Origin of the sequence: Zavarzinia compransoris (assembly GCF_003173055.1) — a bacterium.
Taxonomy (GTDB): Bacteria; Pseudomonadota; Alphaproteobacteria; order Zavarziniales; family Zavarziniaceae; genus Zavarzinia; species Zavarzinia compransoris.
Genome location: NZ_QGLF01000005.1, coordinates 108,950 through 164,705, shown reverse-complemented (window position 1 = coordinate 164,705; position 55,756 = coordinate 108,950). Strand labels below are relative to the sequence as shown.

At 66.8% G+C, this 55,756-nt stretch carries 55 protein-coding genes, 1 tRNA gene and 2 CRISPR repeat arrays (2 of these 58 cut by a window edge); of the genes, 33 read left to right on the top strand and 23 right to left on the bottom strand.

Features of this window, described 5'->3' with window-relative positions:
* From DKG75_RS17670 to DKG75_RS17660, 3 genes are all read right to left on the bottom strand, one after another.
* Positions 1-27: the beginning of a serine/threonine-protein kinase gene (locus DKG75_RS17670; RefSeq protein ID WP_166646258.1), read on the bottom strand. It extends 1,107 nt beyond the left edge of the window; 27 of the gene's 1,134 nt are visible here — the first part of the coding sequence; it begins with the start codon at positions 25-27; the stop codon falls past the left edge of the window.
* A 103-nt stretch (positions 28-130) separates the two neighbouring features.
* Complete coding sequence (locus DKG75_RS17665) at positions 131-1,225, bottom strand: alpha/beta hydrolase (protein ID WP_109922494.1); 1,095 nt, start codon at positions 1,223-1,225, stop codon at positions 131-133.
* Between the two features lie 234 nt (positions 1,226-1,459).
* Positions 1,460-2,497, bottom strand: coding sequence for an NAD-dependent epimerase/dehydratase family protein (locus tag DKG75_RS17660; RefSeq protein ID WP_109922493.1), 1,038 nt, complete (start codon positions 2,495-2,497; stop codon positions 1,460-1,462).
* A gap of 95 nt (positions 2,498-2,592) precedes the next feature.
* On the opposite strand from DKG75_RS17660, the gene DKG75_RS17655 reads away from it, so the two are divergent.
* Entirely contained in the window at positions 2,593-3,228 is a 636-nt protein-coding gene (locus tag DKG75_RS17655) for a TetR/AcrR family transcriptional regulator (RefSeq protein ID WP_109922492.1), read from the top strand.
* Between the two features lie 413 nt (positions 3,229-3,641).
* Positions 3,642-3,974: a CRISPR direct-repeat array (repeat unit 28 nt; unit sequence GGTCCATCCCCGCGTATGCGGGGGAGCC).
* A 315-nt stretch (positions 3,975-4,289) separates the two neighbouring features.
* A CRISPR array of direct repeats spans positions 4,290-5,356; the repeat unit is 28 nt; unit sequence GGTCCATCCCCGCGTATGCGGGGGAGCC.
* A gap of 35 nt (positions 5,357-5,391) precedes the next feature.
* Here the strand turns inward: DKG75_RS17655 and cas2e are convergent.
* The 8 genes from cas2e to cas3 all read right to left on the bottom strand — a co-directional run bounded on the left by cas2e (position 5,392) and on the right by cas3 (position 14,353).
* Entirely contained in the window at positions 5,392-5,697 is a 306-nt protein-coding gene (gene cas2e, locus DKG75_RS17650) for a type I-E CRISPR-associated endoribonuclease Cas2e (protein WP_109922491.1), read from the bottom strand.
* Positions 5,691-6,647, bottom strand: coding sequence for a type I-E CRISPR-associated endonuclease Cas1e (gene cas1e, locus DKG75_RS17645; protein WP_109922490.1), 957 nt, complete (start codon positions 6,645-6,647; stop codon positions 5,691-5,693). The genes cas2e and cas1e overlap by 7 nt, the downstream gene beginning before the upstream one ends.
* Before the next feature lie 12 nt (positions 6,648-6,659).
* Positions 6,660-7,394: a type I-E CRISPR-associated protein Cas6/Cse3/CasE gene (locus DKG75_RS17640; RefSeq protein WP_166646257.1), complete on the bottom strand. Its 735-nt coding sequence runs from the start codon at positions 7,392-7,394 to the stop codon at positions 6,660-6,662.
* Complete coding sequence (cas5e, locus tag DKG75_RS17635) at positions 7,391-8,134, bottom strand: type I-E CRISPR-associated protein Cas5/CasD (RefSeq protein ID WP_109922488.1); 744 nt, start codon at positions 8,132-8,134, stop codon at positions 7,391-7,393. The genes DKG75_RS17640 and cas5e overlap by 4 nt, the downstream gene beginning before the upstream one ends.
* Positions 8,135-8,138: 4 nt before the next feature.
* Positions 8,139-9,347 (bottom strand): type I-E CRISPR-associated protein Cas7/Cse4/CasC, encoded by a 1,209-nt coding sequence (gene cas7e, locus DKG75_RS17630; RefSeq protein WP_208111875.1) that lies wholly within the window; start codon positions 9,345-9,347, stop codon positions 8,139-8,141.
* Entirely contained in the window at positions 9,344-9,874 is a 531-nt protein-coding gene (locus DKG75_RS17625; RefSeq protein ID WP_109922487.1) for a hypothetical protein, read from the bottom strand. The genes cas7e and DKG75_RS17625 overlap by 4 nt, the downstream gene beginning before the upstream one ends.
* Positions 9,871-11,382 carry a type I-E CRISPR-associated protein Cse1/CasA gene (locus tag DKG75_RS17620; RefSeq protein ID WP_109922486.1) on the bottom strand — a complete coding sequence of 504 codons (1,512 nt, stop codon included), beginning with the start codon at positions 11,380-11,382 and terminating at the stop codon, positions 9,871-9,873. The genes DKG75_RS17625 and DKG75_RS17620 overlap by 4 nt, the downstream gene beginning before the upstream one ends.
* 376 nt (positions 11,383-11,758) lie before the next feature.
* Positions 11,759-14,353, bottom strand: coding sequence for a CRISPR-associated helicase Cas3' (gene cas3 / locus DKG75_RS17615; protein WP_109922485.1), 2,595 nt, complete (start codon positions 14,351-14,353; stop codon positions 11,759-11,761).
* 455 nt (positions 14,354-14,808) lie between these two features.
* On the opposite strand from cas3, the gene DKG75_RS17610 reads away from it, so the two are divergent.
* Positions 14,809-16,086, top strand: a complete 1,278-nt coding sequence (locus tag DKG75_RS17610; RefSeq protein ID WP_109922484.1) for a site-specific integrase — start codon at positions 14,809-14,811, stop codon at positions 16,084-16,086.
* 121 nt (positions 16,087-16,207) lie between these two features.
* On the opposite strand, the gene DKG75_RS17605 is transcribed toward DKG75_RS17610, so the two are convergent.
* The 3 genes from DKG75_RS17605 to DKG75_RS17595 are packed head-to-tail and all read right to left on the bottom strand — an operon-like array spanning position 16,208 to position 17,213.
* Positions 16,208-16,489 carry a hypothetical protein gene (locus tag DKG75_RS17605; protein ID WP_109922483.1) on the bottom strand — a complete coding sequence of 94 codons (282 nt, stop codon included), beginning with the start codon at positions 16,487-16,489 and terminating at the stop codon, positions 16,208-16,210.
* The gene (locus DKG75_RS17600) at positions 16,486-16,974 is read right to left on the bottom strand and encodes a YfbU family protein (RefSeq protein WP_166646256.1); all 489 of its coding nucleotides are present in this window, start codon (positions 16,972-16,974) and stop codon (positions 16,486-16,488) included. Before DKG75_RS17600 ends, DKG75_RS17605 begins: the two co-directional genes overlap by 4 nt.
* A 14-nt stretch (positions 16,975-16,988) precedes the next feature.
* On the bottom strand, positions 16,989-17,213 hold the full coding sequence (locus tag DKG75_RS17595; RefSeq protein WP_243746396.1) for a helix-turn-helix domain-containing protein: 225 nt from the start codon (positions 17,211-17,213) through the stop codon (positions 16,989-16,991).
* Positions 17,214-17,227: 14 nt separating this feature from the next.
* On the opposite strand from DKG75_RS17595, the gene DKG75_RS17590 reads away from it, so the two are divergent.
* The 17 genes from DKG75_RS17590 to DKG75_RS17515 all read left to right on the top strand — a co-directional run bounded on the left by DKG75_RS17590 (position 17,228) and on the right by DKG75_RS17515 (position 29,309).
* Positions 17,228-17,428: a hypothetical protein gene (locus tag DKG75_RS17590; protein WP_109922481.1), complete on the top strand. Its 201-nt coding sequence runs from the start codon at positions 17,228-17,230 to the stop codon at positions 17,426-17,428.
* Positions 17,429-17,570: 142 nt separating this feature from the next.
* Positions 17,571-18,278: a hypothetical protein gene (locus tag DKG75_RS17585; RefSeq protein WP_133636670.1), complete on the top strand. Its 708-nt coding sequence runs from the start codon at positions 17,571-17,573 to the stop codon at positions 18,276-18,278.
* A 16-nt stretch (positions 18,279-18,294) separates the two neighbouring features.
* The gene (locus DKG75_RS17580) at positions 18,295-18,573 is read left to right on the top strand and encodes a hypothetical protein (RefSeq protein WP_023432057.1); all 279 of its coding nucleotides are present in this window, start codon (positions 18,295-18,297) and stop codon (positions 18,571-18,573) included.
* A 6-nt stretch (positions 18,574-18,579) separates the two neighbouring features.
* Positions 18,580-18,945, top strand: a complete 366-nt coding sequence (locus DKG75_RS17575; RefSeq protein WP_109922479.1) for a hypothetical protein — start codon at positions 18,580-18,582, stop codon at positions 18,943-18,945.
* Positions 18,942-19,232: a hypothetical protein gene (locus DKG75_RS17570; protein ID WP_425086457.1), complete on the top strand. Its 291-nt coding sequence runs from the start codon at positions 18,942-18,944 to the stop codon at positions 19,230-19,232. Before DKG75_RS17575 ends, DKG75_RS17570 begins: the two co-directional genes overlap by 4 nt.
* On the top strand, positions 19,229-20,467 hold the full coding sequence (locus DKG75_RS17565) for a DUF927 domain-containing protein (protein ID WP_109922477.1): 1,239 nt from the start codon (positions 19,229-19,231) through the stop codon (positions 20,465-20,467). Before DKG75_RS17570 ends, DKG75_RS17565 begins: the two co-directional genes overlap by 4 nt.
* Before the next feature lies 1 nt (position 20,468).
* Positions 20,469-21,809, top strand: coding sequence for a DUF927 domain-containing protein (locus DKG75_RS17560; protein WP_109922476.1), 1,341 nt, complete (start codon positions 20,469-20,471; stop codon positions 21,807-21,809).
* Positions 21,802-22,104 (top strand): hypothetical protein, encoded by a 303-nt coding sequence (locus DKG75_RS22770; RefSeq protein WP_133636668.1) that lies wholly within the window; start codon positions 21,802-21,804, stop codon positions 22,102-22,104. The genes DKG75_RS17560 and DKG75_RS22770 overlap by 8 nt, the downstream gene beginning before the upstream one ends.
* Positions 22,105-22,228: 124 nt before the next feature.
* A complete protein-coding gene (locus DKG75_RS17555; protein WP_109922475.1) occupies positions 22,229-23,452 on the top strand; it encodes a phage portal protein in 1,224 nt (407 codons plus the stop codon).
* On the top strand, positions 23,439-25,106 hold the full coding sequence (locus tag DKG75_RS17550) for a phage major capsid protein (protein WP_109922474.1): 1,668 nt from the start codon (positions 23,439-23,441) through the stop codon (positions 25,104-25,106). The genes DKG75_RS17555 and DKG75_RS17550 overlap by 14 nt, the downstream gene beginning before the upstream one ends.
* A gap of 12 nt (positions 25,107-25,118) precedes the next feature.
* Positions 25,119-25,505 carry a hypothetical protein gene (locus DKG75_RS17545; protein ID WP_023431910.1) on the top strand — a complete coding sequence of 129 codons (387 nt, stop codon included), beginning with the start codon at positions 25,119-25,121 and terminating at the stop codon, positions 25,503-25,505.
* Between the two features lie 63 nt (positions 25,506-25,568).
* Positions 25,569-26,159 carry a head-tail connector protein gene (locus DKG75_RS17540; RefSeq protein ID WP_109922473.1) on the top strand — a complete coding sequence of 197 codons (591 nt, stop codon included), beginning with the start codon at positions 25,569-25,571 and terminating at the stop codon, positions 26,157-26,159.
* Between the two features lie 2 nt (positions 26,160-26,161).
* On the top strand, positions 26,162-26,482 hold the full coding sequence (locus tag DKG75_RS17535; protein ID WP_040485446.1) for a phage head closure protein: 321 nt from the start codon (positions 26,162-26,164) through the stop codon (positions 26,480-26,482).
* A gap of 4 nt (positions 26,483-26,486) precedes the next feature.
* Positions 26,487-26,867, top strand: a complete 381-nt coding sequence (locus DKG75_RS23275) for a hypothetical protein (protein WP_208111873.1) — start codon at positions 26,487-26,489, stop codon at positions 26,865-26,867.
* On the top strand, positions 26,864-27,343 hold the full coding sequence (locus tag DKG75_RS17525) for a phage terminase small subunit P27 family (RefSeq protein WP_208111872.1): 480 nt from the start codon (positions 26,864-26,866) through the stop codon (positions 27,341-27,343). The genes DKG75_RS23275 and DKG75_RS17525 overlap by 4 nt, the downstream gene beginning before the upstream one ends.
* Positions 27,312-28,925, top strand: coding sequence for a terminase large subunit (locus tag DKG75_RS17520; protein ID WP_109922471.1), 1,614 nt, complete (start codon positions 27,312-27,314; stop codon positions 28,923-28,925). Before DKG75_RS17525 ends, DKG75_RS17520 begins: the two co-directional genes overlap by 32 nt.
* A 12-nt stretch (positions 28,926-28,937) precedes the next feature.
* Positions 28,938-29,309 (top strand): hypothetical protein, encoded by a 372-nt coding sequence (locus DKG75_RS17515; RefSeq protein WP_093809217.1) that lies wholly within the window; start codon positions 28,938-28,940, stop codon positions 29,307-29,309.
* An 85-nt stretch (positions 29,310-29,394) separates the two neighbouring features.
* Here DKG75_RS17515 and DKG75_RS17510 read toward each other — a convergent pair.
* Positions 29,395-29,471: transfer RNA gene (locus tag DKG75_RS17510), tRNA-Arg, on the bottom strand.
* 127 nt (positions 29,472-29,598) lie between these two features.
* Between DKG75_RS17510 and DKG75_RS17505 the strand changes: the two genes are divergently transcribed.
* From DKG75_RS17505 to DKG75_RS17495, 3 genes are all read left to right on the top strand, one after another.
* Positions 29,599-29,781 (top strand): zinc-finger domain-containing protein, encoded by a 183-nt coding sequence (locus DKG75_RS17505; RefSeq protein WP_109922470.1) that lies wholly within the window; start codon positions 29,599-29,601, stop codon positions 29,779-29,781.
* Positions 29,771-32,581, top strand: coding sequence for a DNA polymerase I (gene polA, locus DKG75_RS17500; protein WP_109922469.1), 2,811 nt, complete (start codon positions 29,771-29,773; stop codon positions 32,579-32,581). Before DKG75_RS17505 ends, polA begins: the two co-directional genes overlap by 11 nt.
* 68 nt (positions 32,582-32,649) lie before the next feature.
* The gene (locus tag DKG75_RS17495; protein WP_109922468.1) at positions 32,650-34,734 is read left to right on the top strand and encodes a molybdopterin-dependent oxidoreductase; all 2,085 of its coding nucleotides are present in this window, start codon (positions 32,650-32,652) and stop codon (positions 34,732-34,734) included.
* A gap of 4 nt (positions 34,735-34,738) precedes the next feature.
* Here DKG75_RS17495 and DKG75_RS17490 read toward each other — a convergent pair whose 3' ends face one another.
* The 4 genes from DKG75_RS17490 to DKG75_RS17475 form a co-directional block, all read right to left on the bottom strand.
* Complete coding sequence (locus DKG75_RS17490; RefSeq protein ID WP_109922467.1) at positions 34,739-36,409, bottom strand: vWA domain-containing protein; 1,671 nt, start codon at positions 36,407-36,409, stop codon at positions 34,739-34,741.
* 66 nt (positions 36,410-36,475) lie between these two features.
* Positions 36,476-37,696, bottom strand: coding sequence for a glycosyltransferase family 87 protein (locus DKG75_RS17485; protein ID WP_109922466.1), 1,221 nt, complete (start codon positions 37,694-37,696; stop codon positions 36,476-36,478).
* Between the two features lie 80 nt (positions 37,697-37,776).
* Complete coding sequence (locus DKG75_RS17480; protein WP_425086455.1) at positions 37,777-39,384, bottom strand: phosphoenolpyruvate carboxykinase; 1,608 nt, start codon at positions 39,382-39,384, stop codon at positions 37,777-37,779.
* A 169-nt stretch (positions 39,385-39,553) separates the two neighbouring features.
* The gene (locus DKG75_RS17475) at positions 39,554-40,285 is read right to left on the bottom strand and encodes a HugZ family pyridoxamine 5'-phosphate oxidase (RefSeq protein ID WP_208111871.1); all 732 of its coding nucleotides are present in this window, start codon (positions 40,283-40,285) and stop codon (positions 39,554-39,556) included.
* Positions 40,286-40,454: 169 nt separating this feature from the next.
* Here DKG75_RS17475 and DKG75_RS17470 point away from each other — a divergent pair, with 169 nt between their 5' ends.
* Genes DKG75_RS17470 through DKG75_RS17435 form a run of 8 tightly spaced genes read left to right on the top strand, consistent with a single transcriptional unit; the run spans position 40,455 to position 47,017 of the window.
* Positions 40,455-41,852: a hypothetical protein gene (locus tag DKG75_RS17470; RefSeq protein ID WP_208111870.1), complete on the top strand. Its 1,398-nt coding sequence runs from the start codon at positions 40,455-40,457 to the stop codon at positions 41,850-41,852.
* A 51-nt stretch (positions 41,853-41,903) separates the two neighbouring features.
* Positions 41,904-42,611, top strand: a complete 708-nt coding sequence (locus DKG75_RS17465; protein WP_109922463.1) for a response regulator transcription factor — start codon at positions 41,904-41,906, stop codon at positions 42,609-42,611.
* 2 nt (positions 42,612-42,613) lie between these two features.
* Positions 42,614-44,290 (top strand): sensor histidine kinase, encoded by a 1,677-nt coding sequence (locus DKG75_RS17460; protein WP_109922462.1) that lies wholly within the window; start codon positions 42,614-42,616, stop codon positions 44,288-44,290.
* Between the two features lie 31 nt (positions 44,291-44,321).
* Entirely contained in the window at positions 44,322-44,774 is a 453-nt protein-coding gene (locus tag DKG75_RS17455) for an HPr kinase/phosphorylase (protein WP_109922461.1), read from the top strand.
* A complete protein-coding gene (rapZ, locus tag DKG75_RS17450) occupies positions 44,771-45,646 on the top strand; it encodes an RNase adapter RapZ (protein WP_109922460.1) in 876 nt (291 codons plus the stop codon). Before DKG75_RS17455 ends, rapZ begins: the two co-directional genes overlap by 4 nt.
* Before the next feature lie 22 nt (positions 45,647-45,668).
* Complete coding sequence (locus tag DKG75_RS17445; RefSeq protein WP_109922459.1) at positions 45,669-46,076, top strand: PTS sugar transporter subunit IIA; 408 nt, start codon at positions 45,669-45,671, stop codon at positions 46,074-46,076.
* 1 nt (position 46,077) lies between these two features.
* Complete coding sequence (locus DKG75_RS17440; protein WP_243746395.1) at positions 46,078-46,371, top strand: HPr family phosphocarrier protein; 294 nt, start codon at positions 46,078-46,080, stop codon at positions 46,369-46,371.
* 7 nt (positions 46,372-46,378) lie between these two features.
* Entirely contained in the window at positions 46,379-47,017 is a 639-nt protein-coding gene (locus DKG75_RS17435; protein WP_109922457.1) for an HAD-IA family hydrolase, read from the top strand.
* Positions 47,018-47,020: 3 nt separating this feature from the next.
* On the opposite strand, the gene DKG75_RS17430 is transcribed toward DKG75_RS17435, so the two are convergent.
* Positions 47,021-49,528 carry a cation:proton antiporter gene (locus DKG75_RS17430; RefSeq protein WP_109922456.1) on the bottom strand — a complete coding sequence of 836 codons (2,508 nt, stop codon included), beginning with the start codon at positions 49,526-49,528 and terminating at the stop codon, positions 47,021-47,023.
* Positions 49,529-49,585: 57 nt separating this feature from the next.
* Positions 49,586-50,230, bottom strand: coding sequence for a TetR/AcrR family transcriptional regulator (locus tag DKG75_RS17425; protein WP_109922455.1), 645 nt, complete (start codon positions 50,228-50,230; stop codon positions 49,586-49,588).
* 155 nt (positions 50,231-50,385) lie between these two features.
* On the opposite strand from DKG75_RS17425, the gene DKG75_RS17420 reads away from it, so the two are divergent.
* The 3 genes from DKG75_RS17420 to DKG75_RS17410 all read left to right on the top strand — a co-directional run bounded on the left by DKG75_RS17420 (position 50,386) and on the right by DKG75_RS17410 (position 54,295).
* On the top strand, positions 50,386-51,456 hold the full coding sequence (locus tag DKG75_RS17420; protein WP_109922454.1) for an HlyD family secretion protein: 1,071 nt from the start codon (positions 50,386-50,388) through the stop codon (positions 51,454-51,456).
* A gap of 18 nt (positions 51,457-51,474) precedes the next feature.
* Positions 51,475-53,049, top strand: coding sequence for a DHA2 family efflux MFS transporter permease subunit (locus tag DKG75_RS17415; protein ID WP_109922453.1), 1,575 nt, complete (start codon positions 51,475-51,477; stop codon positions 53,047-53,049).
* Positions 53,050-53,179: 130 nt separating this feature from the next.
* Complete coding sequence (locus DKG75_RS17410) at positions 53,180-54,295, top strand: ferritin-like domain-containing protein (protein WP_109922452.1); 1,116 nt, start codon at positions 53,180-53,182, stop codon at positions 54,293-54,295.
* Positions 54,296-54,364: 69 nt separating this feature from the next.
* Here the strand turns inward: DKG75_RS17410 and DKG75_RS17405 are convergent, their stop codons facing one another.
* Positions 54,365-54,922, bottom strand: a complete 558-nt coding sequence (locus tag DKG75_RS17405; RefSeq protein ID WP_109922887.1) for an ActR/PrrA/RegA family redox response regulator transcription factor — start codon at positions 54,920-54,922, stop codon at positions 54,365-54,367.
* 52 nt (positions 54,923-54,974) lie between these two features.
* A protein-coding gene (locus DKG75_RS17400) for an ActS/PrrB/RegB family redox-sensitive histidine kinase (RefSeq protein WP_109922451.1) crosses the window boundary here: on the bottom strand, positions 54,975-55,756 show its 3' portion. It continues 568 nt past the right edge of the window; only the last 782 of its 1,350 coding nucleotides appear in the window; its start codon lies off the right edge, out of view — the gene reads right to left on this strand; it ends in the stop codon at positions 54,975-54,977.

The window sequence follows — 55,756 nt, the reverse complement described above, 5'->3', positions numbered from 1 at the left end:
GGGCGGGAGGGTGTTTTCCTGATCCATCGCTCTCTGCTGCCTGCGCTGCCGGGGCCGAAGCATGGCGGCCCCGGCGGCATTAGGCAATGACCTGCGCCACAGGGGACCTGCGCCACAGGTGGGAGGGGGCCTACATGCTTTCCGGCAGCAGCATCGATTTCGGCCGCGCCCGCCCGCGGTCCAGGCGCGGCGCCAACCCGCGGCGCAGCGAATCGATCGCCTGGTTCAGGGCCTGCCGGGCGCGCGGGATGGCGCCGGTGAAGGTGATGAAGCCGTGCAGCATGTCGGGATGGTCCTGCACCTGCACCGGAACGCCCGCCTCGGCCAGAAGCCCGGCATAGGCGACACCCTCGTCGTAGAGCGGATCGAAGCCGGCGACGACCACGGTCGCCGGCGGCAGGCCCTCGAAACTGTCGGCATGGATCGGCATGACGCGGGACAATTCCTCGTCGGTCAGGCCGCCGCCGGCCAGCGCCCGGAACCAGTCGGTCAACTGCTTCTCCAGGATGAAGCCGCGGCTGTAGAGTTCGGCGGAACGGGTGTTCATGCGCCCGTCCGTCGCCGGATAGATCAGCAGCTGGTGGCAGGGCATGCGGATGCCAGCATCCCGCGCCATCAGGCACACCATGGCCGAGAGCAGGCCGCCGGCGGAATCCCCGGCCACCGCCATGCGGTCCGGATCGATGCCGAGCTTCGGCCCGGTCTCGATCAGCCAGCGCCAGACGGCGCCGGCATCGATCACCGCCGCCGGCATCGGGTGTTCCGGGGCCAGGCGGTAATCGACCGAGATCACCGCCGTCTTGCCGCGCGCGGCGATATGGCGGCAGGTGCTGTCATAGCCCTCGACATCGCCGAGGACGAAGCCGCCGCCGTGGAAATAGACCGTCACCGGCATCGGCAGGCTGAGGCCGCGCGGCACATAGAGCCGGGCCGGCACCGGCCCCAGTTCGCCCGGGATCGACAGATCCTCGACCAGGGCCATGGGGCGGGCGGCGACGGCGAAGGATTTCATCGCCAGGCGATAGGCGGCACGGGCCTGCTGAAGCTGGACGCGGTGCAGCGGGAACAGCCGGCGCTGCACGGCGGCGAAGGCCTGAAGCTGCGGGTTCAGGCGCTTGCCCTCGATGATCGCCGGCGACAGGGCCGCCATGGTGGTGAGCAGCGGCGCCGACATGGCGGCGATGGTGTTGCGCATCAGGCGCTGAAGGTTGAACGCGAGACTCATGATCCTACCCGTTCTCCTCAACCCGCCCTGCGACGGCAGGGCGATCCGTGACTCGACGCCCGCCTGCGGCGGCCTGACGCCAGCGTCACCTTGTCACACCTTCCAAAGGATTAACGCCGACCGTCAAGTGTAGTTTTCTACGAAGATGAGGCGGATTCAGGTTGCATGACGCGGAAACGGCGGCGACGCGACGTCAAGGGCGCGGCGAATTTTTCCCGTCGGGGCGGCCTTCGATCATCGCAGCGTGATCCAGCCGTGGGCGGCCATGCTCTCGATCGTGTCGCGGATACTCGCGCGCGGGTCGGTATGGCGGTAGGCGTAGACGCCGGGCCATTTCGTCTCATAGACGTTGGCATGGCCGAGCTTGCCGTAAAGGACGCCGATATCGGCGACGAACGGCTTCAGCAGGAACAGCACCCAGGTCGGCAGCACGAAGGTGCCGGGGTTCAGGCCCCGCCGGCCATAGAGGGCGCGGATGATGCGCGGCGTCTCCACCACCTTGCCGACCATGCCGAAGCAGAAATGCCGCCGGCCGTCGGTCGCGGCATCGTCCATGACCGCGATATGCATGGCGGCGCAATCGCGGACGTCGACCGAATGGCCCGTCATGTCGATGGAGAAAGGCGGCTTGCGGTCGATCATGTCCTTGATCGTCTGCAGGCTGTAGCGCGCCCAGGGCACGAGCGACGGACCGATGATGAAGCCGGGGCAGACCGTGGCCAGCGGAACACCCCGGGGATTGCGCAGCGGATCGCGCGCCATGTCCCAGGCCAGCCGTTCCGCCAGGGTTTTCGAGCGGAAATAGTCGAACCGGCCGGCGGCGCCGCTCAGGTCCGTCCAGTCGTCCTCGGTGAAATGCCGGCGGCTGCGGGGATAGCCATAGGCGATGGCGGCCTCGGAACTGGTGACCACGATCTTTTTCACCGTGCCGGCGGCGAAGGCGGCAGCCAGGACGAATTCGGTCCCGGACAGGGCGCCGCCCGTCCTGTCGGTCTCGGTCGGGACGGCCTGGGGGCTGGCGACATGGAACACCCAATCGACCCCGGCCATGGCCGCAGCCCAGCCGCCCGGGGCCCGCAGGTCGGCCGCGGCCAGCTCGATCCCGGGCAGGATCCCGCAAAGGACCCGGTTCCTCTCCGCATCGTCGAGCCGGCGCACGGTGCCCCGCACGCGGAACCCGCGCTCCAGCAGATCCCTGGCCAGCCGCGACCCGAGATAGCCGGAAACGCCGGTCACCAGGCACAGATCGCCCTTTGCCATCGCTGAGGACATGATAGACAACTTTCTTCCGCAAGCCCTGCCGGCGGTTGCGGGCAGGGCCCCCTCTTAATATTGCATCAAATGCAAATTTGCAATAAGTGAATAAAATGCAGGCCGACGAACCGACCATGGGCCGAAGGGAGCGCAAGCGCCAGGAGACGCGGGCGCGCATCCTGACGGCGGCGCGCGCACTCTTCCTGGCCAAAGGGTTCGACGGCACCACGGTCGACGAGATCGCCGAGCGGGCCGACATCTCCAAGCGCAGCTTCTTCGATTATTTCCCCAGCAAGGAGGATGTGGTCACGGCCTGGCAGGACGGGTTCGGCGACCTGCTGGTGGCCCGGATCGCCGCGCGCCCGCCGGGCGAGCCGCTGGCCCGCACGGCCCATGCGGCGATGTCGGCAGCGATCCGGGACTCGGCCAGCCCCGAAGGAATCGACCTGGACGCGCTGGTGCGCGACACGCCCTCCCTCCGGGCCCGGATGCATCTCAAATACGCCCGGCTCGAGGCGAGGCTGGCCGAAGCCCTGGCGGCCCGGACCGCGCCCCCGCCCGACGGCGGGGCCGCCCTCGTCGGCGAACCGGCCCTGCTCGCCATGATCGCGGTGGGCGCCCTGCGGCTCGGCTCCGAAGCCTGGCGCACATCGGCCGCCGAACCGCCCCCGCCCGACCACTACACCGACCGCGTCTTCGACGACATCTGGCACCACCTCCGGCAACTGGCGGCGGCCGGCGGCGACTGATACCGCTTCCCCGAAGAGCCGGCCTGACCAAGGAGTCCCGCGCGGCCCCCGGATCAGAGCCCCTCTCCCGGCAGCAAAGCAGCAAAATATGCCCGCCGCGAGAAAACCTCATCGGCTGCGCGGCAAATGCCGGCAGAGGCAAAGAGCGAATCCCCGCGGATGCGGGGGAGCCAACGTGTCGTGTTGCTTATGCTGATGTTCAAGAGGACCATCCCCGCGTATGCGGGGGAGCCCGAAGTTGACACCGGCCAGGAGCTTCCCCACATTGACGGTGGAGGCCGGTGCCGGGCCGAGACGGGCGGCGCCATCCGCGGTGGTCGCAACCCCCTCTTTAGTGACTGCGCCGGCCTCTTCCATTTCCGTCAAACGATGATCGCACAGCCGGCGGCCGGCCACGGTTTCCTTGACCGTCAGGGTCCATCCCCGCGTATGCGGGGGAGCCGCGAGGGGCCACAAGGGGCGCGGTGCCGACGTGGGTCCATCCCCGCGTATGCGGGGGAGCCCCCAACACTGGGGCGGATGGTCAGCTTGATCGAGGTCCATCCCCGCGTATGCGGGGGAGCCCGCCCCGAGGCCAAGATCGTCACATCCCGCGTGGGTCCATCCCCGCGTATGCGGGGGAGCCGCGGCCAGGGGTGACATCCCCAGTGCGGCCCGGGGTCCATCCCCGCGTATGCGGGGGAGCCACATTTCGGCCAGCGCTTTCGCCCGGGGCAGGGGTCCATCCCCGCGTATGCGGGGGAGCCCCTGGCCATGCACCGTCTCTATGCCCCGCTGCATTTCGACGGCCGGCTGTGGCGGGTCAAGCTCACGGTCAAGGAGGCCCGGACCGGGCGGCGCATCTATGATCATCGACTGACGGAAGTGGAAGAGGCCGGCGCCGCCACTAATGGGGTGACATCCGACGCCGCGGGCGCCGCAGTGGAACATCCCGGCCCGGCACCGGCCTCCACCGTCAATGTGGGGAAGCTCCTGGCCGGTGTCAACTTCGACGACGACATCCCGGTGCTGACCGACCGGCTGGGTGACCTCGCCCCGCGCAAGGACTTGTCGTTCGCCTCGGGTCCATCCCCGCGTATGCGGGGGAGCCCCGCTGCTGCGCCTGCATGTCGGGGGCAATCAGGGTCCATCCACGCGTATGCGGGGGAGCCTCGCGGGGTAGGCGTTTTCCGATGCGCGCCATGGGTCCATCCCCACGTATGCGGGGGAGCCCCCGACGCGGATGCCCGAAACGCCGGCTACAACGGTCCATCCCCGCGTATGCGGGGGAGCCCGGCCGCCTTAACCTCGGTATTCCACCCGCCGGGGTCCATCCCCGCGTATGCGGGGGAGCCATGCCAAAGGCCGTCTGCGGCACCGCCTTGACAGGTCCATCCCCGCGTATGCGGGGGAGCCTTCCGGGTGGTCGCGTCCCCATAGTCAGCGCAGGGTCCATCCCCGCGTATGCGGGGGAGCCGCGGGGTCAGCCGCCGGACGCCGCCGGGGTAGCGGTCCATCCCCGCGTATGCGGGGGAGCCTGTCGCCCCTGCGTCAGCGCTGCCCGCCTGGGGGGTCCATCCCCGCGTATGCGGGGGAGCCCCCTGAAAGGTAGGGGAAGGACACCCGGACGCCGGGTCCATCCCCGCGTATGCGGGGGAGCCGGCGTATTGCAGCCCGTCCATGGGGTGGGAGAAGGTCCATCCCCGCGTATGCGGGGGAGCCGCCCAGTCGAAGGTGTTGGGATAGACCCAGCGGGGTCCATCCCCGCGTATGCGGGGGAGCCAGCGGGCGGCCCATGTCGTCCACCCCGCCGTAGGGTCCATCCCCGCGTATGCGGGGGAGCCGGATCAGGGCCTCGGTCGCGGTCATGCGCGGGGGGTCCATCCCCGCGTATGCGGGGGAGCCACGATCGCCGCAGCCACAGCCTGCGCCATCTCGGGTCCATCCCCGCGTATGCGGGGGAGCCTCTCGGGCGATCCTGGCGATTGTCTCCTCGCCGGGTCCATCCCCGCGTATGCGGGGGAGCCAGGATGCCGTGCGGCTTCCCCCGCGACGGGGGGGGTCCATCCCCGCGTATGCGGGGGAGCCAACGATCGTGCCGGACCGGCCGGGCACGAACAGGGTCCATCCCCGCGTATGCGGGGGAGCCTCTTGCATTTAAGAGACTGAATTCGTTTGACAATGTCAAAGAGCAGTTGATGCCGGGGGGCGAAAGCCGAGGTAGACACCGTCGGCGTCCAGAAGGGTGCAAGGCGGGGCGCCGAGGATCGAGAGGCCGAGATGGCCGGGCTGGGTGCGGTCGCGCCAGCACATGGTGATGGCGCCGCCACCGATTTCCCGGAACCAGCCGTCGAGCACGGCCCAGACCCGCTCGCGCACGCCCTTGGTCATCGAGGGCGAGACATAGGTGCCCGGGCTGACCTCGATCATCACCGAGGCGAGGAAACCCCTGAAGCGGTCCGCGACGTCGCGGGTGACGACGATCACCATGGCGCCCCATCCTCTTCCGAACCGCGGTCCGCTGCCGGGAGTGGCGCCGGCGGTCGGCCTGCGGCGGGGTCGAACAGGGCTTTGATGCGGTCGATCATGCCGGGAATGACCTTGTCGGCCTGGAGGCGGCGGGTGATCTGGCGGCGGACGTGGCGTTCCAGGCTGATGCCCGGCTGGCGCTCGGCCTGACGGACCGCCTCGAAGGCGCCGGGCAGGACGAGGCTATCGCGATAAAGATCGGCGATATCGAGAATGAAGGCATTGCCTGAGTCTTCGTGGATGAAGCCGAGCGAGGGGATCGTGCCGGTCGCAGCGACCGCGATGGCGGCCGCCGCCTCGACCGCGCTGGCGGCATGGTTGATCGCCTGATTGGGGGCATCCGCGGCGTCGGGCCTCGACCGGTCGTAACGCCGTCCTTCCCAGCGAATGCCGTATTTCTGCGCGAGGAGGCGATAGGTCTCTTTCATCCGTGCCCCTTCGATGCCCCGAAGCACGGCGATATCGCGATGCGGCAGAACCTCGCCCAGGCGCCAGGCATAGAGGCGCCGCGCGACATCAAGCCGTGCGGCCTGGGCGGCGGACTTGCTGCCCTCGCGGGTATCGGCCCAGGCCGCGGCCTGCAGGCGGGCCAGGCGGCTGTCGTCCGGCCCGAGCGGGGGTGCCGTATAGAGACGCACGCCACCCTCGCCGATGGCGGCAAGGCCAGTGCCGTGGCGCGCCAGGAGGCGCAGGGCATCATGGGAAATCGTGGTCCCCGGCCCCATGAGCAGGAGAGAGATGGCCTGGAACGGGATCGCATAATCGCCGGGCGGCAAGCCGTCATCGCCCGCCGCCCGGAATCGCAGCGTGCCGTCCTCGACATGGATATTGCCCCGGGCAAGCCAGAGCAGGCCCTGCCGATCGGCATGAGGCACCCGAGCGGTTTCAAGGCCAAGGCGCCCCTTCAGCATCGGCCCCGCCCGTCAGGCCGCCGGGCGCAGCAGCAGCATGCCGAAGCCGAAGGCCCGGTGCCGCCCGATCCCCCGGGCCACCAACCGGCGAAAACCTTCCGGCTCGGTCACGGTCAATGTGCCGGCAAGATCGGCATCGATCTGCTGCCGCTGGGCGACGCGCTTGCCTTCAGCGTTGCGGCGCAGCAAGGCCGTGCGGCGCTGGCCGGTCAAGGCCGCCTGCTCCAGTGCCGCGCCGGATTGCGTGAGGCCGGCCGCCAGCCATTGCCGATAAACGTCCTCGCGGTCAGGCTTCGGGCCGTCCCGGTCCGCTTCCGCCCGGGCCAGAAAGATATCCACCTCCGCCCCCGGCTTGAAGCACGGATGCTGCCGGCCGATACGGACGACGGGCCGCACCCGCACCGTGAAGGCCAGGCGCTGGCCCGGCCTGAACACCGGCATGGGCTTGGCCGCCGACATCGGCCAGTCGACGATGCGATAGACGTCGGGCGTTGCATGCAGGGCGGCGATCTCCGCCAGGGCCGGAAGATCTGCCGGCGCGTAGGCGAGCAGCGAGGGGCCCCCGCCGGCCCGCACCTGCAACACGAAAGGTTTCGGTGCGGCGGCGCCGAACAGGGCGGTCAGCAGCGCATGGCACAGGTAGCCGCCATCGCTGTCGGCCCGGCGGTCCAGGCCGAGCCCGGCGCCGAAACGGGCCAGCCGGTCGCCATCGAGGGCCAGTTGCAGCATGTGAAGCGCTGTGGTCACGGCGGCCCTCCCCGTTTCGGCAGGGGCCCTGCGACCACCCGCCGTTCCCCGCCATGGAACTGGTTGCGCCAGTCGCGCTGATCGACGACGGTCTCCTGCCGGGCATTGCGCGGCAGGAGACCGTCGTCGGGCCATTCCGCCGCCAGGCCTTCGGCCTCGGCAGGAAAATCCGCCAGGCCGAGGGCCGCCGCCAGGGCATGGGCCCGGTGCAGGGCCGCCACCGCATCCGCTGCGGTCACCCGGCCCGCCAGCAGGGGCCGCGCCGGCAGGCAGGTCTTCCGCCCCAAGAACAGCGGCCGGGCCGGCTCCCGCAATGCGGTCTCGACGGCGTCAAGGTCAGGCCCTTCGCCGGCGCCGAGCGTGAGGACGACCAGGCGCAAAGCGCCGGCCAGATAGTGGCGGTTGCGGATATGGGTGCTGGACCCGGCCGAGCCGCCTTCCCGCCCCTGTGGCGCGCCCCGCGTCGTCCAGCCGCTGCGCATGAACGGCTGGCCGAGGTCGACGGTATGAAAATCGACCAGGGCCTCGCCGTCCCGCAGGTGCAGGCTGGCGTGATCGAGGCGGTGCTGAAGCGCCTCGAGCCGGCCGGCATCGCGGTGTTCGTAACCCAGGGCATTGCCGATCAATCCGGTCAGCAGGCTGCGGCCTGGATCGCCCCGGGTTACGCCGTGTTGATCGATCATGGCACCGCCGAAACTCATCAGCGGCGCATCGAGAACGAGGACGAGCCAGTCCGTCATCGGCTCAGGCCCCCGGCGCGAAAGCGACCGTGCCGTCGACGAGACCGCGGGCCCAGACCGCCAGCGCCGGCAGGTTGAGGCCGGCCGGCGCGGTTTCCGCCAGATCGGGGATCTGCGAGGCGATGCGCCTGTCCTCCGCCTTGCCGTACATGGCATCCAGCCGGCCGAGCTGGTCGAGCAGGCGCGCGGTCGCCTCTTCACGCAGGTCGTTGCGGGAGAGGCCGATCGCCTTGTAGAAGCCGTTGGCCAGGCTGCGGGGCTGGCGCTTTCCCGCCTCGACCAGGACGGTATCGGCAAAGGCATAGGGGGCGGTGGAGCCCAGCTTCGCCCCGGGCGAAACGGTGGCGATCGTGCCGATCAGCCGCTCCACCACCTGGCCGGCCAGGGTGCGGTCGGCGCTGGCCCAATCCGCCGCCGCACAGCCCTGAAGGTTCGCGACCAGGAGCGGCACATCGACCACGACATAGCTGTAATAGAGGCCCGAGGTCAGTTCCGAGGTATTGATATGGCCGCTGCCCTGTTCACCGCTGTCGGCGACGATATCGTCGACGGCGGTGAAATAATCGGGCTCGCTTTCGATCGCATGGACGGTGAAGGCATGGGCGACATGGATCGCCGCATCGGCGCGGGCGAAGACGTCGCCGGTGATCATGCGCCCGAACAGCGCGGCATCCAGCCCGGCCCCTTCCCGCATCGAGGCGAAATTGGGTTTTTCGGCCTTCAACAGGGCCTGGAGGGCGGCCTTGAAATCCTTGTTGGTACCGGCATCGGCGACGAGCTTCCGCACGAGACCGACGATATAGCGGGTTTCGCCGGGTCCGAGGACGATGACCTGGGACGTGTGCAGATCGGGGGCTGTCTCCTCGCCCTTCTTCTTGGCGGCGGCCTTTTTGCTTTCGCCGAGAACCTCGGCCTGGACCGCGGCGATCGCCTCCGCCACCCGGGCCTCGTCCAGCCCTTCGTCGATCAGGGGCCGGGCCACATGGTACTCGAAGGTGCGCCGGGACCGGATGGCGCGTTCCGCCGCCGGCACCAATTGCCATTCCCCGGCGGCAAGGCGCCAATGGCGCTTCTGACATTGCGAGGAGACGCGCCCGCGCATGCTGCCGCCCAGCGGCAGGCGCTTGGCCTCGCCGATATCGTCGCGGTTCAACAGAACGCCGGCATAGGGCGTCAGCGTGTGGATCTGCAGGAAGCGGGGCAATTCGGTCATGCTTTCACCTCGGCTTTAGCGATCGGCGTGAAATAGGCTTTGGCAATGGCGCTGGCCGCACGGTCCAGGCTGCCGGCATCGGCATTCAGGCGGCTGAGGGCGAAATCGGCGAGTTCGTATCCCCTGGCGCGCACGCCTTTGGCGGCCAGCCAGCGGGCGACCGTGCCGATTTCATCCCCGACCGAAGTCGCATCCGCCCGCAGCAGGCGCAACAGGCGGGCCTCGGCATAGCCGGTCTCGGCCAAAACCCGGCCCAACGGCTGGCCGCCCTCGCCAAGAGGGGCGATCTGGGCAAGGGCGGCCAGGATGGGAGGCCAGAGCGCCTCTCGCCCCTCGGTCCGCAGATCCTCGTCCACCCTGCATTCGGCCATCACGCGCCAATAGGCGAGCGACGGCTTGCCGCCGGCCAGGCGCCGAAGGGCGGCCAGTTCGCCGGGGTCGGCGTGCCGCAGCCGGCTCTCGATCGTGCCGATGGCGCTGCCCAGTTTCTGCCAGGGCTTCAGCTCTTCCTTCGCCTCTTCGGTCATGCCGTTTTCTCCTCGGGCGGCAGGGCTTTGTTCAGCCTGCTGTGGAATACGTTGAGGGCCGCAAAATGCGCCTTTTCCCGGCGATTGACGGGCGGCGGCAGGGCACTGAGACCGGCTTTGAACCAGTGGATCGCCGCCTGCCGCAACCAGTCGAGCCAGGCGCGGTGGGGATCGGGAACCCCATCCCCGGGCGCGACCTGGGCCCAGAGATGATCGAGAAAATGCCGGTCCACCGCGCGGCCCAGGCCTTCAGCCTGCACGTGCGGCCTGTCGTCGTCCTGCTTCAGGGTTTCCGGGGCGCCCTGGAGATAGATCCGCAAGCCGAGGCGAAGCGCGGCCAGCGCCGCCGCCGCATCCTTCTGCATCTCATCCGCCCGGGCGGCGAGATAATGGCTCATCTCCTCATCCTCAAGGCCGTCCGCGACGACGCGCGGGATGGGCACCACCCTCTCGTGCAGCCCGTCCGTTCGCCCTTGCCCGCGCACGAGGACGGTGAAATGAAGGTCCAGGTTGCCCTCTCCTTCGCCCGGATAGGGTTTCAGTGCGACCGGCAGGCCCCTCCGATCCGTCAGGATTTTCACGATCCGCTGATGATCCAGGCCCGCCGCAGGCACGGTGAAGGCGGTACCGGCCACACTGTCGACCGGCGCCCAAGGATCGCCGAGAGCGCCCTTGAACGCGGCCGCCGCAAGGCGCGCCGTCTCGCTCGGGCGCAGCAGGGCGCCGATGCGCCCCCCCTGCTCGACCAGCCGGACCCGGCGGCAGATTTCGATGAAATAAGGATCGAGACCTTGGACCGGGATGGCCTCCTCCTCGTCCCACGGCTCCAGCCAGAGAAGGGCCAGGCCGCCGCTTTCGCGATAGAAATTCATTGCCGCCAGCAGCCTGCCCCGCGTCGCCAGCAGGAGGCGCAGGTCGTGCCGGAAGCGTAGGGCCCACCCGCCCCCCTCCTGGCGGCCGGCAAGCACGCGGGCGGAGAAGCCGCCGTTCATGCGCGCGATACCGTAGTTGCCGCGGCCGAGGAAGCCTTGCATGGTCTGCAAATTGACCAGGGCATAGGCCCAGTGATGCGCCTCGCCGCCGGTGACCCGTTCCAGCTTCAGATCATGGTTCTTGGCAACGATCAGAATATCGATCGCATCCGCCGCCAGGACCGGCCCCCGGAATTTCGCCAGCGCCGCCGCCCGCACCGGGGGCTGGAGGAATGCCGGGCGCGCCGGCGGGGCGACCAGGGCAAAGGCGGTGTCGGCCTCCTCGCCCGCCAGCGCTTCCAACAGGACCAGCCACCCGGCCTCCGTGTCCGGGGCGTCCCCCCGGCCCGCGGCGGTCAGCGCCAGGGCCGCCAATTGCACCAGGAAGCAGAACCAGCTTTGCCGCTGATGCGCCGCGAGGCCGGGAAACCCGAGATCCTCGCCCGCGCTCAGCCGGGCCAATACGCCGGGCAGAGTCTCCCGGTCCCGCCCCCCGCCGGATACCGGCAGCAGGGGCTCCCGCAGCAAGTCGAACATGAGATTCCCCCTCGACGACCAGCGGAAGGATAATCCTCGATTGCGCAAACGGGAACAGCGCAATCGAGGATCGGTTGATCAAGGACGATCAATAGCTGACTATGGAGGTTCCATGGCTCACCTCTCGACTCTTACACGGGTTTCAGGGGCGTCGTGACGCGCTGGTCGGGAGTACCAGTCCCGACCAGCGCAACTCTGAACCAGAGTGAGTCGGCCGTCAACCGACTTAACTATTATATGTGCTGTTACTTTCCCCAGGTTTCTGGGGGAGCAAAATAAGAACACGTCTAATAAGGTCCATCCCCGCATGACGGGGGAACCTCACCTTAGTATCACAGCTTGCGGCGTTTGAACGTCGAAAGGCCGCCGCCTCGCGTTATGCCTTGCCCAGCCCGTAGGCGGTGTAGCTGAACGCCGAGCCTCCGACACTCAGCGCGCCGTCCTCGCCGATCTCGACCTTCTCCAGCGCCGTCTCGTCCCTCTCCACCCCAAGCATCCACCCCGGTATCGACAATTGCTCGATCCGCGCGCCGAGGACGCTCTCGAAGGCCGGCGCCACGCGGACGATCCGGGCATCCGCGCCGAGTCGTGTGAGAACGACCCCTTCAGCATCGGGCAGCGGCATCGGGCGTTCGGTGAAGTCGAGCATGTTGAATCTGGCGACCTGCCCCTGCGCCAGGGTCACGCCCTCGACCGTATTGAGATGCGCGGACCAGGCCGGTCCCAGGTCCTCCGCCAGGGCGCGGAGGGCCGGAGGATGGGTGGCACGTTCAACCAGCAGACGGTTGTGATCGGGAATACGGATCACTCCAAGGTCGATAAGGGCGCGCCTCGTCGCGACGATACCGAGCAAATTGGGATAGACTCGGCCCAGGCCAAGCAAGCCCTTGGCGATGGCGCCCCTGCCGTCGATCAGGGCGGCCAGTCTTGCCTCGCCCGGCGCATGAACCGACAGGCGGGGCATGCGGAACCCCTCGGGCCGCGCGGGCCGCAGATGGCGATGCAGGCGCCCGATCCGTTGCAGCAATACGTCGGCCGGGCACAGGTCGGTGATCAGATAGTCAGCATCGATGTCGAGCGACTGTTCCGCCGTCTGGGTGGTGACACAGACGATGGGGGCGGTGCTGTCCGGACCGAGGGCCGCCTCCAGGGCCGGATCGAGCAAAACCCGGTCGGCCGGGGCGAAGCGCCCGTGATGCACGGTCGCAACCCCGTTGCAGCGAAAGACAAGTTCCGGCCGCCCCGCCCTTTCCGCCAGGGCGGCAAGCGCCCGCGCGGTGTCGCAGGCATCGTCGACCCGGTTGCGGATGACGAGCACGCGCGCCCCCTGCACGGCCGCCTCGAAGGCGAGCCCGGCGATCGCGGCATGATCCAGATCGGCGACACAGTCGACCGCCACCGATTTGCCGCCGCCCGACATCGCGGCCGGTGCAGGAATCCGGGCATTTCGGCCATGGATGGCGGGATAGGGCTGGCGGGCGAGGTCATCCGCCGCCGGCAAGGCGTCGATCTCGCCCTGGGACGCCCCCATCAGGCGAAGGCGGGCCGCCGTCCCCAGGGTGGCGGACATGAGCAGGGCATGGCCGCCGGCCGCCCGATGCTGGGCAATAAGATTGGCGACAATCGCGGTCATATAGTTATCGGAAGCATGCACCTCGTCGATGACCAGCAATTGCCGCAGCAGCGGGGACGAGCGCAGTTCCGCATGGCGCACGGATAATCCGCCGAGCATCACCTGATCGATCGAGCCGACCGCAACCGCCGCCGCCATGAAACGCTTCGGATGTTCCGCAGCCCAGGCGGCGTCGCGCCGCCCATCGCCGGAATCATCGGGCCAGAGCACGGCGAAATCGGGCAGCGCCATGCCCTCCATCTCCCCTGCGCGCAGGTAACCCGGCAGGGCGAGAACGGCCGGCGGCGCGGCGGCCCCCATGACGCGATCAAGGGCTTCGACCACCCGGCGATGGATCTGCACCGCCGCCGCCCGCGTGGGCAGGGCAAAATAAAGTCCGTCCACCAGGCCAAGGCGCATCAGGTTGGCGAAATGGGCGATGGCGGCCTCGGTCTTGCCGGACCCGGTTTCCGCCTCGATCACGACCAGGGAACCGGGCTCGACCACCGCCGATACCATCGCGACCTGGGTCGGACGCGGCGCCCGCCCGCCGCCGAGCACGGCCGAGAGGATGGCCGCTCCCGTCTCCGGCAGCGCCCCCGCAGCCCAGGCCGGGTCGAGACGGAGCCTCTCCACTGCGGCCGCAGCCAGCCGGCGGGAGACATCGATCCGTTCGGCACCGGCGTCGGTCACGAAATCGCAGACCAGATCGCTCGACGCGATCCAATCGGCCAGCATCACCAGGCCGGCGAAACCATGCAGGAACCGGCCCTCCAGCAGATGCCCGGCAGCCCCGGCCTCGAACGCCGCCCCGAACCAGGACGGCAAGACGCGGCCGATCGGCTCCAGCGCGCTCATGGGATCGTAACCATCCCCGCTGCGCCACAATTTCGTTTCAGGATTGCCGGACACGGGCAGGCGCCCATGGTGCATCAGGACCGCATCGACCAACGGCATGGCCTTGCGACGCCCGCCGAACCAGCGGAACACCGCGTCGAGGCCGCTGGCCGCGACCAAATTGCCGTAGACGGGCGGCAAGCGGTGGGGGTGGCCGGCATAACCATCGGCCAGCAGGTCGACCACAGGCTTGATGTGGCCTGCACGATCCGGCCAGCACAGATCATCGATACGCGCCAGGAAACCGCGATTGGCCTTGCCCAGGTCGTGCAGGGCAGCCAGAAGCGACAGGCGGCCGATATCGACCGGCGTCAATGCCTCGACACCCGCCAGGGCCGCCAGCCGGCGGCCGATAGTCCCGGTACGCAACAGCGCCTCGACCATGGCACCAACATCGGCACTATGGGCGAGCAGGCTGTGCCGGCGCCCCGCCCGGTCCGCCTTTGCCAAGGCCAGCACCATATTCCTCTCCCGCCAGTCGACACGCCGCAGACAACCCTAGAGGATATCCGCCGCTCAACGCTACACGCGGCGCGACGGCACAAGCGGGCGCCTCGGAGGATCAATTGTGCGAGATGTTACCCCAGGCGGCCCCGCAGCAGGCGCTGCGCGGCCCCACACAAGCAGAGCGCAATCCGGAATCAGCTTGTCCGAAGCAAGTCGGACAAGTCTGTGGCTGGCGATAGAATCTTAGGAAACTCTGGCGGACCCGAAAGGATTCGAACCTTCGGCCTCTGCCTTCGGAGGGCGCGTTGTGGTGCTTTTCCGGTGCTTCCTGCTGTTTACCCGGCATCGCTAGACTATTATGATCGCTGCCATTTCCTGGCATAGGGAAAGGCAGCGGTTGCGCGCGAAATTACCCGCATTTGCTTCCTGCTGCTTCCTATATGCTTCCTGTAGCGTCTGGGAGGGCAATTGTGGCGAAGCTCACAAAGAGGCTGATCGACGGCCTTGAGCCGAAATCGAGCGACTATTTCGAATGGGACGATGAGCTTCCCGGCTTCGGTGTGCGGGTGTGGCCGACTGGCCGGAAGGTCTATGTCGCGCAATACCGCGCTGGCGTCCGCACCCGGCGCGTGAAGGTCGGAACGCACGGCCCGTTGACGGTGGAAGAGGCCAGGAGGGAAGCCAAGGGCATCCTCGGCGACGTGGCGCGCGGCGAAGACCCGCAAGAGGATCGGGTGACGCGCCGGAAATCGCTCACCGTGTCGCAGCTCTGCGACAACTATCTTCAGGCTGCCGAGCGCGGCTTGATCATGGGCAAGGGCGGGAAGGCAAAGAAGGCTTCCACGCTCTACACCGATCGCGGCAGGATCGACCGGCATATAAGGCCGCTTCTCGGCAACAAGCTTGTCCGTGATATGACCCAGGCAGACGTAGCCCGGTTCATCCGCGACGTTGCCAGCGGAAAGACGGCGGTGGTGGAGAAAACCGACCGGAAGCGCGGCAAGGCGATCGTGGAAGGCGGCACCGGCACGGCAGCCCGAACCGCTGGCCTTCTCGGCGGCATCCTGTCCTTCGCAGTGTCGGAAGGCGTGATCCCGTTCAATCCCGCGACCGGCGTGAAGCGCCCCGCCGATAACCGACGCCAGCGGCGATTGACCGCCGACGAATACAAGGCGCTGGGTAAGGCGCTGGCCGCTGCCGAGGCCGACGCGGAAACCGCACAAGGGATCAAGGGCGCATGGTTGCTTGCCCTCACCGGCTGCCGCCTCGGCGAAGTCGAAAATCTGAAATGGGCTGAAGTCGATGACGATGGCGGATGCTTCCGCCTCGAAGATTCGAAGGAAGGCGCATCCGTCCGCCCGATCGGAAGGCCAGTGTTCGACGTGCTGGCGACGATAGAGCGGGAAAAGGAAAACCCCTTCGTGCTGACCGCCCTTCGCGGCGAAGGCGCATTCGGTGGGATGCCCGGCGCGTGGCGTCGGATCGTAAAGCGCGCCGAGTTGGAAGGCGTCACGCCTCACACCTTGCGGCATTCCTACGCCAGCGTGGCCGGTGATCTTGGCTTCACCGAAAGCACGATCGCCGCGATGCTGGGCCACGCGGCTGGATCGGTGACTTCGCGCTATGTGCATCACCTCGACAGCGTGTTGATTGCCGCTGCCGACAAGGTGGCGCGGACGATCCACGGGATGATGACGGGAGCCGAAGGCAAAGTGGTCCAACTGCCGAACCGCAAGCCCAAAGCCTGAAACCGTCGCGCGGACACGGTTTTTCGTGGTGCTACAGGTGCTACAGGTGCTACAACGCTGAAAATAAAGGGAAAATCCTGTAGCACCGAGCGAAATCGGCAGGTGCTACAGGTGCTACAAACTAGCGTTTCCGCTTGGGATAGCGTCCGCGATCTTTCAGTTTCCAGCCGAGTTCGGTGAGGCGATAGCCGACCGGCATTCCCCTGGCTGCATATGCCGAGGAAAACGGACCCTTTTCGGCGATGCCGAGGGACACAAGCCGTTCGGCCACCGTCTCGCCGAGGTTGCCGCGCTTGGCGAGCGGTTCAAACTCGCCAATTGCATTCGCGAGTTGCCCGACGCCACGCCATTCGTGAGCGTCTAGGGCCGTGTTCGCTAGAAAGTCTTCGTCGGCTTCCGTCATCTGGATTCGGCCATTTCTTCAATCTCGGCTTCGGTTAGCTCATACTTCTCACCGAGCCGATGCCAGGTTGCGAGCATCCGCCGATAGCGTTCCAGCACATTGCTATGCGAGTTGTCGGGCGCGTCCTTCAGTTCATCCCACTTGCCGAGGGTGCGGCGAACGAACATGGCAAAGCCATATTGATCGCCCTCTTCGTTGCCGTCGAAGCCTTCGAACTCGGCATAGCGGCTCTTCGGAGTGTAGCCGAGCTTCAGGCAGGAAAACTTGATGGCGCGGAATACGTTCAAGATTTCCTCGACCTCGCGCGAGACTTCCCGCTTTGTTGTCTCGGCATAGATCGACGGGTTTATCTCCGAATAGTATTGCTCATAGCCGTTCGATAGAATTCCCTGATTGGTCTCATATTCTTTCGTGTCGTCAGGATTGATCCGCTTCAGAATCTCATACTGGTTCCAAAGCGTCAGTCTTTCAGCCCATGTCAGCATTTCACTTCCCCTTTTTAAGCCGGACGCCCGGCCCTTCGCCATTCTCTTCGACGAAGATAACGCCAGCGCTCTTCAAGCGCACGCTGGATCACGTCCAGCGTGGCGTTGCGCGGCTGCGATCCGCCGCCTTCAAACTGGCGGACGGTGACAACGCCGACGCGCACGGCATCGGCAAGCTGCTGTTGCGACCAATCGAGAAGAGCGCCCATTTCGAGCAAGTCGGCTGGCCGGGCCAGCATGGGGAGGCTGCGGCATGTGCAAGGTGATCGACGCGCAAGACAGCATTGGCAAAGCCCGCGACCTGGCCGAAGCGATCTTCATGGCGGCCAGCGACATATCCGACCGGAAGCAAATGTCGGCTCTTCATGCGGTGGCAGACATTCTCGATGACGTGCTGACCGAGGCGAACGAGCTGCTTCAGACCTATCGCGATGAGCGTGACCGGAAGTCCTAGACGATGATCGAACCGCCAAGCCGCCCTGTCTTGCAATGGGGCGGCTTTTTCGTGCCCATTCGTCCTCTGCACAAATGGAACTTGCGCCCATCCCATTCGTCTGCTACACAAATGGGGATAGCGGATTGATGGAGCGAATACGATGGCAAGCCCAGGCGAAATGGTGAAGCGGATTGCCGAGACGTTCGGCGCACCGGAAGCGACTGTCACTCTGCACGACCGGAATCTTGCTGACGCTGGTTTGCGGACGAAGGGCGGGCGCGGACGCAGTGCGGCGAAGATGAGCGCGACGGACGTGGCGAATCTACTTGTCGCCGTCGCTGGCAGTTCGATGGTGAAGAACGCCGTGCAGACGGTGGAAGACTATTCGGGCCTGCCGTCGCGCGGCGGTGAAGTGAGCATTCGGAATGACGCCCGTAGCGACAGCAACGATGGCAATCCGCCTTCGAGCTGGGGCTTGTCGGCCTTCCCGATCCCGGCTCTTCAAAAGCTGCCTGCCAGCCATTCGTTCCGTGATGCCATTGTCGCGCTGATCGAGGCGGCAGCGGACGGGAGCTTGCGCGAAGCCGTGGACAATTTGCCGGTTGAGCAAGTCGGAACCAATCGCATTCCCAATTACTGGGGGATCGACGTCATTTTGTGGGGACCATATCCGCAGGCCGCAATCCGCATCTACTGCAAGTGCTTCAGCGAGGAGCACCATTATTCGGTGATCCCGACTGAAATGGACGAGCTCATGAAGTGGTCGAAAGAAATGGAGGCAGATCGCAACAACCACGGCGATTTGCGACAGATACGCGAGTTCTCTTCGAAAACCATCCTGGCGATGGGCGATCTTCTGAAGAGCTAATCTAGGAGAGGCCAAAATGACTGAAGAATTGAAACCCGCTTCGGCGGGAACGGCGGAGCCTTGCCTGCCGCCCGCCCTTCGCAAGCCCCGCCTTCGTCGTTGGGAAGCTGCCGACTATCTGAAGATCGTTCACGGCATCGAGGTTGCCCCGGCAACGCTCGCGAAGTGGGCTTCGGTCGGTGGCGGCCCTGCCTATCAGAAGGTGAACCGGACCCCGCTCTATCCGACCGTGGAGCTGGATAGCTGGGCCGCCGACAAGCTGGGCGATCCCGTCCGCAACACGTCGCACGGGTGACGCGACATGGCGGCCCTCGCGACCATTGCACCGAAGCTTTCCAAGCTGATCACGCGCCTTGCCACGGATCACGATGGGGAAGTGCTGGCGACGGTGGCAGCGATCCGGCGCACCCTCGAAAGCGCCGGGCTTGACCTTCACGCCCTGGCCGAAGCCCTCGGCGATCCGAAGACCGAAGCCAAGGAACCGGCGACGTGGTGCGAGCTGGCGACGTGGTGTCGGAACCAAGGGCAAACTGGCCTTTCCCTGAAGGAATTTGTCTTCGTGTCCGACATGGCGGATCGGCTGATCTTGGACGCCGAACCGACCGAAAAACAAGCGGCATGGCTGCGCGCCATATACGCGAAACTGAAGAAGGGATTGGCGCATTGATCGACTTTTCCCGCATCAATGCCGCCGCGATTGCGGCACTGCCGTCGCTCTTGGCGCGGTGGCTGCCCGATGGTCGCCGCGTCGGCCACGAATGGGTGGCGCGCAATCCTCGGCGATCCGATCGCAACCCCGGAAGCTTCCGGGTGAACATGAATACCGGCAAATGGGCCGACTTCGCCACCGACGAGTGCGGCGGTGATCCGGTGAGCCTTGCCGCGTATCTGGCAGGAACCGGCCAGGCCGAAGCCGCCCGCGCCCTTGCTGACATGCTGGGGGTGGACGCATGACCATGAACGCGATGTTTGCGCCCTTGTCGGCGGACGAAATCGCGCTGGCCGAAAGCCCCGCGCCGAAGGCAGGCGAGAAGCTGCCGATCGTTCCCGTTCCCGATGACGCGCCCGCCATGCAGTTTCGGCATCCGAAGTTGGGGGAGCCGGTGAAGGCGTGGCCTTATCACGATCCTGAAGCCCGATTGATCGGCTACGTCGCCCGGTTCGACTATGTGGACGATGCTGGAAAACCGGCGAAGGATTATCTGCCGATCACCTATTGCGACCTCGGCAAAGGCCGCCGCGCCTGGCGCGCGAAGGGCATTCCCGAACCGCGCCCGCTTTATCGCCTGCCCGGCATCGTCACCCGCGCCGATGCCCCCATCATTGTTGCCGAAGGTGAGAAAGCCGCCGACGCTGCCGCGATCCTCTTCCCCGATATGACAGCGACAACGCCGCCGCATGGCGCGAAGTCGCCTCACAAGGCAGATTGGTCCGCCGTCGCCGGGCGCACCGTGATCATTGCGACCGACAATGACGAAGCCGGGCAGCAATTTGGCGACAAGGTTTGCGAGCTGGCGCGCGCGACTGGCGCTTCCGCCGTCCTGCACCTTCCGCCCGATCGCCTCGGCGCATGGATATGGATGGACGGTGAGAAAACGCTTCGCGAAGGCGTGATCCCGAAGGGCTGGGATATTGCCGACGCGATCGAAGAGGGCTGGACCGCCGAGGCCGTCGCCAAACTGAAGAGCGATCCGGCCTTCCTGCCGATCTATCGCGATGCCGAAGAGCGCGAAACCCTTCGCCGCGTTGCCGCTGGCGAGCCTGAAGAGCTGACCCGCTGGCCGTTCCGCGTGGTCGCCAATGGCGTGGAAAAGCGCATCGAACGCGCCGACAAGGAAACCGGCATCATCACGATCGAATGGAAGTGGTTTTGCTCGCTTCTCGAAGTGGTGGCCGAAACCCGTAGCACCGAAAGCGAAGACTGGGGCCGCCTCTTGCGCGTCACCGATCGCGATGGCCGCACGAAGGAATGGAGTATGCCCATGCGGCTGCTGGCCGGTGACGGCACCGCCTACCGCGAACACCTGCTTTCCCTCGGCATGATCATGGCACCGGGCCGCTTCGCCCGTGACGCTTTGCACGAATACATCTCGACCGCCCGGCCAGACACGAAGGCACGTTGCGTCAATCGCCTCGGCTGGGGCGGACGCGCCTTCGTCCTTCCCCGGCAGACCTTCGGAGACAACTAGCATGGCCGAACGCATCATCTACCAAAGCGACGGCCTGGCCGATGATCCCTACCGCGTCGGCGGTGAGCTGGCCGGATGGCAAGAGGGACTTGCTCGATACGCCGTTGGCAATTCCCGGCTGGCGTTTGCGATGAGCGCCGCCTTTGCCGGGCCGCTCTTGCTGCCAGCCGAGGCGGAATCCGGTGGCTTCCATTTTCGCGGTGGCTCTTCGATCGGCAAGACCACTGCCCTTCAGGTCGCCGGATCGATATGGGGCGGGCGCGATTTTCCCCGCACCTGGCGCGCGACTTCGAACGGGCTGGAATCGGTGGCGCTGATGCACTGCGACACGCTCTTGCTGCTCGATGAAATGGGCCAGTGCGATAGCCGGGAAGTCGGCCAGGTCGCCTATATGCTGGCGAACGGCCAGGGCAAGACCCGCGCCGGGCGAAGCGGTGAAGCGCGCCGCGCCGCCCGCTGGCGCACCCTCTTCCTTTCGACGGGGGAGATTGGCCTTGCTGACAAGATCGCCGAGGATGGCAGGGGCCGCCGAGCGGCAGCCGGGCAGGAAGTCCGCATCGTGGATATTCCGGCGGATGCAGGCGCGGGCATGGGGATCTTCGAAACCCTTCATGGCTTCCCGTCCGCCGATGCCTTCGCCCGGCACCTGAAGGCGGCAGCCGGTGAGCATTTCGGCCACGCTTCCCATGCCTATCTTGATCGGCTGACCCGCGACTTCGACGGTATCGCGCCCGTGGTGAGCGGTTTCCAGAATGAGTTTGTCGCCGAGAACTGCCCGCCGAATGCCGATGGACAGGTGAGCCGCGTTGTGGCGCGCTTCGCTCTTGTGGCTGCCGGTGGTGAAATGGCGACGGCCTTCGGTGTGCTGCCGTGGCAGCCGGGCGAAGCGACCAAGGCAGCGGCGAAGTGCTTCCGCGATTGGCTCGACACGCGCGGCGGGATCGAACCGGCTGAAGAGCGCGAAGCGTTGTCCGCCGTCCGCCGCTTTATCGAGCTGCACGGCACGTCCCGCTTCGAGCCGATGGGCAGCTTTGCCCCGACCGACAACATAGGCGCACCGATCGACACGCGCATTCAGAACCGGGCGGGCTTCCGCCGTCGCGATGATGAGGGAAGCATTGAATATATCGTCCTGCCCGAAGTCTGGCGCGGCGAAGTGTGCGCTGGGCTTGACGCGGTGATGGTTGCGAAGACGTTGGCCGGGCGCGGGATGCTGAAGCCCGGCAGCGGGGGCAAGCTCCAGAATAACCAGCGTGTGCCCGGCTTCCCTTCGGCGATCCGGTGCTACGTGGTTACGTCCGGCATCCTCGGTGACGATGCGAGGGAGGCCGCCCATGCCTGATCTTGGCCGGTTCACCGACTTCGCCAGCCACGTCGGCGCTGTAGCACCGGCCTGTAGCACCTGTAGCACCGTAGCACCCGCCAAGGTGCTACAGGAATCAGGTAGCAATATCAATGCTGTAGCACCTGTAGCACCTGTAGCACCACGAATTGACGATGAGACGCACGAAAGTGACCTTCTCGACGCCTACGAAGAGCGCGCCGCGATCATGGAATATGACGGCGGATTGCCCCGGCACGAAGCCGAAGCCCTTGCTTGGAAGGAAGTCTTCGGCGACCGGGCCAGGGCAGCGTAAAGCCCCGGCAAGTGCCTGAATTTCCTCGCCTTTTCGAGCACTTCTAAGACGGCCTTCAGGGCCGTTTTTGCTTTGAATACTGGACATTCGCCCCGATCTTGATCCCGCAACTTGTGCGCGGGTGATGATGTTCGAGGGCTTCAAGAAACTGATCGGACTGGAAACGAAGACAACTCTGGCGGACCCTTCGCCGGAGCTTATCGCTTTGTTCGGCGCAACGCCGTCCGCGTCCGGTGTGGCCGTCACGCCCGAAACCGCAATGCGCTGCCCGACCGTCTATGCGTCGGTGAAGGTGATCGCTGAATCGGTCGCGCAATTGCCCCTTCATCTTCATCGCCGGAAGCCCGATGGCGGCAAAGAGCGCGCCACCGATCACCCGCTTGCCGAGTTGCTGCACGGCCAGGCGAACGAATGGACTTCTGCCTTCGAGTTCCGGCTTTTCATGCAGACCGCGCTTTGCCTTCACGGCAATGCGTTCGCCTTCATCAATCGGACGGGCGGCAAGATCGCCGAGCTTATCCCGATCCCGTCGCCATGCGTCACCGTGGAAGTCGATCCTGTCACGATGGAGCCTTCCTATAAGGTTTCGTCCGGCGACGGCGGCCAGCGCATCTATGACCGCACCGAAATCTTCCACCTGAAGGCACTCGGCACTTCGCCGCATGTCGGCATGTCGCCGATCACGCAAATGAAGGAAGCGATCGGCCTGGCGCTGGCGATGGAAGAGCACGGCGCGCGCATCTTCAGTTCCGGCGCGCGGCCCGGTGGCGTCTTCAAATACGGCAAGACCCTCGGACCTGAAGCCCTGAAGCGGCTTCGCGAAAGTTTCAACGCTGCCCATGCTGGCGGATCGAATGCCGGAAAGACGCTGATCCTCGAAGACGGGATGGACTTCGAGGCGGTGCAGTTCACCAGCGTCGATCTTCAGTTCCTCGAATTGCGACGCCACCAGGTCGCCGAAATCGCGCGCGGCTTCCGCATTCCGCTTCATCTGCTTCAGGAGCTTGAACGGGCAACGCACAACAACGCCGAGAGCATGGGGCAGCAATTCCTTTCGTTGACCCTCTTGCCGTGGCTGAAGTGCTGGGAAGGCGGCATCCGCCGCGCCCTTCTCACCCCGGAAGAGCGCGCCGAATATTACGCCGAGTTTCTCACCGATGATCTGGCCCGCGCCGATCTGGCCGCCCGGTTCGACGCCTACGCAAAGGCCGTCACCAATGGCCTGCTTTCACCGAACGAAGTGCGGGCTGCCGAGAACCGCGCGCCCTATGACGGTGGTGATCAATTCCGCCTGCCGATGAACACCGAAGACGCCAATGCGGCAGGGGGCGGCAATGGATCGCGTTGATATTGAAGTCAAGTTCGCAACTGACGAAGCCGGGATTCTCACCGGCTACGCCAGTGTGTTCGACGGTGAGCCGGACAGCTATGGCGATGTGATCGAAAAGGGCGCGTTCACGAAGAGCCTCGCCGAACACAAGGCGGCTGGCACCACGCCGCTCATGTTGTGGCAGCACGATCCTTCCGAACCGATTGGCGTTTGGCTTGAGCTTCGGGAAGACGCGACCGGCCTTGCCGTCACTGGCCGCTTGATCCTCGAAACCCGACGCGGCCAGGAAGCCTATGCGCTGCTCAAAAGCGGCGCGTTCAATGGCCTTTCGATCGGCTTCCGCACCCGCGCATCCGAGCGCCGGGCCGGTGGGGGCCGCACCCTGCAAGACCTCGAACTTATCGAAATCTCGCTTGTCTCCGTGCCCGCCGCAACGCGGGCGCGCGTGACCAGCGTGAAGACGGCGCAAGCCGGAAACCCTGCCGCGATGGGCGCGGCTATCAAAAGGAGCCTGATCATGGCTGTTGAGAAGAAGGCGCCCGCGCCTGAAGCGGGAACCGAAGGTGATAACGTGGAAACCCGCGTTGCCGCCCTCGAAGAGAATGTGGCCGGGATCGATACCCGGCTCAAGTCGGTGGAAGAAAGCGTCGGCAACGTCGCCAAGTCCGCCGAGCGCATCGAACAGAAGCTGAATCGCCCCGGCGCGTCGGTTGAGACGAAGACGGCACCGGAGAAGGTTGAGGCGAAGGCTTTCGTCGGCTTCCTTCGTCATGGCCGCGAAGCTCTTCCTGCCGATGAGGTGAAGTCGCTTCGCGTGGCCGATGACACGGCGGGCGGCTATCTCGCACCCGACGATTTCGTTGCTCAGGTGATCAAGGGCATCGTGGAAGTGTCGCCCGTTCGCCAGGCCGCCAAGGTCGGCGCGACCTCTTCCGGCGCGGTGATCCTGCCGAAGCGCACCGGCAAGCCTACGGCTTCGTGGGTTGGCGAAACCGAGAACCGCCCGGAAACGGGATCGACCTACGGCCAGGTGGAAATCCCGGTTCACGAAATGGCCTGCTACGTTGACGTGTCGCTTCGTCTTCTTGAGGATGCCGCCGTCAACGTGGAAGCCGAAGTTGCTTTCGATCTGGCCGAAGAGTTCGGTCGCCTAGAAGGCAGCGCGCTTGTCGCGGGCAATGGCGTCAAGAAGCCCGTGGGTTTCATGACCGACGCCGCCGTTGCCTACACCCCGACCGGCAACGCTTCGACCCTCGGCACCGCGCCCGCCGATACGCTGATCACGCTCATGTATGCCATGCCCGCATTCTACCGAAATGCCGGCGCGTGGATGATGAACGGCAACACGCTGGCGGCTATCCGCAAGCTGAAGGACGGCCAGGGTAATTTCCTCTGGCAACCGTCCTATCAGGCCGGGCAGCCCGAAACGATCCTTGGCCGCCCCGTCATCGAAGCGCCCGACATGGACGATGTTGGCGCGGGAGCCGAGCCCATCGCCTTCGGCGACTTCGCCCGTGCCTATCGCATCTACGATCGCGTGGCGCTTTCGGTGATGCGCGACCCCTACAGCCAGGCCACGAACGGCCTTGTCCGGTTCCATGCCCGCCGCCGTGTCGGTGGTGGTGTGGTGCTCGCCGAGGCGCTTCGCAAGCTTCGCTGCGCAACCTCGTAAGGAGCAATGACCATGCGTGACCTCGCAAACAACCTCGGAGCCGTGCAGGCCGTTGCGCCTGCCGTGCTTTCCGCCACGAACACTTCCGATCCGATCGACCTTCAGGGCTTCGAGAGCGCGGCGGTTGTCATCAATACCGGCGCGATCGTGTCGGCTGGCGACTTCACCGCCAAGCTTCAGGAGAGCGACACCACGACCAGCGGCGACTTCGCTGACGTGGCTGCCGCCGATCTTGTCGGAACCTTCCCGGCCAGCCTCGAAGCCGCTTCGGTGGTGAAGGTCGGCTACATCGGAAACAAGCGTTACCTGCGCACCGTCCTCACGAAGAACGGTGGCACCTCGATCGCTGCCGGCGCGGTGGTGATCAAGGGCCATGCGCACCAGCGCCCCGTTGCCTGATATTGCTTGCCCGACTGGCTTCGGCTGGCCGGGCTTGCACCTTCAATCGAGAGGTTGCGAGCGATGCCCCTGATCTTGGAGACAGCACCCGTGAATGATCCCGTCACCTTGGAAGAGGTGAAGGAGCACATTCACGTTGACTTCTATGATGAAGACGCCCGCATTGCCGACTTCATCAAGGCCGCCACGCAACGTCTCGATGGCCGCGACGGCTCGCTTGGCCGATGCCTTGTCACCCAAACGTGGAATCTCACCCTCGACCGCTTCACCAGCGAAATCGCGATCCCGCTGCCGCCGTGCCAGTCCATCGACGCAATCACCTATGTCGATCCCGATGGCGTCACCCAAACCCTTGCCCCGACAGAATACCAGGCGTTTGCCCTCGGCACCGTGGAAGGCGCGAAGCTTCGCCCGGCCTACGGCAAGAGCTGGCCGACGATCCGCAATGTGCCGGAAGCGGTGACGATCACGTTCACGGCAGGCTTCGGCGACGATCCTGAAGATATTCCCGAACCGATCCGCACCGCGATCAAGATGCGCGTCGGCCACCTCTTCGAGCATCGCGAAAGCGTGGTGATCGGATCGGGCTTCATCACCGAAACGCCCGATGGCGTTGAAGACTTCGTGCGCGATCATAAGACGTGGAGCTTCTGACCATGCGCGCGGGTGACATGGATCGGCGCATCATCGTGAGCCAGCCGGGCGAGATCATCGATTACGATCCGTTCGGTTCACCGATCTATGGCGACCCGACCGAATACGAAGTTTGGGCGCATGTTTCGCAACAGTCGGGCCGGGAGTTCTTCGCCGCTGGCGGCATTCAATCTTCGCGGATGGTTGTCTTCCGCCTGCGATGGATCGACGGCATCACCGTTCTGGATACCGTCAAGTATGGCGGGCGCGATCACAACATTCAGGAAGTGCGGGAGCTGGGCCGGAAAGAAGGGCTTGAACTGCACACCATAACGAGCGGGTGACGAAATGCCGTGGTCGCCGCCGAAGCATTGCCCCGCTGGGCATCCGCCATTCACCGATAGACGCTGCCCGCTCTGCGCCTCGAAGGCCAAGGCTGCCGCCGATGAGCGCCGCCTGTCTGCCCGCGCCCGTGGCTATGACAGCAAGTGGCAGCGGGAAAGCAAAGCCTTCCTCGCATTGCCGGAGAACCGCTTGTGCGCCTGTGGCTGCGGCCAGGCCGCCGACATGGTGGATCACCGCACCGCCCATAAGGGCGATATGCGCCTCTTCTGGGATCGATCGAACTGGCAGCCGATGAACCGCCGCTGCAACAGCCGGAAGGCCGTGGCGACCGAAGGCGCGTTCGGCAGGCCGATCAACATGGGAGGGGGAGGTTTTGAATTTTGACCGAACCCGCTGGGACCGACGCCACCATCTCGCGCGCAATCTCGCCGAAAATGGGAGTTTTTAGGATGAAGGGACGGAAGCCGAAGCTCACCGTCATCGATGGCGGCATCGTGCGCGGCAAATGCCCGTCCGCGCCTTCGTGGCTGACTTCCCAGGCGAAGGCCGAATGGAAGCGGGCAGCCCCGCAACTTCACGATCGGAACCTGTTGTTCGCCGACACCCTGGCGACCCTCGAAAGCTATTGCGTGGCCGTGGGTATGGTCCGCGAAACCGAAGAGATCATGGGCCGCGAAGGCCGCATGGTGACGACCGAGAACGGCCCTAAGCCGCACCCGGCGTTTCGAATGCAAAGCGCCGCGATGCGCGAAGCCCGCCTACTGGCCGCCGAGCTGGGATTAACCCCGCATCGCCGAGGCTCGAAGGGCAAAGACGAAGGAAAGCCGAATGACAGTTGGGACGCCGATCTTCTCGCCTGACCCGGCGCTATATGACGACCCGACAGGCCGGGCCGATCGCATCTGCCGCTTCGTCCGCCGCCTTCAGCTTTGGGAAGGCGACTTCGCCGGGCAGTCCTTCCACCTTCACCCTTTTCAGGAAGCCGTGATCCGCCGCATCTACGGCCCGTCGAATGATGACGGCAGCCGCACGGTGCGCATGGCCTGCATCTGGATTCCGCGCGGCAATGCGAAGACGACGCTGGCCGCCGCCCTCGGGCTTGCGCATTTCCTCGGCCCGGAAGCCGAAGCGGGCGGCCAGGTGGTTATGGCTGCTGCCGATCGCGAAAACGCGGGCATTGCCTTCAACTCGGCGCATCAATTCGTTCTTCAGGATGACACGCTTGCGAGCCGGGTGCGCGCGGTGGAAAGCCGGAAGTCGCTGGGGCATCCGAAGACGAAAAGCACCCTGAAGGCCATTTCGTCGGAAGCATATTCGAAGCACGGATTGAACGTGTCGTTCTTCCTGGCCGATGAAATCCACGCTTGGCCGACCGGCGAGGGCCGGAAGCTCTTCAAGACCGTCACGGATTCGATGGTGAAGCGTTCGCACCCGCTCACCGTGATCATTTCTACCGCTGGCGACGGCCAGGGCGGGCTTGCATGGGATCTGTGGAATTACTCGCACAAGGTGGCGACAGGCGAGATCGAAGACCCGACATTCGCACCGATCATCTTCGCTGCCGAGCCTGAAGCGGACTGGCGCGACGAAGCCGCCTGGCACGCTGCAAATCCCGCGATCGATGCCGGTTTCTGCTCGCTCGAAGAGCTGCGGATTAAGGCGCGACGCATCGAACACTTCCCCGCCGAGATTGCCGACTTCCGGCGCTTCCACCTCAACCAGTGGCAAGAGGGATCGGCAAACCCGTGGCTTGCGCTCGAAGTCTATGATGCTGCCGAGGCCATGACACCAGCCGAAGAGCTGACCGGGCGGCCATGCTGGATAGGGATTGATCTTTCCAGCGTGGAGGATTTGACGGCGGTGGTGGCGGCCTTCCCTGAAGGCGATGGCGAAAGCCGCCGATATGACGTGCTGCCCATGTTCTTCCTGCCGGCAGCCAACATCGCAAAGAAGGGTGAGAAAGACCGGGCGGATTATGCGCGCTGGGCCGCCGAAGGCTTCCTGACCCTGACACCCGGCAACGTGGTGGATCATGCTGCGATCGTGGATCACGTCATCGCCCTCGGCGAAAAATATGGTGTGCAGGAAATCGCGATCGACCGTTGGAACTCGACGGCGGTGAACACTGCCCTTCAGGAAGAGGGCTTCACCATCAATCAATTCGGCCAGGGCTTTGCCAGCATGGCCGCGCCCGTCAAAGAGCTGAAGCGGGCGATCCTCACCGGGCATTTCCGGCACGGCGGCAACCCGCTCTTGCGCATGTGCTTCGGCAACGTGGTGGCCGACAAAGACGCGGCGGAAAACGAGAAGTTCACGAAGGAACGGGCGCGGGGGCGGATCGACGGTGCTGTTGCCGCCGCAATGGCCGTTGGCCGCGTCATCGCGAACGAAGTGACGCCCTCACCCTATGAGAGCCGAGAAGGCGGATTCCTCTTCATCTAAAGGAGCAAGACCATGCACGAAGTCAGCATCACCGGATTGAACCGAGTTTCACAGCCGAAGCCGAACAAGGGCGGGAACACCATCCTGGCGTTCTTTGATTGCCAGGCGAACGGATTGGCGTTGGCCGGATGCGCCTTCGTGCGCACCGCCCGCCAAGGTCTCACGGTATGGCCGCCAAAGCTCGAAGGGACGGATGCGGCCCGCCGAAGCGTCGGCATCACCGACGAGCATCTTCGCAAGCTGATGGTCCGCCAGGCACAAGAGGTTTACCGCGCCCTCGGCGGCACCGATGGCGAGTGGATCAAGACTTGGGATGAAGAGAAGTCGGATCAGGCCGACGAAGGGAACGGGCTTCGCCGCTTCCTTTCGAATGGCGCGGAATAGCAGGAATTTTCCGCCGCCCGCTTCCTATGTGCTTCCTGAGCCGCTGAAGAGCTATTGGAGAAGGCGGCTAAAGCCTTGATTTAGTTGGCGGACCCGAAAGGATTCGAACCTTCGGCCTCTGCCTTCGGAGGGCAGCGCTCTATCCAGCTGAGCTACGGGTCCGTGCCAAAGAGGCGCGGACAATAGCCGATGCCATGGCGGCGGGCAACCCTGCTAAATCGATTCCCCAGACGGTGGACAGCAGGATAGGCTGCGCTAATATCCGCCCGCGCGTTTGGAGATTTGAACCATGGCGATCGAAGCGCCCGAAACCCAGAAGGTCGACAGCCCCATCGTTGCCTGCGACGGCGGCGAGGGTGCCCTGGGCCATCCCCGTGTCTACCTGAACATGGAAAGCCGGGGCGAGATCCAGTGCCCCTATTGCGGCAAGCTCTATATCCTGGAGGAAGGGGCTCACGCCCATGCCCACTGAGGCGGGGGGGGCCGGCGATCATCTCTATCTGGTCGATGGCTCGGGCTATATTTTCCGGGCCTATCACGCGCTGCCGCCGCTGACCCGGGCGGACGGCACGCCGGTCAATGCCGTTCTCGGCTTTTCCAATATTCTCGCGCGCTTCCTGTCCGATCTCGACAGCGGCGACCGGCCGACCCATCTCGCCGTCGTCTTCGATGCCGGGCGGACCACCTTCCGCAACGAAATCTATCCCGACTACAAGGCCCACCGCCCGCCGGCGCCCGAGGACCTGGTGCCGCAATTCGCCCTGATCCGCGAGGCGACTCACGCCTTCAACGTCGCCGCCATCGAGGTCGAGGGCTTCGAGGCCGACGACGTCATCGCCACGCTGGCCGTCGAAGCCCGCCGCCGGGGCGTGCGCTGCACCGTCGTCTCTTCCGACAAGGACCTGATGCAATTGGTCGGCGGCCCCGTCGACATGCTGGACCCGGTGAAGATCCGCCGCATCGGCCCAGACGAGGTGGTGGAGAAATTCGGCGTCCCGCCGGAGAAAGTGGTCGACGTCCAATCCCTGATGGGCGATTCGGTCGACAATGTCCCGGGCGTGCCCGGCATCGGCCAGAAGACCGCCGCCGAACTGATCAACCTCTACGGCGATCTCGACACGCTGCTCGCCCGGGCCGGCGAGATCAAGCAGCCGAAGCGCCGCGAAAACCTGCAGACCCACGCCGATCTCGCCCGCGTCAGCCGCGAACTGGTGCGCCTGAAGGCCGACGTGCCCCTGCCCCTCGGCTTCGACGACCTGAAGGTCCGCCCGCTGGACGGCGCCCTGCTGCTGCCCTTCCTCGAACAGAACGACTTCAAGAGCCTGCGCAGCAAGCTGGGCGGCCGCGTCACCTCGGCCCTGGCCGGGGCCGCCAACCGGGCCGCCGATGCCGCCGCCGGACCGCCCCCCGCCCCCGCCCCGGAAACCCCCGGGACGGCCGATTATGTCACGGTCACCGACGAGGCGGCGCTGGCCGCCTGGATCGCCCGGGCCCGGGCCGCCGGCACCGTCGCCTTCGACACCGAGACCACCTCGCTCGACGCCATGCAGGCGGAACTGGTCGGCTTCTCGCTGGCGATCGAGGCCGGCCGGGCCGCCTATGTGCCGCTGCGCCACCGCCCGCGCGGCGGCCTGGCGCTGGACGGCGACGTGCCGGCGCAGATCCCCTTCGAGCGCGCCCTGGACCTGCTGCGCCCCCTGCTGGCGGCGGACGACGTGCTGAAGATCGGCCAGAACCTGAAGTACGACATGCTGGTCCTGCGGAAATACGGCATCGCCATCGCCCCGCTGGACGACACCATGCTGATCTCCTATGCGCTCGAAGGCGGCGCCCATGGCCACGGCATGGACGAATTGGCCGGCCTTCACCTCGGCCACGAGACGGTGAAATACGATGCCGTCACCGGCACCGGCAAAGACCGCATCGGCTTCGACGAGGTTTCGATCGCGGACGCCACCCGTTACGCGGCGGAAGATGCGGACGTCACCCTCCGCCTGCACGCGGCGCTGAAACCCCGCCTGTTCCGCGAGCGCGTGGCCACGGTCTATGAGACGCTGGAACGCCCCCTGCCCCAGGTCCTGATCGAAATGGAGGCGGCAGGCATCCTGGTCGACCGCGCCGAGCTGGCCCGCCTGTCCGGCGATTTCGCCCACCGCATGAGCGAGATGGAGGGCGAGATCCACGCCCTGGCCGGGCGCAGCTTCAATGTCGGCAGCCCCAAGCAATTGGGCGAGATCCTGTTCGACGAAATGAAACTGCCCGGCGGCAAGCGCATGAAGACCGGGGCCTGGGGCACCGGTGCCGACGTGCTGGAAGACCTGGCCGACCAGGGCCACGAACTGCCGCGCAAGATCCTGGACTGGCGCCAGCTCGCCAAGCTGAAGTCGACCTATACCGACGCCCTGCAAGGCCAGATCAACCCGGCGACCGGGCGGGTGCACACATCCTATGCCCTGGCCTCGACCTCGACCGGGCGGCTGTCGTCGACGGACCCGAACCTCCAGAACATCCCGATCCGCACCGAGGAGGGGCGCAAGATCCGCCGCGCCTTCGTCGCCGCGCCGGGCCATGTGCTGATGTCCGCAGACTACAGCCAGATCGAATTGCGCCTGCTCGCCCATATCGCCGGGATCGACAGCCTGAAGGCGGCCTTCGCCAGGGGCATGGACATTCACGCCATGACCGCGTCCGAGGTCTTCGGCCTGCCGGTCGAGGGCATGGACCCGATGGTCCGGCGCCGCGCCAAGGCGATCAACTTCGGCATCATCTACGGCATTTCCGCCTTCGGTCTCGCCAACCAGCTGGGTATCCCGCAGGGCGAGGCCAGCGCCTATATCAAGCGCTACTTCGAGCGTTTCCCCGGTATCCGCGCCTATATGGAGGCGACCAAGGAAACCGCGCACCGCCAGGGCTTCGTCACCACCGTGTTCGGGCGGAAGTGCCATGTCCCCGGCATCAACGACAAGTCGGCGGCGCGCCGCGCCTTCATGGAACGCGCCGCGATCAACGCACCGATCCAGGGTTCCGCCGCCGACATCATGCGCCGGGCCATGATCCGCATGCCCGCCGCCCTGAAGGCCGCCGGCCTGAAGGCGAAAATGCTGCTCCAAGTCCACGACGAACTGGTGTTCGAAGTGCCCGAGGACGAGGTCGAGGCCACCCGCCCCGTGGTCATCAAGGTGATGGAGGGCGCGGCCCTGCCCGCCGTCGACATTTCCGTGCCCCTGGTGGTCGAGGCCGGCACCGGCCGCTCCTGGGCCGAGGCGCACTGAAGCCCCTGGCGAGAGAATTCGGAACGGCCTAGCCTTCGATCAACAAGAATGATCGAGGGGAGGCCGCGATGGCCGCACATTACCGCGCCTGCCACCTGTGCGAGGCGATCTGCGGGCTGGAAATCACCACCGAAGACGGCCGGATCGCCACCGTCCGGGGCGACAAGGCCGATGTTCTGTCGCGCGGGCACATCTGCCCGAAGGGCGTGGCGCTGAAGGACCTGCACGAGGACCCGGACCGCCTGCGCCACCCGGTGAAGCGCCATGGCCGCGATTTCGTCGAGATCACCTGGGACGAAGCCTTCGAGACGGTGGGCGAGCGGCTGGCCGCCATCGGCCGCGACCATGGCGGCGATGCCGTCGCCGCCTATTTCGGCAATCCTTCCGTCCATTCCGTCGGCATGCTGGCCAATATCGGCCAGGTGGTGCGGCAGCTCAAAACCCGCTCGGTCTTTTCCGCCACATCGGTCGATCAATTGCCGCATCAATTGATGGCCCTATGGATGTTCGGCCACCAGAACTACCTGTTCGTGCCCGACATCGACCGCACCGACCTGATGCTGGTGTTCGGCGCCAATCCCATGGCCTCGAACGGCAGCATCATGACCGTGCCGGATTTTCCCGGCCGGCTGGCCGCCCTGAAGGCGCGGGGCGGGCGCATGGTGGTGGTCGACCCGCGCCGCACCGAAACCGCCCGCGTCGCCAGCGAACATCATTTCATCCGCCCGGGCAGCGATGCCCTGGTGCTGCTCGCCATGGTGCAGGTCCTGCTGGCCGAGGGGCTGGCGCGGCCCGGCGCGCTTGCGGATCTCCTGGCCGGTCTCGACCGCCTGGCCGCCGTGCTTGCCCCCTTCACGCCCGAACGGGCGGCGGCGGTCAGCGGCCTGCCGGCGGAAACCATCCGCGCCCTGGCCCGCGCGCTTGCGGCAGCACCCCGGGCCGCCGTCTACGGCCGCATGGGCACCTCGACCCAGGCGTTCGGCACCCTGTGCCAATGGGCGATCCAGTTGCTGAACATCCTGACCGGCAATTTCGACCGCGAGGGCGGCACGCTGCTGCCCCATCCCGCCCTCCCGGCCGGCTTTGCGCCGCGGGCCGCGGGCGGTTTCGACCGCTGGCGCAGCCGGGTGCGGCACTTGCCGGAATTCGCCGCCAATTTCCCCGTCTCCACCCTTGCCGACGAGATCGAGACCGCGGGCCCCGGCCAGATCCGCGCCCTGCTGACCATCGCCGGCAATCCCGTATCCTCCACCCCGAACGGCCGGCGCCTGGATGCCGCCCTTGCCGGCCTCGACTTCATGGCCGCGGTCGATTTCTATGTGAACGAGACGACACGGCATGCCCATGTCATCCTGCCGCCGTGTTCCCCCCTCGAACGGGGCCATTATGATCTCGCCCTGCTGCCGCTTGCGGTCCGCAACGTCACGCGCTGGAGCGATCCCCTGTTCGACAAGCCGGCGGACGCCCGCCACGACTGGGAAATCTTCGCCGGCATCGCCGCCGCCCATGCCAAGGCAAGTGGCGGCACGCCGGTCAACATCCTGCCGCCGGAACTGATGATCGACCTGGGCCTGCAAGCCGGCCCCTATCCGGGCCTGAGCCTGGATGCCTTGCGCGCGGCGCCCCATGGCATCGATCTCGGGCCGCTGCGCCCCTCGATCCGGGAACGGCTGCTCACCGCCAGCGGCAGGATCGAACTGCTGCCCCCGGGCTGCCTCGCCGACCTGCCGCGCCTTGCGGCGCTGGCGCCGGCCGGCGACGGCCTGCTGCTGATCGGCCGGCGCCACGTCCGTTCCAACAATTCCTGGATGCACAACAGCGGCCGGCTGGTGAAGGGCCCGGTGCGCCACCGCCTGCAGATGCACCCCGCCGACATGGAACGGCGCCAGATCCGCGACGGCGCCGCCGTCACCGTGCAGAGCCGCACCGCCGCCCTGCGCGTCGAAGTCGAGGCGACGGAGGACGTCATGCCGGGCGTCGTCTGCCTGCCCCACGGTTGGGGCCAGGCGACGCGGGACGGGGTCCGTCTCGCCGTCGCCAATGCCGCGGGCGGCATTTCCTTCAACGACCTGAGCGACGAACTGGCGCTGGACGCCGCCTCGGGCAATGCGGTGCTGAACGGCCTGCCGGTCGAGGTGCGGCCCTGCCCCTGATCGCTCAGTCCAGGCCGTCGGCGGTGCGCACCAGCTGCACGAATTCGGCGCGGTAACCGTCCGGATCCCGCCCGCGCGCCCCTTGCCCGAGGTCGGCGATCGCCGACCAGGGCATGTCGGACAGGTGGCGGCTGCCCGCCAGCTTCTGGCCAAAGGCGGCGACGGCGACCTGGAAACGTTGGTCGTCGCCTGCCGCCGACAGGCTGGCCAGCGCATCACGGTCGGTTACCGGCCGTTCGATCAGGCGGCTGCTGCCCTCGCCCGGCAGCTTGTAGCGGATGCGCAGGAAAGCGATCTCCCCGCCGCGGTCCGGCGCCGGCGCCGCTTCCGTGCCGTAGCGCAAGGGGTCGATATGGCCGGGCGTGCCCGCCGGCGTAATCTCGTAGATCGCGGTCACCGTCCGGCCCGAGCCGACGTCGCCGGCATCGACCTTGTCGTCGTTGAAATCCTCGCGCCGGAGGGCCCGGGTCTCATAGCCGATCAGGCGGTATTCGCCGACCCGGGCGGGATTGAACTCGACCTGGAACTTCACGTCGTCCGCCACCGGCAGCAAGGTCGAGGCCGCCTCCTCGCGCAACACCTTGCGTCCCTCGAGAGCAGTGTCGATATAGGCGGCATTGCCGTTGCCGGCCTGGGCGATCGCCTGCATCAGCCGGTCGTTCAGGTTGCCGGCGCCGACCCCGAGGACGGAGAGATAGATGCCGTTCCGGCGCTGTTCCTTGACCAGTTGTTCCAATTCGCGCGGGCTGCTGCGGCCGACGTTGAAGTCGCCGTCGGTCGCCAGGATGATGCGGTTGACGCCGTCCTTGTCGTAATGGCGCCGGGCCAGGGCATAGGCTTCGTCCATGCCCGCCGCCCCCGCGGTCGAGCCGCCGGCGCCGAGCGCGCGGATGGCCGCGACGATCTTGTCGCGCTCGCGGCCGGCGGTCGGCGGCAGCACGGTCTCGACCCCGCCGGCATAGGTGACGATGGCGATGCGGTCCTCGGCCCGCAGGTCGCGGACGAAATCGATGAAGCTGGCCTTGACCAGGTCCAGCCGGTCGGCGCCGGCCATGGACCCCGAAACATCGACCAGAAGCACGAGGTTGAGCGGCGGCCGCCCCGCGCCGTCGATATCCATGGCATGGACGGAGACGGTCATCAATTGCGCCGCCGCATTCCAGGGGGCCGGCATCACCGCCACCCGGGTGGTGAAGGGCTGGCGCCGGTCCGCCGCCTCGGGCATGTCGTAGGGGAAATAATTGATCATCTCCTCGACCCGGACCGCGCCTTCGGGCGGCAGCGTGCCCTCCCGCAGGAAGCGCCGGGCGATGGCATAGGACGCGGTATCGACGTCGGACGAGAAGGTCGAGACCGGCTCTTCCGCCGCCCGCTTCACCGGATTGGCTTCGGCATCGGTGAAGCGGTCCGCGCTCGGCGGCGGCGGCATCGGGGCCGGCATCGCCCGCGCCTCCATGGCGATGGCGGGGCGCGCGGCGGTCGGGGCCGGCGGGGGAACCTCGGGGGTGGCGGTTTCGCTCGGCGTCGGTTCGATCGCGGCCGGCTTGGCCGCTCCGTCTGACGAGGAAACCGCCGCCTCGTTACAGCCGGCCAGCGCGCCGGCCAGCGCCAGCGGCGCCGAAAGGATAAGCCGGGACCGATCACGCCGGCGATCGTGCCGCGCCATGGATGTCATCAAGGTTTCCCCCTGTTCGAGAACCCTTGCAGATTTCAGGCGGATTGCGGCGCGCTCGGGCGTGAATTATGGCGCACGGGTGGCACCGGTCGTTCGGGCATCGATGTTGCCGCCGTGCAACGGCTTCACGGCCAGGACGACCAGGGCGAACAGCATCAGCAGGGGCACCACCGGCATGCCCGCCAGCCCGAGCAGCAAGCCCGCGATCGGCAGCGACCACAGGATCGCCGGCACCTTGAGCGTTACGGCCCGGGCCGGCAGGCCGCCACCCGCGGCCAGCAGGAGGACCAGGGCGCCGGAAACCGTGGCCAGATCGTAGACATGCAGATAGGGCGTGGCGAAAGCCCCCGCCAGGGCCGCAACCAGAATGTCGCCGGGCGCCGGCCGGCGCGGCCAGCCGCGCCCGCGCAGATGCAGCACGAGCAGCGCCAGCGCCAGCACGGCGGCCAGCCCCTGCGCCATATAGGCCGCCGCCACCCCGCCGCCGAGATCCCGGAAGGCCATGAAGACGGTGGGCTTCATCGCCTGGGCGAGGCCGACGCCCCATTCGAGGAAATCGCGCTGCGCCGGCATGGCCCCGGCCAGGAAGCCGGTCCAGACCGCCGGTCCCCAAAGAAGCACCGGCAGAACGCAGAGCACGACGACGGTGACAGCCGCCGCCGCGATCGCCCGCCCCTGCCGGCCGGCCAGAAGCACGACGGGCAGCGGCAGCGCGATCACCGGCTTCACGATCAGCAGGCCGATGCAAAGGCCCGCCAGCACCGGATGGCGCGGCACCAGGCGAAGCCCGGCGATGAAGAGCGCGGCGCAGAACAGGCCGGTCTGCCCCATGGCCATATTGATCAGGGTGGGGACGGCGACGGCCGCCAGCGCCACCGTCTGACCGCGCCAGCGGGGCGCGGCAACGGCGGCGACGAAGGCGAAGGTGGACAATGCGGTCCAAAGCGCGAGCGCCAGCCCATAGGGCAGCCGCCCGATCAGCCCGAGCCCGAGCAGCGCCGGCGGCGGATAGGCGAAAAGATGCATCCCCGCCTCCGGCCCGAGCGCGGCGCGAACCGCATGATGAAACGCCTCGACGTCATAGACGATGTCGAGCCGCCCCTCGGCGACCAGCCGGCCCGCGGTCCAGAAGATATAGAAGTCCCGGCCGAAGACCTGGCCGCGACTGAAGTCCTGGCCGAGGAACGGCCATTGGTCGAAAAGGATGAAGACCGCGACGCAGGGAAAGAATACCCGGGCCGCCCAGGTCAACTGGCGCCGGAGCGCCCCCGCTTCATCTTCCGCCATGCCCGGCCCCGGTTGTGCGCGCCCATATGAAAAAGGGGCCGTGGTTGCCCACGGCCCCGTCTTCACAACCCGTCTGCGGCTCAGGCGGCCTTGGGGGCCGCCGACTTGATGGCGTCGTCGACATGGGCTTCGAACTGGGCGAAGTTGTCGATGAAGAGCTGCACGAGGTGCTTCGCCTTGGCGTCATAGGCGGCCTTGTCGGCCCAGGTCTGGCGCGGGTCCAGGATTTCGGTCGGCACGCCGGGGACGGCCACCGGCACGTCGAAGCCGAAGTTCGGGTCCTTGCGGAACTGGACCTGGTTCAGCGAACCGTCGAGGGCGGCGCGCAGCAGGGCGCGGGTCACCTTGATCGGCATGCGCTGGCCGACGCCGAACACGCCGCCGGTCCAGCCGGTGTTGACCAGCCAGCACGAGACGCCGTGCTTCGCGATCTTGTCCTTCAGGATATTGCCGTAGACCGTCGGGTGACGGGGCATGAAGGGGGCGCCGAAGCAGGTCGAGAACGTCGCCTGCGGCTCCTTGCCGAGGCCCTTCTCGGTGCCGGCGACCTTGGCGGTGTAGCCGGACAGGAAGTGGTACATGGCCTCTTCCGGCGACAGGCGCGAGATCGGGGGCAGCACGCCGAAGGCATCCGCCGTCAGCATGATGATGTTCTTCGGATGGCCGGCAACGCCCGTGGTCAGCGCATTGGCGATGAAGTCGAGCGGATAGGCGCCGCGCGAATTTTCCGCCAGGGTGGCGTCGTCGAGGTCCAGCTTGCGGGTTTCCGGGTCGATCACGACGTTTTCGAGCACGGTGCCGAAACGCTTGGTGGTCGAGAAGATTTCCGGCTCGGCGGTTTCCGACAGGCGGATCATCTTGGCGTAGCAGCCGCCTTCGATGTTGAACACGCCGTCGTCCGACCAGCCGTGCTCGTCGTCACCGATCAGCGGGCGCTCCGGATCGGCGGACAGCGTGGTCTTGCCGGTGCCCGAGAGGCCGAAGAAGATGGCCGAATCGCCGTCCTTGCCGACATTGATCGAGCAGTGCATGGGCATCACGCCCTTCACCGGCAGCAGGTAGTTCAGGATGGTGAAGACCGACTTCTTCATTTCGCCGGCATAGGAGGTGCCGCCGATGACGATGGTCTTCGCCGCGAAATCGACGACGATGAAGGTCTCGGACCTTGTGCCGTCGGCGGCCGGATCGGCCAGCAGGTTCGGGCAGTCGATGATGGTGAATTCGGGCTGGAAGTCCGCCAGGTCCTCGGTCGCGGGGCGGACCAGGAGGTTGCGGATGAACAGCGAATGCCAGGCATATTCCGTGACCACGCGCACCTTCACGCGGTTGGCCGCATCGGCGCCGCCGTAAAGATCCTGCACGAAGACTTCCTTGTTCTGCAGGTAGGCGCGGACCTTTTCGCGGAGTGCTGCGGCCTTTTCCGGGGCGATGGCCGCGTTGGACTTGCCCCACCACACGTTGTCGGCGGTGGTTTCGTCCTTCACGGTGAACTTGTCGCTCGCGGAGCGGCCGGTGTGCTGGCCGGTCTTGACCACCAGCGGACCACCTTCGGCGACAACGCCTTCCTGGCGACGGATCGCTTCTTCATAGAGGGCCGGCGCGCCGAGGTTCCAATAGGCGGCGGAAACGTTCCGGATGCCCTGAAGATCGAGGCCGTGTCGCGAAATATGGGTGCCGATCTGGCGCAATGTACTTCTCCGCGAAGTGTCGGCGCGGGATGAAGATCCCGCTCGGGGGTTGGCTGCAGACGGGATAGAAACTCTCGCCGTCGATTTTTGTTGCGTGACGCGCGGAAAATAGGCTTCTGCCCGAACGCACGCAACGGGGGACTTGGTCGAATCCTGGGGTGAATCCCGCCTATTCCGATGCGAGACGCGCCGCCTTGACGCGTTCGACCAGCCGATTTCGCGCCTCGATAGCATTTGAAACCGGTTCAGGGAAGATAAGACGTGCGCGGGTCGCCGCCCCCGCGATCAGGTCGCAGCCTTCGGGATCGATGCCGGACAGGCGCCAGTCCGCCGCCGGCAGCCGCAGCAGTTTCTCGGCATAGAGGGCGATGGCATCCGCATGGTCGTCGTTCATATGGGCCACGATGCCGGGCTCGCTTGCCGCCAGCTCGCCGGTCGCCTTGGTGTCGAACAGGAAATCCGCCGACTCGATCCAATGGATGCGGCCGAAGCCCGCCACCAGATGGACGCGGTCCACCGCCATGCGCCAGAGCGCGAAATCCGGAAAATCGCGGTACATCTCCGCCTCGGGATGGCGGGCGATGAAGCGGGCCTTCAGGCCCTCGTCCGCCACTTTCTCCAGCCGCCCGACGACCGAGGCCCGCGCCCCGGTAAGGCGCGCCTCGAGGCCGGCGGTGCCGTCGAACAGCAGGCAGGCGGCGCCGTCCGCCTCCAGCGCCCTGGTATGTTCGGCCAGGCGCGAGATGAACAGCAGGGGCTGCCCGCCGTGATCGCAGGCGGTCAGCACCAGCGAGGCATAGGGCAGGCCCTCGGGCGGCAGGCGCACGGCCAGCGCCGCCGTCTCGGCCCGCCGCACCAGATCGCGGGCTTTCGCACCCGGCGAAGAGTCAGAAGTCGTCACGGCTTTTCCTTCCGGCAAGACAACGGTCGCATACGTGCCCTGGAGCCTAGAGCCCAGGGCATGGCGCGGGTCAAGACCACAAAGCCGGCCATTTCTATTGAAAAGAATTATCAATGAGAGCACTTTTTTAGAGATATGAAATTTAACGATCAACCATGAGAAGATTTTTATGAAGAAAATCGCCCTGTGTTGGTGCCTTTCGTTATCAGCAGCCCTCTCCGCTTGCGCCGGGGCTCCATCTGCCGTGCCCCTTGCGCCATCGACGGTCCGCCCCCCTCCTCGGCTGGAAGACACCGCCCTAAAGCCGCAGGTCTCGGGCGAGGCGTTGGTCCCAGGCCCCCGGGCGACCCCGGCCGAGGTCCCCTGGCAGCGGCCGACCCGGTTCATCTCCCTGCTTTCCACCCCCCAACCCAGCCCGAAGCCGCCGGTCTTCAACGACTATTATGTGCGGCTCATCATCTCACCGGAGGATTGTCCCGCCAGTTCGAACAAATGCCCGGATGGTACCGGTACGCTCGACCGTGATTATGAGGGCGAGCGCAGGGACGCCCTCCGCCGCTTGTTCGTCGGTCGCAGTTGGTCGGTCAACACATCGGTCGAGGTCAAGGTGCCGAGCCGTGAACTGGATCTGAAGCTGCCGCTTCTGGTCTGGAGCCATGACAGCAATTCCACGGTCGGCGAGGTCTGGCTGACGGAGACCAGCGGCAACCGGCTGACCAACGGCTATTTCCTGGCTTCCAGCGACATGTCCATCCAGGTCTCCATCATACAGTCGCAGAACAGCAAGACCTCGACAGAGGCCGTGCGCACCGCCGTCAATGCCGCCCGCACCATTCTGGAAATCGCCGATCCCGGCGTAAAAGCGATCACCATTCTCAGCAACCAGAAGCTCAACCAAGCATCGAGCGCGGTCGACCGGACGATCGGGCAATTGTTTTCCTCCGCCCTTGAGGAACGCCTGACCGAGGCTTTCACCATCGGCCGATTCTTCGAGGCCGGCAAACTGTCCTTCGAGTCCGGCGTGCCGACCAATGAATGGCGAAACCTCAACACTTACGCGGCCTTCGGCCAATGGCGCTTCGAACTGTCGGCGCCGAAGCCGTCGATTTTCTCGCCGGTCACCGTCTGCCTGACCTCGAAGCCGGAAGAGGGGCTCCCGGCCTGCAAACTGCCGGATGCGGCCAAGGCCGAAGTACTGGAGGGCATCGATCCCCATGCTGTGCTCGCCTTCAAGATCAGCGCCGACAAGACCATCGGGCAATTTCTGGCCGAGACATCCTGGTACAAATCACTGACGCCGATGATGTCGTCGACGGATGCGACGACCAAGCGCGCAACCTTGAACAATATCTGCTCCGCCACGCTGGACGAATTGGCGAAACTGCCGCTGTCGCCGCTCGACGGGCAGATCGTGCTGAAATCGCTTATCGACACCACAGCTCTTTTGAAGACGTCGGATTCGAACTCGGAGAGTCCGGCCTGCGCAAGCGCCAAGGCGCTGGCCTTCGGCAGAACCGACCCCAATCCAGCAATCGAAATCAAAGGGGCTGACAAGATTGCCCAATGATTGCCAAAATTCCCCGTCAGGACGAAAGCCATCGTCTGAACGGCAGGAACCATGTCGAAGCACACGCCCAAGATCGCGCTGGTCGATGACGACCGGAACATCCTGACCTCCGTCTCCATCGGCCTCGAGGCCGAGGGCTTCTCGGTCGAGACCTTCACCGACGGGGCCGCCGCGCTGGCCTCCTTCGGCCGCTCGCCGCCCGACCTGGCCGTGCTCGACATCAAGATGCCGCGCATGGACGGGATGGAGGTGCTGCGCCGCCTGCGCCAGGCATCCAGCCTGCCGGTGATCTTCCTGACCTCGAAGGACGACGAGCTGGACGAAGTCCTCGGCCTTCGCATGGGGGCGGACGACTATATCCGCAAGCCCTTCTCCCAGCGCCTGCTGATCGAGCGGATCAAGTCCCTGCTGCGCCGGGCGGAAGCCGCGGCCGAGGGCGACGGCGCCCGCCCCGAACCCCTGATGGTGCGGGGCCGCCTGACCCTGGATCCCCTGCGCCACGCCTGCACCTGGGACGGCCAGCCGGTGACCCTGACCGTGACCGAATTCCTGATCCTGCAGGCGCTGGCCCAGCGCCCCGGCCATGTGAAGAGCCGGGACCAGCTGATGGACGCCGCCTATGACGATCAGGTCTATGTCGACGACCGCACGATCGACAGCCACATCAAGCGCCTGCGCAAGAAGTTCAAATCCGCCGATGCGGATTTCGCCTCGATCGAGACGCTCTACGGCATCGGCTACAAGTTCGACGAAAGCTGACCTTGGCCGCCGCCGCAGAGCATAGGCCCGCCGCCCGCCGCCGGCCGCGCGGGCGGGGGCCCTTTTCCTCGCTCACCCGCCGCATCCTGGCGGTCAATGTCGTCGCCCTCGGGGTTCTCGTCGGCGGCGTGCTCTATCTCGACCAGTTCCGGGCGAGCCTCGTTACCCAGCGCGGCGAATCGCTGCAATCCCAGGGCGAGATCATCGCCGGCGCCCTCGGCCTTGCCGCCTCCTCGGGGCCGGAGGCGGTCGATCTCGACATCGAGCCGGCCCGCGCCCTGCTCTGGCGCCTGACCGATGCGACCGCGACCCGGGCCCGCCTGTTCAACAATGCCGGGCGGCTGGTCGCCGATACCAACGACCTGCGCCCAGACGCCCAGGTCAGCCGGGTGGAACTGCCGCCGCCGGACGAGGGCCCGGGCGTGGTCGAATTCCTTTACGACGTGATCGAGCCGCTGCTGCCCGCCGCGCGCTCCCGCCCGATCTATACCGACTATCCGCTGCAATCCGCCCGCGACTATCCGGAGGCCGCCGCCGCCCTGTCCGGCATTTCCAGCATGGTCGAGCGCATGACGGCGGACGGCACGCCCCATATTTCGGTGGCGATCCCGGTCACCCGCTTCCGCAAGGTGCTGGGCGCCCTCGTCCTCTCGGTCGAGGCGCGGGATATCGATCAGGCCATCCGCTCGGAACGGCTGGCCATTCTCGAAGTCTTCGGCGTCGCCCTTTTCGTCACCGTGCTGATGTCGATCTTTCTCGCCAGCACCATCGCCCGGCCGGTGCACCGCTTGGCCGAGGCGGCGGAACTGGTGAAGGCCGGGCGCGGCCGGCGCATCGCCATTCCCGACTTCAGCCGCCGCCGCGACGAGATCGGCGACCTGTCCGTCGCGCTTCAGGCGATGACCGATGCGCTCTATGCCCGGCTCGACGCGATCGAATCCTTCGCCGCCGACGTCGCCCACGAATTGAAGAATCCCCTGTCCTCGCTGCGCAGCGCGATCGAGACCTGGAGCCGGACCAACAATCCCGATGCCCGCCGCCGCCTGGCCGAAATCATCGAGATCGACGTCCGGCGCCTGGACAAGCTGATCTCGGAAATTTCCGACGCCTCGCGCCTCGATGCGGAAATGGCCCGGGACGAGCGCCGGCCGATCCCCCTCGACGGGCTTCTGGCCGGGCTGGTCGCCGCCTATGCCGGGCTGGAGCGCGACGGCTGGCCCCGCTTCGCCCTGACGGTGGCGCCGGAGGCGAAGGGCCTGACCGTCGCCGGTCTCGGCGAGAATCTGGGCCGGGTGTTCCGCAACCTGATCGACAATGCCATTTCCTTCTCGCCGCCGGGGACCTGCGTCGCCCTGGCCCTGGAGCGCGACGGCAGCCAGCTGGTCGCCCGGGTCGAGGACGAGGGCCCCGGCATTCCCGAGGAAGCCCTGGGCCGGATCTTCGAGCGTTTCTATACCGAACGGCCGAACGAGCAGGTGGGCAGCCATTCCGGCCTCGGCCTTGCCATCGTGCGCCAGATCGTCGAAGGCCACGACGGCACGATCGAGGCCAGCAACCGCCGCGACCCGGACCAGGGCAATGGGGTGCTGGGCGCCTGTTTCACCGTGCGCCTGCCCGTCGCCGGCGGATCGGCCGGCCGGCGGCGCCCGGGCCGACCTGTAGCCCCGGTCGTCGATTGACGGCCGGGGGCGGCCGGCGCACCTTGGCGCCATGTCGCCCCCCCACCCCTTCCTGTTGCATGGCACCTGCGTTGCCCTCGGTCCCCACGGCGTGCTGCTGCGCGGCCCTTCGGGGGCGGGGAAATCCGATCTGGCGCTGCGCCTGATCGACCGGGGCGCCCGCCTCGTCGCCGACGATCAGGTCCGCCTCAGGGCGGAGGCCGGGACCCTGATCGCCACGGCCCCCGACAATCTGCGCGGCCTGATCGAGGTGCGGGGGCTCGGCATCGTCGCCCTGGGGCAGGGCTGCCCGTCCGTCCCGCTCCGCCTCGTGGTCGATCTGGCGCCGCCTGCGGCGATCGCCCGCCTGCCCGAAGCGGCGACGGCGACGATCGCCGACATGATCCTGTCACGGATCGCGCTTACCCCTTTCGAGGCTTCCGCCCCCCTGAAGGTCGAACTGGCCCTGCGCGCCGCGACCGGGGACCTTAAGGTGACACGATGACCGCTTCCGCCGACCGCCTGCCCGTGGTGCTGCTCACCGGTCTTTCCGGCGCCGGCAAGTCGACGTCCATGAAGGCGCTCGAAGACCTCGGCTACGAGACCATCGACAATCTGCCCCTGGCCTTCCTCGGCGCCCTGCTGTCGCCCGAATCGGACCACCCGGCCCGGGGCGTCGCCATCAATGTCGACATCCGCAGCCGCGGCTTCAACACCGAGCAATTCCTGCGCCGGGTCGATTCGCTGCGCGGGCGCCCGGATCTCGACCTGCAATTGCTGTTCGTCGACTGCGCCGAGGGCGTGCTCGCCCAGCGCTATACCGAGACCCGCCGCCGCCACCCGATGGCGGAGGACCGCCCGGTCACCGACGGCATCGCCCTCGAACAGCGCCTGATGTTCCCCGTGCGCGACGAGGCGGACGAGGTGATCGACACCACCCTGCTGTCGACCAACGACCTGAAGCGCCTGATCGCCGGCCTGTTCCCGCTCGACGAATTCGCCGGGCTGACGGTCACCGTCATGTCCTTCTCGTTCAAGAAAGGCCTGCCGCGCGAGGCCGATCTCGTCTTCGACGTCCGCTTCCTGGCCAATCCGCACTGGGTGCCGGACCTGCGCCCGGGTACCGGCCGCGACCCGGAAGTGGCCGCCCATGTCGCCGCCGACCCGGCCTTCCCCGAGTTCGACGCGCATGTGACAGGCATGCTGACCTTTCTCGTCCCGCTCTACCGGCGCGAGGGCAAATCCTACCTGACCATCGCCTTCGGCTGCACCGGCGGGCGCCATCGGTCGGTCTTTATGGCGGAACGTGTCGGCGGGGTCTTGCGCGAAGGCGGCCATCGCGTCACCGTCATACACCGCGATACAGTGTTCGCTTGAGGGTGACTTGTCGAATGGAGCCATGATCGGCCTTGTCTTGGTGACCCACGGTCGCCTGGCCGAAGAGTTCATAGCGGCGACGGAACACGTCGTCGGTCCGCAACAGGCGATGCGCGCGATCTGCATCGGCGCCGACGACGATATGGAGCAGCGCCGCAGCGACATCGTCGATGCGGTCGCCGCCGTCGATCGCGGCAAGGGGGTGATCATCCTGACCGACATGTTCGGCGGCACCCCCTCCAACCTGGCCATTTCCGCCATGGAGCGGCCGGGGATCGAGGTCGTCGCCGGCGTCAACCTGCCCATGCTGATCAAGCTGGCCAGCGTGCGCGGCAAGGTCAGCCTGGCCGAGGCGATCAATGCGGCGCAGGAGGCGGGGCGGAAATACATCTCCGTCGCCTCGGCCCTTCTCGCCAGCGAGCAGGGCTGACGTGGCCGCTGCGGAGGGCGGGGCGGGCCCGGTCCGCCACCTGAAGATCTGCAACCGGCGCGGCCTGCATGCGCGGGCGGCGGCCAAATTCGTCTCGACCGCCAGCCGCTTCGATGCCGAGGTGAAGGTGACCAAGGACGGCACCACGGTTACCGGCACCTCGATCATGGGGCTGATGATGCTGGCTGCCGCGATCGGCACCACCATCGAGGTGACGGCAAGCGGGCGCGAGGCCGCCCAGGCCCTGGACGCCCTTGGCGAATTGATCGCCAACCGCTTCAACGAAGACGAATAGGGAAACCATGCCGAGCAGCGCCTATGACGCCGTCCTGTGGGATTTCGGCGGCGTCATCCTGACCTCGCCCTTCGAGGCGTTCAACGAGCTCGAAGCCGCGCGCGGCCTGCCCCGCGATTCGATCCGGCGCATCAATGCCCGGAACCCGGACGGCAATGCCTGGGCCCGTTTCGAGCGCTCGGAAATCGATCTCGATGGTTTCGACGCCGCCTTCGCCGCGGAAGCGGCGGCGCAGGGCCTGGAACTCCGCGGGCGCGACGTCGTCGCCGTCATCCACGGCCGCATCCGGCCCGAGATGGTGGAGGCGCTGCGCCGGGTGAAGCGGCACTACAAGACCGCCTGCCTGACCAACAATGTGAACGACCTCGGCGCCGGCCCCGCCTATGCGGCGGCGGTGGGCGCGGTCATGGCCGAATTCGGCGCCGTGATCGAAAGCCGCAAGGTCGGCGTGCGCAAGCCCGATCCCCAATTCTACCGGCTGGCCTGCGAGATCCTGGCCATCGACCCCGCCCGCGCCGTCTATCTCGACGATCTCGGCATCAACCTGAAGCCGGCGGCGGCCATGGGCATGCGCACGATCAAGGTGACCGGCGCCGAGCAGGCCCTGGCCGAACTCGAGGCCGTGCTCGGCCTCGAGCTTCGCTGAACATCAGCCTTCCGAGACGCCGCCCCGGGCCTGGGCCTGGGCGCGGGCTTCCGCGGCGCCGCGAATCGCCCGGCGCACGCTTTCGTCGCTGTCCATCAGGCGCTCGAAATCCCGGCGCGACAGTTCGAGCAGCTGGCAATAGCCGAGGGCGGTGATATCCGCATTGCGCGGCCGGTCGTAGAGCAGCGCCATCTCGCCGAAGAAGGCGCCGGAGCCGAGACGCACCGGCGATGCCCCGACCGCCACCTCGACCGCGCCGGACGAGATGAAATACATCGTCTCGCCGCGCTCGCCCTTCGACATGATGCGCTCGCCCGGGACCGCCAGATGGGGCTTCATCAGGGCGGCCAGGGCTTCGCGCCGCTCGGGACCGAGGTTGGCGAAGATCGGCACCAGGCCGACCAGATCGGCCCGCTTCAGGCGCAGGTCCAGGCGCGGCGGCCGGCTGATCAGGGTGCGGCGGTGTTCGAGATCGCGCAGCAAAGCGTCGCGGATCTCGGTCGAGATCACGCCCTCGTCCTGCATTTCGCGGTAAGCCACCACCTCCTGCCCGAGCGCGGCGCGGGCAAGGTAGCGGGCTTCGAGGTCGGCGGCGTAATCGGGATATTGCAGCTTCAAGGCGTCGATCGTGCTGGCCAGGCTGGCGGCACGGGCATCCAGCGCCTGGTCGAGCAGGGCCGCCGCGGTCGTGCCGAAGACGGGGGCCAGGGTGCGCCGGACATAGCCGACCAGTTCGCGCAGCGCCGCCTGCATGATCAGCAGGCGTTCCAGCCGCGACTCCAGGGTCAGGGCCAGGGGCCGGTTCCAGCCGAAGCGGCGCTGAAGGAACAGGGCGAGGCGGAAGCTGGGGCGAAAATCGGTCACGCAATGGCATTCGCGCAGGTATTCCGCCTGCCCGCCGGTGCGCGCCGCATCCGCCAGCCGATCGGCGATGGTGACCAGCGGCGCCACCATGTCGCGGCCGATCACCCGGTGCTCGAACATGTCGAGATAGATCGCCTGTTCGCGCCGGGCCAGGGTGACGAGGCCGGCGCTTTCCACATCCTCGCGCCCCGGGTGGACCTGGTCGAGGGCGGAGGCGACCTCGAGTTCGGCCAGCCGGCGCTCGTAATAGGTGGTGACCTGCTTCACCGCCTCCTCGCCGATGCGGTGGGTGCGCGCCACTTCTTCGGTCGTGGCCTTCACCGTGTTCAGGCTGAGGGTCATCACCCGGTCGCGGGTGGCGAGATCGCTGGGCGACAGCCGGTCCAGGCCGAGCAGCTTGATCAGCGGCTTCAGGGTCAGGCCGTTGACCAGCAAGGTCCAGAGCACGAAGGTGGTGGCGAGCACGCCGATGAAGCGCTTCAGTTCCGGGTTGAGCAGCGGATTCTCGGTCGCGGCCAGGGCCAGCGCCAGGGTGACGGCGCCGCGCAGGCCACCCCAGACGATCACCGCCCGATAGGCCGGCGTCACCCGATGGGCGAGGCCGATGGCGGTGACCACCGGCATCAGCCCGAAGATGACGAGGCCGCGCGCGGCAAGCGCCGCCCCGACCAGCACCAGCAGCAGGGTGAAATCCCCGAAGGTCATGGTCGCCAGCGTCTTCGGCGCCAGCATGGCCGCCAGCATGAAGATCAGGGAATTGGCCCAGAAGCCCAGCGTCTGCCACGAATGATGCAGGTGGCGCCAATTCTCGGGCGCGATGCGCATCCGGCCGAGAGCGCCGAAGGTGAGCGCGAAGATGACCACGGAAACGACGCCCGAGGCATGGAAATAGCTTTCCGGCACGATGTAGCAGAGATAGGCCCCGCCCACGGTGATCGTCAGCTCCGACAGCCGGTTGTCGTTGAAATAGGGCACCAGCCATGTCGCCAGCAGGCCGAGGGCCAGGCCGAACAGCGAGCCGACGGCGAAATGGTCGAGGAACAGCCACAGGCCGGACAGGCCGTCCAGCGCCTGCCCGCGGGTGAGCGCGGCGATCAGCATGGTGAAGATGGTGATCGCCGCCGCATCGTTGAACACCGCCTCGCCCTCGACCAGCAGGGACAGGCGCTTGGGCGCGCCGAGGTCGCGGAAGATGGCGACCACCGCCGCCGGATCGGTGGTCGAGATGATCGAGGCCAGCAGCAGGCACGGGATCAGGCCGAAGGGCCCGGCCTGCGACAGGGCGAAGCCGACCACCGCCGTCGCCACCAGCACGGCGACGACGGCCAGCAGCAGGACCGGCACCAGATCGTCGAACAATTCCCGGACATCGATGCCGAGCGACGCCTCGAACAGCAGGATCGGCAGGAACACCACCATGAAGACGACGGAACTGGAGGTGAAGTCGCGCCACGCCAGCAGCATGTCGCCCACCGGCCCGGTGATCGCCGTCGCCCCCGCCGCCGACGACAGCGCCCCGACGCCGAGCCCGACCAGAGCCAGGACGACGCTGTAGGGAATGCCGAAACGCCGCGCGACCGTGGGCAGCAGGCTGATCACCGCCAGAAGGCCGGCAATGGCAAAGACCGTGGTGACGATGGTGTTCATCTCGCTGCCGTCTCCCCCCGCCGGCGGCGGCAGTCTATCAGCCGGGCCATTCCGACGTTAAGCGGGTTTCGCCTGCCGGTGTGCGCGGAGAAAGAGATCGACGGCGGCATCGGCCAGGCGGGCGACCTCGGCCGTGTCCGGCGTATCGGCAAGGCCGAGCAGGCGGCGCAGGTGCAGGTCGCCGCGGATCATGCCGAAGAACAATTCGGCCGCGGTCCGCGGATCGTCGGTCGCCAGCAGGCCCCGGCTCTGCGCCCGGGCGAGATAGGCGGTCAGCGCCGCCACCACCCGGCCGGGCCCGGCGCGATAGAAGCGGGCGGCGAGATCGGGACGGCGCCCCGCCTCGGCCATCACCGCGCGCATGGTCTTCAGGGACTGGGCGCTGGTCAGCACGGCCAGGAATTCATGGGCGACGCGGGACAGCGCGTCCCGGAGATCCAGGGAATCGAGATCGGGATGCATCAGGCTGGCGAAGCGCTGGGCCGAGCCGCGCGCCACCATCGCCTCGAACAGATCCTCCTTCGAGGCGAAATAGGCATAGACCGTCGCTTTGGACACGCCCGCCGCCCGGGCCACCGCATCCATCGACGTGCCGGCGAAGCCATGGTCGAGGAACAGTTCGGACGCCGCCGCCATCACCTGCTCGTATTTCGCCGATGGCGCGGCCGTCGCCGCGCCGTCCTCGTTCCCCGCCGGCTGCATCCCGTCCTCTGCTGATCGTCGCCCGCCCACAGCGTACCGGATCTGCCATGCGAATGCTGCATGGAGAAGCCGGCTGTAAATCCGCGGTCCGGGTGTTATATTCCGCCTGAACTAAACCGTTCAGTTCACCTTCCGCCATCATGGGACGAGATGCAATGAAGCCGCAAGTGAAGCTCGGCCTGATCGGGGTTTTCGTGATCGGTGCGCTCGCCTTTGCCGGCTGGCTGTTCCTCACCCGCCACCTGATCAGCACCGACGACGCCTATGTCCATGCCGATATCGCGCCGATCAGCGCCAAGGTGCAGGGCGCGGTCGCGGCGGTGATGGTCGGCGACAACCAGATGGTCCGCGCCGGCGACGTCCTGCTGCGGATCGACGATTCCACCTATCGCGCCCAGGCCGAAGCCGCGCGGGCCGCCGCCGCGGCCGCCGCGGCCGACCTCGACACCCTGGCGCGCCAGGCCGACCAGCAGGCCCTGCGCATCACCGTCGCCGAGGCGGACGAGGCCAGCGCCAGCGCCGAGGCGGAACGCGCCGCCCGCGACCTTGCCCGCCTGTCGAAACTGGCGACCAGCGATTTCGCCACCCGCCAGAACCTGGACACCGCCACCGCCGACAATGCCAAGGCCCAGGCGGCCCTGGCCCGCGCCCGCGCCAATGTCGCGGTCGAGCAGGCCGAGCTTGCGATCCTCAAGGGCAAGCTGACCGAGGCCCAGGCCGCCCTCGACCAGGCCCGCGCCCAGGCCGCCCTGGCCGACCAGAACCTGGCGGATACTTTCGTCCGCGCGCCGGTCGACGGCGTCGTCGGCAATCGCGGCGTGGTCGCCGGCCAATATGCCCGGCCGGGGGCCGTGCTGCTGTCGGTCGTGCCGGTGAACGATCTCTGGGTGGAGGCCAATTTCAAGGAAACCCAATTGGCCGGCATGGGCCCGGGCCAGCCGGTGGAAATCACCGTCGACGCCCTGCCCGGCGTCCGCCTGCGCGGCACCGTCGAAAGCCTGAGCCCGGCGTCCGGCGCGCTGTTCAGCCTGCTGCCGCCGGAAAACGCCAGCGGCAATTTCACCAAGGTGGTCCAGCGCGTGCCGGTGAAGATCCGCCTCGATGCCGGCCAGAGCCTGGGCCGCCTCGTGCCCGGCCTGTCGGTGGTCGCCACGGTCGACACCTCGGTCGCGCCGGCGGACGTCGCCTATCTGCCGGCGCCGGCGGCGCTGGCCGAGAACAGGTAAGCACGGGGGCTTCCGCTCATGTCCGTCGCCGCGACTGCCGACGCCCTGGCCGACCCGAAGCCGGAGAGGCGCCATCTGGTCGGCTTCTTCATCATGGTGGTCGGGATGTTCATGGCGATCCTGGACATCCAGATCGTCGCCTCGTCCCTGTCCGAGATCCAGGCCGGCCTCGGCGCCGCGCCGGACGAGATCGGCTGGGTGCAGTCGTCCTACCTGATCGCCGAGGTCATCATCATCCCGCTGTCGGGCTGGCTCAGCCAGGTGATGTCCACGCGCTGGCTGTTCGTCATTTCCTGCGGCGGCTTCACCCTGGCGAGCTTCGCCTGCGCCTTCGCCTGGTCGATCGAATCCATGATCGCCTTCCGGGTGCTTCAGGGCTTCCTGGGCGGAGCGATGATCCCGACAGTCTTCGCCACCTCCTATTTCGTGCTCGGGCGGAACAACCCGAAGGCTTCGATCCTCATGGGCCTGATCGCCACCATGGGCCCGACCCTGGGGCCGACGCTGGGCGGCTGGATCACCTCCGCCCTGTCGTGGCACTGGCTGTTCCTGCTGAACATCGCGCCGGGCATCCTGGTCACCATCGGCACCGCCACCCTGATGGATATCGACCGGCCGAACCTGAAGCTGCTGCGCGGCTTCGACCTCGCGGGGATCTTCGCCGTGGCACTCTTCCTCGGCTCCCTGCAATTCGTGCTCGAGGAAGGCAACAAGAACGACTGGTTCCAGTCGGACGAGATCCTGCTTTTCACCGTGCTCGGCGTGGTCGGCGCGGTCTGGTTCTTCTGGCGCGCCTTCACCTTCGCCCGGCCGGTGATCGACCTCCGGGTCTTCACCAACCGCAATTTCGCCATCGGCTGCGTCGTCGCCTTCGCGATCGGCTTCGGCATGTACGGCTCGGTCTATGTCCTGCCGCTGTTCCTCGGCCGGGTCTCCGGCTACGACAGCTATCACATCGGCACCGTGCTGGCGGTGACCGGCCTGTGCCAGTTCCTGGCGACGCCCATCGCCGGCATCCTGTGCCGCAAGTTCGACGCCCGGGCGATCCTCGGCATCGGCCTGTTCTTCTTCGCCCTCGGGGTCTACCTGAACAGTTTCCTGACCTCCGAATCCGATTTCGACGCCTTCGTCCTGCCCCAGGCGGTGCGCGGCCTCGGCATCATGATGTGCATGATCCCGGCCAATATGCTGGCGCTCGGCTCGGTCCGGCCGGACCAGATGAAGAATGCCTCGGGCCTCTACAATCTGATGCGCAATACCGGCGGCGCCTTCGGCCTCGCCATCATCAACACCCTGCTGACCGATAGGCTGGCGCATCACCTGTCGCGCCTCTCGGAAGCGGTGAATGCCGCCCGCCCGGTCGCCACCGGCATGATCGAGGGCCTGTCCAGCCATCTCTCCGACCTTGCCGGCGGTACCATCGACGGCGACAGCGCGGCCATCGCCCTGATCCGCCAGATCGCCCAGCGCGAAGCCTATGTCCTCGCCTTCACCGATGTCCTGCTGATCATGTCGATCACCTTCTTCGCCATCCTGGTCCTGATCCCCTTCATGCGCCGCGGCGCCTTCAACGCCGCCGCTGCCGACCATTGAGGCCCGGGACAAGCGTCCAAAACATGAGTTTGGTTCGCTTTCCTGTTGCCAAGCCCGGGACCCGCCCCTACACTGACAGAAAATCAGATCACCCCGCAGCGACGGGCGTGCATAAAGGGAGGGAAGACAGATGAACGCAGTGGTCACCCAGATCACCAAGGACCCGGCCTATAACACCGTCCGTCCGAGCGACTTCGGCGCGATGATCCAGGTCGAGCGCTACGGCGCCCGCTCCACCGCCTTCGACAAGATCATCACCGCCACCCACGACCATTTCTGGGACCCGCTGGACCCCGCCTATATCGATTTCAGCCAGCCTTTCGACATGGAGAACCAGCCGCTGCTGCCCGCCGACATCATGGTGGAACTGCAGTCGGCGGTCGCCGACAAGCTGGACGAGAAGCAGAAGATCCAGCTGATCAACATGAATACCCATTGGTCGCTGTCGTCGATCCTGCACGGCGAACAGGGCGCGCTGGGCCTGTCCGCCAGCCTGTGCCACATCCTGGTCGATCCGGGCGCGCAGGAATATGCCGCCAACCAGGCCCGGGAAGAGGCGCGCCACGTTACCGCCTTCACCCGCTACATCCAGGCGCGCTGGGGCAAGCCGGCGCCGGTCGGCCCGATCCTCGGCAACCTGCTTTCGGAACTGGTGCTGGCCGAGGAAGTCTACAAGAAGCTGGTCGGCATGCAGATGCTGGTCGAAGGGCTGGCCATGGGCGCCTTCGCCATGCTGCACGCCAAGACCTTCGATCCGCTGCTGAAGCGCACCACCCAGCTGGTCATGACCGACGAAGCCTTCCACCACAAGTTCGGCAAGATCTGGGCCGACCGGACCATGCCCAAACTGTCGGAGGAGGAGCACAACAAGGTCGAGGACTGGGCGCTGTCCTGCTTCCAGTCGCTGTTCTTCAACCTCGTCTCGCCGGACCAGAAGGGCTGGATCTACGAGCGCCTGGGCCTCGATCCCGCCTGGGTGCAGGCCGCCGTGCTCGAAGCCGCGACCGACGACATGCGCCGCGACCGCATGAAGGACGGCACCGACATCTTCCGCGTGCTGATCAAGACCCTGCTGAACGCCGGCATCATCACCGACCGCACCCGCTGGTTCTACGAGCAATATGTCGACATGATCCAGCTGAAGGCGGAGGGCGACTATATGGTGGGCGATGCCATCGCCGAGGAAGGCATCGAATACCTGAAGGACATCAACAAGAACAGGAAGCGCGCCGGCAAGCTCGCCTGAGCGCGCGGTGAACTGACCACGCAGTGAATTGACCAAGGGGGGCCCCGGTACGCCGGGGCCCTTTTCCGTTCAGCGCGGCGAATGTTTCGCCAGGATGCGCTGAAGCGTGCGGCGATGCATGTTCAGGCGCCGCGCGGTTTCCGAGACATTGCGCTCGCACAGTTCATAGACCCGGTTGATGTGTTCCCAGCGCACCCGGTCGGCCGACATCGGCCGTTCCGGCGGTTCCGGCCGCTCGTCCCCGCTGGCCTGAAGCGCGGCATGGATATCGTCCGCATCGGCGGGCTTTGCCAGGTAATCCAGGGCGCCGGCCTTCACCGCGGCGACGGCGGTGGCGATATTGCCATAGCCGGTCAGCATGATGATGCGCGCCTCCGGGTTGGTTTCCCGGATCGCGGCGACGACGTCGAGCCCGTTGCCGTCGGCCAGCCGCAGGTCGCAGACGGCGAAGCGCGGCGGCTGGCTGCGCGCCACGGCGATGCCCTCGGCGACGGAACCGGCCGAGGTCACGGCATAGCCGCGCTTGGCCAGGGCCCGTGCCAGACGCTCGCGCAGGGTATCGTCGTCGTCGACCAGCAGCAGGGTCCGGCTGGGGTCCACGGTCGAAGGGGCCGGCGTCGTTTCCATGTTCATTTTTTCTCCCGACCTGCATCGGCGGCCCCGGCCGCCGCTTGTGCCATCATCTTTCGGCGGCCCCGGCCGCCGGTACATTCATCTTGTCACCGATGTCCAATATGCCCCGGGGCCAGCGAATGGCAACCTCGGCCCCGCGGCCGACACGGTTGAAGAAGCTGATCTGGCCGCCGGAATGCTCGATCAGGGTCTTGGCGATGAAGACCCCGAGGCCCAGCCCCTCGCCCTTCCGCGTGGTGACATAGGGCTCGCCCAGGGATTCCAGCACTTCGGCGGGAAAGCCCGGGCCGTCGTCGCTGACCGCGACCACCACTTCGTCCGCGTCCCAGTCGATGATCATGGTCACCTGTTCGCGGGCGAAGCGCATGGCATTCTCGACCAGATTGCCGAGGCCGTGGATGATTTCGGGGGCGCGGCGCAGCAGGGGTTCCGGGCCGTCGCCCGTCGCCGCGATCTCGAAGCGCAGCGCGCGGCGGAGATGGGGCGCCGCCGCCGCCTCGACCAGGGTGGTCAGCGGCAGGACCGAGAAGGTGGTGTCGCGCATGTCTTCCGGCCGGCGCGACAATTGGGACAGGATTTCCCGGCAGCGCTTGCTCTGGGCCAGCAGGATGCCGATGTCGTCGCCATGGGGGCCGTCGCCGATCTCGTCCGCCAGTTCGCGGGCGACGACGGCGATGGTGGCCAGCGGCGTGCCCAGTTCGTGCGCGGCCGCGGCGGCAAGCGCGCCGAGGGCCGACAATTGCTGTTCCTTGGCCAGCGCGTCGCGCGTTGCCGCCACCGCGCTCGACAGGCGCCGCGCCTCCGCCGCCACCCGCCAGGCATAGGTGA

Bases quoted from the DNA above. Each gene is read 5' to 3' on its own strand.
- DKG75_RS17665 (WP_109922494.1), bottom strand. From the start codon at position 1,225: ATGAGTCTCGCGTTCAACCTTCAGCGCCTGATGCGCAACACCATCGCC.
- DKG75_RS17660 (WP_109922493.1), bottom strand. From the start codon at position 2,497: ATGTCCTCAGCGATGGCAAAGGGCGATCTGTGCCTGGTGACCGGCGTT.
- DKG75_RS17655 (WP_109922492.1), top strand. From the start codon at position 2,593: ATGCAGGCCGACGAACCGACCATGGGCCGAAGGGAGCGCAAGCGCCAG.
- cas2e (WP_109922491.1), bottom strand. From the start codon at position 5,697: ATGGTGATCGTCGTCACCCGCGACGTCGCGGACCGCTTCAGGGGTTTC.
- cas1e (WP_109922490.1), bottom strand. From the start codon at position 6,647: ATGCTGAAGGGGCGCCTTGGCCTTGAAACCGCTCGGGTGCCTCATGCC.
- cas5e (WP_109922488.1), bottom strand. From the start codon at position 8,134: ATGACGGACTGGCTCGTCCTCGTTCTCGATGCGCCGCTGATGAGTTTC.
- cas7e (WP_208111875.1), bottom strand. From the start codon at position 9,347: ATGACCGAATTGCCCCGCTTCCTGCAGATCCACACGCTGACGCCCTAT.
- DKG75_RS17625 (WP_109922487.1), bottom strand. From the start codon at position 9,874: ATGACCGAAGAGGCGAAGGAAGAGCTGAAGCCCTGGCAGAAACTGGGC.
- DKG75_RS17620 (WP_109922486.1), bottom strand. From the start codon at position 11,382: ATGTTCGACTTGCTGCGGGAGCCCCTGCTGCCGGTATCCGGCGGGGGG.
- cas3 (WP_109922485.1), bottom strand. From the start codon at position 14,353: ATGGTGCTGGCCTTGGCAAAGGCGGACCGGGCGGGGCGCCGGCACAGC.
- DKG75_RS17605 (WP_109922483.1), bottom strand. From the start codon at position 16,489: ATGACGGAAGCCGACGAAGACTTTCTAGCGAACACGGCCCTAGACGCT.
- DKG75_RS17600 (WP_166646256.1), bottom strand. From the start codon at position 16,974: ATGCTGACATGGGCTGAAAGACTGACGCTTTGGAACCAGTATGAGATT.
- DKG75_RS17595 (WP_243746396.1), bottom strand. From the start codon at position 17,213: ATGCTGGCCCGGCCAGCCGACTTGCTCGAAATGGGCGCTCTTCTCGAT.
- DKG75_RS17590 (WP_109922481.1), top strand. From the start codon at position 17,228: ATGTGCAAGGTGATCGACGCGCAAGACAGCATTGGCAAAGCCCGCGAC.
- DKG75_RS17585 (WP_133636670.1), top strand. From the start codon at position 17,571: ATGGCAAGCCCAGGCGAAATGGTGAAGCGGATTGCCGAGACGTTCGGC.
- DKG75_RS17580 (WP_023432057.1), top strand. From the start codon at position 18,295: ATGACTGAAGAATTGAAACCCGCTTCGGCGGGAACGGCGGAGCCTTGC.
- DKG75_RS17575 (WP_109922479.1), top strand. From the start codon at position 18,580: ATGGCGGCCCTCGCGACCATTGCACCGAAGCTTTCCAAGCTGATCACG.
- DKG75_RS17565 (WP_109922477.1), top strand. From the start codon at position 19,229: ATGACCATGAACGCGATGTTTGCGCCCTTGTCGGCGGACGAAATCGCG.
- DKG75_RS17560 (WP_109922476.1), top strand. From the start codon at position 20,469: ATGGCCGAACGCATCATCTACCAAAGCGACGGCCTGGCCGATGATCCC.
- DKG75_RS22770 (WP_133636668.1), top strand. From the start codon at position 21,802: ATGCCTGATCTTGGCCGGTTCACCGACTTCGCCAGCCACGTCGGCGCT.
- DKG75_RS17555 (WP_109922475.1), top strand. From the start codon at position 22,229: ATGATGTTCGAGGGCTTCAAGAAACTGATCGGACTGGAAACGAAGACA.
- DKG75_RS17550 (WP_109922474.1), top strand. From the start codon at position 23,439: ATGGATCGCGTTGATATTGAAGTCAAGTTCGCAACTGACGAAGCCGGG.
- DKG75_RS17545 (WP_023431910.1), top strand. From the start codon at position 25,119: ATGCGTGACCTCGCAAACAACCTCGGAGCCGTGCAGGCCGTTGCGCCT.
- DKG75_RS17540 (WP_109922473.1), top strand. From the start codon at position 25,569: ATGCCCCTGATCTTGGAGACAGCACCCGTGAATGATCCCGTCACCTTG.
- DKG75_RS17535 (WP_040485446.1), top strand. From the start codon at position 26,162: ATGCGCGCGGGTGACATGGATCGGCGCATCATCGTGAGCCAGCCGGGC.
- DKG75_RS23275 (WP_208111873.1), top strand. From the start codon at position 26,487: ATGCCGTGGTCGCCGCCGAAGCATTGCCCCGCTGGGCATCCGCCATTC.
- DKG75_RS17520 (WP_109922471.1), top strand. From the start codon at position 27,312: ATGACAGTTGGGACGCCGATCTTCTCGCCTGACCCGGCGCTATATGAC.
- DKG75_RS17515 (WP_093809217.1), top strand. From the start codon at position 28,938: ATGCACGAAGTCAGCATCACCGGATTGAACCGAGTTTCACAGCCGAAG.
- DKG75_RS17505 (WP_109922470.1), top strand. From the start codon at position 29,599: ATGGCGATCGAAGCGCCCGAAACCCAGAAGGTCGACAGCCCCATCGTT.
- polA (WP_109922469.1), top strand. From the start codon at position 29,771: ATGCCCACTGAGGCGGGGGGGGCCGGCGATCATCTCTATCTGGTCGAT.
- DKG75_RS17495 (WP_109922468.1), top strand. From the start codon at position 32,650: ATGGCCGCACATTACCGCGCCTGCCACCTGTGCGAGGCGATCTGCGGG.
- DKG75_RS17490 (WP_109922467.1), bottom strand. From the start codon at position 36,409: ATGACATCCATGGCGCGGCACGATCGCCGGCGTGATCGGTCCCGGCTT.
- DKG75_RS17485 (WP_109922466.1), bottom strand. From the start codon at position 37,696: ATGGCGGAAGATGAAGCGGGGGCGCTCCGGCGCCAGTTGACCTGGGCG.
- DKG75_RS17470 (WP_208111870.1), top strand. From the start codon at position 40,455: ATGAAGAAAATCGCCCTGTGTTGGTGCCTTTCGTTATCAGCAGCCCTC.
- DKG75_RS17465 (WP_109922463.1), top strand. From the start codon at position 41,904: ATGTCGAAGCACACGCCCAAGATCGCGCTGGTCGATGACGACCGGAAC.
- DKG75_RS17455 (WP_109922461.1), top strand. From the start codon at position 44,322: ATGTCGCCCCCCCACCCCTTCCTGTTGCATGGCACCTGCGTTGCCCTC.
- rapZ (WP_109922460.1), top strand. From the start codon at position 44,771: ATGACCGCTTCCGCCGACCGCCTGCCCGTGGTGCTGCTCACCGGTCTT.
- DKG75_RS17445 (WP_109922459.1), top strand. From the start codon at position 45,669: ATGATCGGCCTTGTCTTGGTGACCCACGGTCGCCTGGCCGAAGAGTTC.
- DKG75_RS17435 (WP_109922457.1), top strand. From the start codon at position 46,379: ATGCCGAGCAGCGCCTATGACGCCGTCCTGTGGGATTTCGGCGGCGTC.
- DKG75_RS17430 (WP_109922456.1), bottom strand. From the start codon at position 49,528: ATGAACACCATCGTCACCACGGTCTTTGCCATTGCCGGCCTTCTGGCG.
- DKG75_RS17425 (WP_109922455.1), bottom strand. From the start codon at position 50,230: ATGCAGCCGGCGGGGAACGAGGACGGCGCGGCGACGGCCGCGCCATCG.
- DKG75_RS17420 (WP_109922454.1), top strand. From the start codon at position 50,386: ATGAAGCCGCAAGTGAAGCTCGGCCTGATCGGGGTTTTCGTGATCGGT.
- DKG75_RS17415 (WP_109922453.1), top strand. From the start codon at position 51,475: ATGTCCGTCGCCGCGACTGCCGACGCCCTGGCCGACCCGAAGCCGGAG.
- DKG75_RS17410 (WP_109922452.1), top strand. From the start codon at position 53,180: ATGAACGCAGTGGTCACCCAGATCACCAAGGACCCGGCCTATAACACC.
- DKG75_RS17405 (WP_109922887.1), bottom strand. From the start codon at position 54,922: ATGGAAACGACGCCGGCCCCTTCGACCGTGGACCCCAGCCGGACCCTG.